Origin of the sequence: Streptomyces scabiei 87.22, from assembly GCF_000091305.1 — a bacterium.
GTDB classification, from domain to species: Bacteria; Actinomycetota; Actinomycetes; order Streptomycetales; family Streptomycetaceae; genus Streptomyces; species Streptomyces scabiei.
The window spans coordinates 4,367,462-4,425,132 of sequence record NC_013929.1 but is presented as its reverse complement, the minus strand read 5'-3'; the positions used below and the strand labels follow the sequence as shown (position 1 = coordinate 4,425,132).

General features: G+C 70.2%; 44 protein-coding genes, 3 rRNA genes and 1 pseudogene (2 of these 48 running past the window's edge). 33 read left to right on the top strand and 15 right to left on the bottom strand.

Annotated elements, in window-relative coordinates; genetic code table 11:
• The 3 genes from disA to SCAB_RS18710 all read right to left on the bottom strand — a co-directional run.
• A protein-coding gene (gene disA / locus SCAB_RS18720) for a DNA integrity scanning diadenylate cyclase DisA (RefSeq protein ID WP_037726228.1) crosses the window boundary here: on the bottom strand, positions 1-492 show its start. 633 nt of this gene lie to the left of the window's left edge; only the first 492 of its 1,125 coding nucleotides appear in the window; it begins with the start codon at positions 490-492; the stop codon falls past the left edge of the window.
• Positions 493-572: 80 nt separating this feature from the next.
• A complete protein-coding gene (gene radA / locus SCAB_RS18715; protein WP_013001639.1) occupies positions 573-1,982 on the bottom strand; it encodes a DNA repair protein RadA in 1,410 nt (469 codons plus the stop codon).
• A 75-nt stretch (positions 1,983-2,057) separates the two neighbouring features.
• A complete protein-coding gene (locus SCAB_RS18710) occupies positions 2,058-3,458 on the bottom strand; it encodes a hypothetical protein (protein ID WP_013001638.1) in 1,401 nt (466 codons plus the stop codon).
• 215 nt (positions 3,459-3,673) lie between these two features.
• Between SCAB_RS18710 and SCAB_RS18705 the strand changes: the two genes are divergently transcribed.
• Entirely contained in the window at positions 3,674-5,392 is a 1,719-nt protein-coding gene (locus SCAB_RS18705) for a BACON domain-containing protein (RefSeq protein WP_013001637.1), read from the top strand.
• A gap of 166 nt (positions 5,393-5,558) precedes the next feature.
• Here SCAB_RS18705 and SCAB_RS18700 read toward each other — a convergent pair whose 3' ends face one another.
• Complete coding sequence (locus SCAB_RS18700; protein WP_037726230.1) at positions 5,559-6,449, bottom strand: hypothetical protein; 891 nt, start codon at positions 6,447-6,449, stop codon at positions 5,559-5,561.
• Positions 6,450-6,520: 71 nt separating this feature from the next.
• Between SCAB_RS18700 and SCAB_RS18695 the strand changes: the two genes are divergently transcribed.
• The 4 genes from SCAB_RS18695 (at position 6,521) to ilvD (ending at position 11,107) form a co-directional block, all read left to right on the top strand.
• On the top strand, positions 6,521-7,453 hold the full coding sequence (locus SCAB_RS18695; RefSeq protein ID WP_013001635.1) for a Ppx/GppA phosphatase family protein: 933 nt from the start codon (positions 6,521-6,523) through the stop codon (positions 7,451-7,453).
• A 191-nt stretch (positions 7,454-7,644) separates the two neighbouring features.
• Positions 7,645-8,466: a sugar phosphate isomerase/epimerase family protein gene (locus SCAB_RS18690; RefSeq protein ID WP_013001634.1), complete on the top strand. Its 822-nt coding sequence runs from the start codon at positions 7,645-7,647 to the stop codon at positions 8,464-8,466.
• Entirely contained in the window at positions 8,463-9,080 is a 618-nt protein-coding gene (locus tag SCAB_RS18685) for a TetR/AcrR family transcriptional regulator (RefSeq protein ID WP_013001633.1), read from the top strand. The genes SCAB_RS18690 and SCAB_RS18685 overlap by 4 nt, the downstream gene beginning before the upstream one ends.
• 173 nt (positions 9,081-9,253) lie before the next feature.
• A complete protein-coding gene (ilvD, locus tag SCAB_RS18680) occupies positions 9,254-11,107 on the top strand; it encodes a dihydroxy-acid dehydratase (RefSeq protein WP_013001632.1) in 1,854 nt (617 codons plus the stop codon).
• A 116-nt stretch (positions 11,108-11,223) separates the two neighbouring features.
• Here the strand turns inward: ilvD and SCAB_RS18675 are convergent, their stop codons facing one another.
• A complete protein-coding gene (locus SCAB_RS18675) occupies positions 11,224-13,515 on the bottom strand; it encodes a serine/threonine-protein kinase (RefSeq protein WP_013001631.1) in 2,292 nt (763 codons plus the stop codon).
• 208 nt (positions 13,516-13,723) lie between these two features.
• Here SCAB_RS18675 and SCAB_RS18670 point away from each other — a divergent pair, with 208 nt between their 5' ends.
• From SCAB_RS18670 to proC, 6 genes are all read left to right on the top strand, one after another.
• Positions 13,724-14,077 carry an SH3 domain-containing protein gene (locus SCAB_RS18670; protein WP_013001630.1) on the top strand — a complete coding sequence of 118 codons (354 nt, stop codon included), beginning with the start codon at positions 13,724-13,726 and terminating at the stop codon, positions 14,075-14,077.
• Positions 14,078-14,218: 141 nt separating this feature from the next.
• Entirely contained in the window at positions 14,219-14,833 is a 615-nt protein-coding gene (locus tag SCAB_RS18665) for a hypothetical protein (RefSeq protein ID WP_013001629.1), read from the top strand.
• A gap of 64 nt (positions 14,834-14,897) precedes the next feature.
• Positions 14,898-15,686 carry a class I SAM-dependent methyltransferase gene (locus SCAB_RS18660; protein WP_041669363.1) on the top strand — a complete coding sequence of 263 codons (789 nt, stop codon included), beginning with the start codon at positions 14,898-14,900 and terminating at the stop codon, positions 15,684-15,686.
• Between the two features lie 193 nt (positions 15,687-15,879).
• Positions 15,880-16,752, top strand: coding sequence for an ABC transporter ATP-binding protein (locus SCAB_RS18655; protein ID WP_231885065.1), 873 nt, complete (start codon positions 15,880-15,882; stop codon positions 16,750-16,752).
• Positions 16,749-17,537 carry an ABC transporter permease gene (locus SCAB_RS18650; RefSeq protein WP_013001626.1) on the top strand — a complete coding sequence of 263 codons (789 nt, stop codon included), beginning with the start codon at positions 16,749-16,751 and terminating at the stop codon, positions 17,535-17,537. Before SCAB_RS18655 ends, SCAB_RS18650 begins: the two co-directional genes overlap by 4 nt.
• Positions 17,538-17,670: 133 nt before the next feature.
• A complete protein-coding gene (gene proC, locus SCAB_RS18645) occupies positions 17,671-18,483 on the top strand; it encodes a pyrroline-5-carboxylate reductase (protein WP_020113787.1) in 813 nt (270 codons plus the stop codon).
• Between the two features lie 12 nt (positions 18,484-18,495).
• Here the strand turns inward: proC and trpS are convergent, their stop codons facing one another.
• A complete protein-coding gene (gene trpS / locus SCAB_RS18640) occupies positions 18,496-19,491 on the bottom strand; it encodes a tryptophan--tRNA ligase (protein ID WP_013001624.1) in 996 nt (331 codons plus the stop codon).
• 824 nt (positions 19,492-20,315) lie between these two features.
• Here trpS and SCAB_RS18635 point away from each other — a divergent pair.
• The 12 genes and pseudogenes from SCAB_RS18635 to SCAB_RS46375 all read left to right on the top strand — a co-directional run.
• Positions 20,316-21,841 (top strand): 16S ribosomal RNA (locus tag SCAB_RS18635).
• 309 nt (positions 21,842-22,150) lie between these two features.
• Positions 22,151-25,271 (top strand): 23S ribosomal RNA (locus SCAB_RS18630).
• A 94-nt stretch (positions 25,272-25,365) separates the two neighbouring features.
• A 5S ribosomal RNA gene (gene rrf, locus SCAB_RS18625) occupies positions 25,366-25,482 on the top strand.
• The 16S, 23S and 5S rRNA genes sit together here, the layout of an rRNA operon.
• A 72-nt stretch (positions 25,483-25,554) precedes the next feature.
• A complete protein-coding gene (locus tag SCAB_RS18620; RefSeq protein WP_013001623.1) occupies positions 25,555-26,199 on the top strand; it encodes an HAD family hydrolase in 645 nt (214 codons plus the stop codon).
• A gap of 54 nt (positions 26,200-26,253) precedes the next feature.
• Entirely contained in the window at positions 26,254-27,471 is a 1,218-nt protein-coding gene (locus tag SCAB_RS18615) for an MFS transporter (RefSeq protein ID WP_013001622.1), read from the top strand.
• Positions 27,422-28,597: an acetoin utilization protein AcuC gene (locus SCAB_RS18610; protein ID WP_013001621.1), complete on the top strand. Its 1,176-nt coding sequence runs from the start codon at positions 27,422-27,424 to the stop codon at positions 28,595-28,597. Before SCAB_RS18615 ends, SCAB_RS18610 begins: the two co-directional genes overlap by 50 nt.
• A 203-nt stretch (positions 28,598-28,800) precedes the next feature.
• A complete protein-coding gene (locus SCAB_RS18605) occupies positions 28,801-29,616 on the top strand; it encodes a phosphatase (protein WP_037723070.1) in 816 nt (271 codons plus the stop codon).
• A 129-nt stretch (positions 29,617-29,745) separates the two neighbouring features.
• On the top strand, positions 29,746-29,958 hold the full coding sequence (locus SCAB_RS18600; protein WP_004984898.1) for a helix-turn-helix domain-containing protein: 213 nt from the start codon (positions 29,746-29,748) through the stop codon (positions 29,956-29,958).
• A 168-nt stretch (positions 29,959-30,126) separates the two neighbouring features.
• Positions 30,127-30,225 (top strand): 30S ribosomal protein bS22, encoded by a 99-nt coding sequence (locus SCAB_RS44975; protein ID WP_003948845.1) that lies wholly within the window; start codon positions 30,127-30,129, stop codon positions 30,223-30,225.
• 290 nt (positions 30,226-30,515) lie between these two features.
• Positions 30,516-31,583, top strand: a complete 1,068-nt coding sequence (locus SCAB_RS18595) for an NAD-dependent epimerase/dehydratase family protein (protein ID WP_037722989.1) — start codon at positions 30,516-30,518, stop codon at positions 31,581-31,583.
• A gap of 14 nt (positions 31,584-31,597) precedes the next feature.
• Positions 31,598-32,677: a lysophospholipid acyltransferase family protein gene (locus SCAB_RS18590; protein WP_013001618.1), complete on the top strand. Its 1,080-nt coding sequence runs from the start codon at positions 31,598-31,600 to the stop codon at positions 32,675-32,677.
• Positions 32,678-32,780: 103 nt separating this feature from the next.
• Positions 32,781-32,876: pseudogene (locus SCAB_RS46375) on the top strand (glycerol acyltransferase); the annotation flags it as partial.
• Between the two features lie 174 nt (positions 32,877-33,050).
• Here the strand turns inward: SCAB_RS46375 and SCAB_RS18585 are convergent.
• The 3 genes from SCAB_RS18585 to SCAB_RS18575 all read right to left on the bottom strand — a co-directional run bounded on the left by SCAB_RS18585 (position 33,051) and on the right by SCAB_RS18575 (position 36,669).
• Positions 33,051-34,286: a DUF5667 domain-containing protein gene (locus tag SCAB_RS18585; RefSeq protein WP_037722990.1), complete on the bottom strand. Its 1,236-nt coding sequence runs from the start codon at positions 34,284-34,286 to the stop codon at positions 33,051-33,053.
• 284 nt (positions 34,287-34,570) lie between these two features.
• Positions 34,571-35,347: an ECF subfamily RNA polymerase sigma factor, BldN family gene (locus tag SCAB_RS18580; RefSeq protein WP_013001616.1), complete on the bottom strand. Its 777-nt coding sequence runs from the start codon at positions 35,345-35,347 to the stop codon at positions 34,571-34,573.
• A 386-nt stretch (positions 35,348-35,733) separates the two neighbouring features.
• Positions 35,734-36,669 carry an HAD family hydrolase gene (locus SCAB_RS18575; protein ID WP_078580134.1) on the bottom strand — a complete coding sequence of 312 codons (936 nt, stop codon included), beginning with the start codon at positions 36,667-36,669 and terminating at the stop codon, positions 35,734-35,736.
• Between the two features lie 197 nt (positions 36,670-36,866).
• On the opposite strand from SCAB_RS18575, the gene SCAB_RS18570 reads away from it, so the two are divergent.
• The 5 genes from SCAB_RS18570 to SCAB_RS18550 all read left to right on the top strand — a co-directional run bounded on the left by SCAB_RS18570 (position 36,867) and on the right by SCAB_RS18550 (position 42,700).
• On the top strand, positions 36,867-37,154 hold the full coding sequence (locus SCAB_RS18570) for a glutaredoxin family protein (protein ID WP_013001614.1): 288 nt from the start codon (positions 36,867-36,869) through the stop codon (positions 37,152-37,154).
• A gap of 317 nt (positions 37,155-37,471) precedes the next feature.
• Positions 37,472-38,227 (top strand): redox-sensing transcriptional repressor Rex, encoded by a 756-nt coding sequence (locus tag SCAB_RS18565; protein ID WP_013001613.1) that lies wholly within the window; start codon positions 37,472-37,474, stop codon positions 38,225-38,227.
• Positions 38,224-39,987 (top strand): glutamyl-tRNA reductase, encoded by a 1,764-nt coding sequence (locus SCAB_RS18560; protein WP_013001612.1) that lies wholly within the window; start codon positions 38,224-38,226, stop codon positions 39,985-39,987. Before SCAB_RS18565 ends, SCAB_RS18560 begins: the two co-directional genes overlap by 4 nt.
• A complete protein-coding gene (gene hemC / locus SCAB_RS18555) occupies positions 39,984-40,952 on the top strand; it encodes a hydroxymethylbilane synthase (protein ID WP_013001611.1) in 969 nt (322 codons plus the stop codon). The genes SCAB_RS18560 and hemC overlap by 4 nt, the downstream gene beginning before the upstream one ends.
• Positions 40,949-42,700, top strand: coding sequence for a bifunctional uroporphyrinogen-III C-methyltransferase/uroporphyrinogen-III synthase (locus SCAB_RS18550; RefSeq protein WP_013001610.1), 1,752 nt, complete (start codon positions 40,949-40,951; stop codon positions 42,698-42,700). The genes hemC and SCAB_RS18550 overlap by 4 nt, the downstream gene beginning before the upstream one ends.
• Before the next feature lie 112 nt (positions 42,701-42,812).
• Here the strand turns inward: SCAB_RS18550 and SCAB_RS18545 are convergent, their stop codons facing one another.
• Together SCAB_RS18545 and SCAB_RS18540 are read right to left on the bottom strand one after the other, a co-directional pair.
• Entirely contained in the window at positions 42,813-43,673 is an 861-nt protein-coding gene (locus SCAB_RS18545) for an immunity 49 family protein (RefSeq protein ID WP_013001609.1), read from the bottom strand.
• Positions 43,670-46,252 carry a hypothetical protein gene (locus SCAB_RS18540; protein ID WP_013001608.1) on the bottom strand — a complete coding sequence of 861 codons (2,583 nt, stop codon included), beginning with the start codon at positions 46,250-46,252 and terminating at the stop codon, positions 43,670-43,672. Before SCAB_RS18540 ends, SCAB_RS18545 begins: the two co-directional genes overlap by 4 nt.
• Positions 46,253-46,433: 181 nt before the next feature.
• Between SCAB_RS18540 and hemB the strand changes: the two genes are divergently transcribed.
• Complete coding sequence (gene hemB / locus SCAB_RS18535) at positions 46,434-47,426, top strand: porphobilinogen synthase (protein ID WP_037722997.1); 993 nt, start codon at positions 46,434-46,436, stop codon at positions 47,424-47,426.
• 75 nt (positions 47,427-47,501) lie between these two features.
• On the opposite strand, the gene SCAB_RS18530 is transcribed toward hemB, so the two are convergent.
• Positions 47,502-48,275, bottom strand: a complete 774-nt coding sequence (locus tag SCAB_RS18530) for a DUF4232 domain-containing protein (RefSeq protein ID WP_013001606.1) — start codon at positions 48,273-48,275, stop codon at positions 47,502-47,504.
• 228 nt (positions 48,276-48,503) lie between these two features.
• On the opposite strand from SCAB_RS18530, the gene SCAB_RS18525 reads away from it, so the two are divergent.
• Positions 48,504-49,946, top strand: a complete 1,443-nt coding sequence (locus SCAB_RS18525; protein WP_106437269.1) for a helix-turn-helix domain-containing protein — start codon at positions 48,504-48,506, stop codon at positions 49,944-49,946.
• Positions 49,947-50,069: 123 nt separating this feature from the next.
• Positions 50,070-50,972 carry an SAM-dependent methyltransferase gene (locus SCAB_RS18520; RefSeq protein WP_013001604.1) on the top strand — a complete coding sequence of 301 codons (903 nt, stop codon included), beginning with the start codon at positions 50,070-50,072 and terminating at the stop codon, positions 50,970-50,972.
• 79 nt (positions 50,973-51,051) lie between these two features.
• Here SCAB_RS18520 and SCAB_RS18515 read toward each other — a convergent pair whose 3' ends face one another.
• The gene (locus SCAB_RS18515; protein WP_013001603.1) at positions 51,052-51,984 is read right to left on the bottom strand and encodes a phosphotransferase family protein; all 933 of its coding nucleotides are present in this window, start codon (positions 51,982-51,984) and stop codon (positions 51,052-51,054) included.
• A 128-nt stretch (positions 51,985-52,112) separates the two neighbouring features.
• Between SCAB_RS18515 and SCAB_RS18510 the strand changes: the two genes are divergently transcribed.
• Complete coding sequence (locus SCAB_RS18510) at positions 52,113-53,402, top strand: aminotransferase-like domain-containing protein (RefSeq protein WP_041669362.1); 1,290 nt, start codon at positions 52,113-52,115, stop codon at positions 53,400-53,402.
• Positions 53,403-53,442: 40 nt separating this feature from the next.
• Here the strand turns inward: SCAB_RS18510 and SCAB_RS18505 are convergent, their stop codons facing one another.
• Together SCAB_RS18505 and argS are read right to left on the bottom strand one after the other, a co-directional pair.
• Positions 53,443-54,252, bottom strand: coding sequence for a DUF4253 domain-containing protein (locus SCAB_RS18505; protein ID WP_013001601.1), 810 nt, complete (start codon positions 54,250-54,252; stop codon positions 53,443-53,445).
• Between the two features lie 95 nt (positions 54,253-54,347).
• On the bottom strand, positions 54,348-56,117 hold the full coding sequence (gene argS, locus SCAB_RS18500; protein WP_013001600.1) for an arginine--tRNA ligase: 1,770 nt from the start codon (positions 56,115-56,117) through the stop codon (positions 54,348-54,350).
• Positions 56,118-56,602: 485 nt separating this feature from the next.
• On the opposite strand from argS, the gene lysS reads away from it, so the two are divergent.
• On the top strand, positions 56,603-57,671 hold the 5' portion of the coding sequence (gene lysS / locus SCAB_RS18495; RefSeq protein WP_013001599.1) for a lysine--tRNA ligase. Its footprint extends 680 nt past the window's final position; 1,069 of the gene's 1,749 nt are visible here — the first part of the coding sequence; its start codon is at positions 56,603-56,605; its stop codon lies beyond the right edge, outside the window.

The following is a 57,671-nucleotide window of genomic DNA, read 5'->3' as shown; positions in this document are numbered from 1 at the left end:
GCGGGACAGGATCGCCGCCGAGTCCTCCAGGACCCGCCGGTGGCCGTCGACGTACAGCGCGATCAGTCGCATCGACTGGGAGACCGAGACGACCGGGAAGCCGACCTGCTTGCTCACCCGGTCGGCCGTGCGGTGCCGGGTGCCGGTCTCCTCGGTGGGGATCGTCGGGTCGGGGACCAGCTGCACGCCCGCCCGGAGGATCTTGGAGAGGTCCGAGGAGAGCACGATGCCGCCGTCGAGCTTGCACAGCTCCCGCAGACGGGTGGCCGTGAACTCGACGTCCAGGACGAAACCGCCGGTGCACATCGGCTCGACGGTCTTGTCGAAGCCGAGCACGATGAGCCCGCCGGTGTTGCCGCGGAGAATCCGCTCCAGCCCGTCGCGCAGGGCCGTACCTGGTGCCACGGCGCTCAGTGAGGCGCGCATCAGGCCATCGGCACCGGAGCTCCCGCCGGACTTTCCGGGAGCTGCTGCCCGGTCGTTGGCTGCCACTGCACTCCTCCGGTCGCGGGTTGGGGGCGCTCCCGTTTCGCACGCGTGGTTCGTACGGACGGGCGAGACCTGGGCAAAGTCTACCGGCGCTCCTCCTCGTCCCGTGGGGCCTCTCGCCGACGGGATCGCGGCAGTACCCGCAGCGCGTCTCCCATGTCGGCCACTTCCAGCACCTTCATACCGGGAGGAACCTTGCCCGGATCGGACGGGACGAGCGCGTGCGTGAACCCCAGGCGGTGGGCTTCGGACAGCCGGCGCTGGACGCCCGTGACCCGTCTGACCTCGCCCGCGAGGCCCACCTCACCGATCGCCACGAGGTTCTTGGGCAGGGGGGTGTCGGTCGCCGCCGAGGCCAGGGCCAGGGCGATCGCGAGGTCCGCGGCGGGTTCCGAGAGCTTCACGCCGCCGACCGTCGCCGAGTAGATGTCCCGCTTGCCGAGGGCGCTGATCCGGCCGCGCTGCTCCAGGACCGCGAGCATCATCGAGACCCGCGAGGTCTCCAGGCCGGACGTCGTACGGCGGGGGGAGGGCAGTTGCGAGTCGACTGTGAGCGACTGCACTTCCGCGACCAGCGGGCGGCGGCCCTCCAGGGTGACGGTCAGGCAGGTGCCGGGGACGGGCTCGTCGCGGCGGGTGAGGAAGAGGCCGCTGGGGTCGGTGAGGCCGGTGATGCCCTCGTCGTGCAGCTCGAAGCAGCCGACCTCGTCCGTGGCGCCGTAGCGGTTCTTGACGCCGCGGACCAGGCGCAGGCGCGCGTGCCGGTCGCCCTCGAAGTGCAGGACCACGTCGACGAGGTGTTCGAGGAGACGGGGGCCGGCGATGGCCCCGTCCTTGGTGACATGGCCCACCAGGAGCGTCGACATGCCGCGCTCCTTGGACGCGCGGATCAGGGCGCCGGCGACCTCGCGGACCTGGGCCATGCCGCCGGGGGCGCCGTCGATCTCGGGCGAGGCGACGGTCTGGACCGAGTCGAGGATCAGCAGGGACGGCTTCACCGCGTCCAAGTGGCCCAGCACGGCGGAGAGGTCGGTCTCGGCGGCGAGGTAGAGGTGGTCGTGCAGGGCGCCGATCCGGTCGGCCCGCAGACGCACCTGGCTCGCGGACTCCTCGCCCGTGACGTAGAGGGTCGGGTTCTCGGCGTCGGCGGCCTTGGCGGCGACGTCGAGCAGCAGGGTGGACTTGCCGACGCCCGGCTCGCCCGCGAGCAGGACCACGGCGCCGGGGACCAGGCCGCCGCCGAGGACCCGGTCCAGCTCCGGGACCCCGGTGGTGCGGGCGGTGGCCTGGCGGCCGTCGACCTGTCCGATGGGCACGGCGGAGGTGGTGACCCGGCCGGGGGCGGTCGTACGGACGGCCGGCGTGCCGTACTCGTCGACCGTGCCCCACGCCTGGCATTCGGGGCAGCGGCCGAGCCACTTGGCCGTCTGCCAGCCGCACTCGGTGCAGCGGTAGGACGGCCGGTCCTTCGCGGTTTTCGTACGGGCAGCCATGCACGAACCGTAACGGAGGGCACTGACACCGACGCCGGTACTCCGGTTCCGGTGCCGTGACCCGGGCAGGGCAACCTAGCGGCGGGGGCCGATCGTCAGGGCGGCAGGGCGGTACGGGACGTAGGCGGCGCCGTCGAGACCGAGGGCGAGTGCGGCGGTCTGGAGGGCGCCCGGGGTCGCCGAGGCGCCCCAGCGGCCGGCGTCCAGGCGGGACTCCAGGGCCTGCAGGGCGGCGACGGTCTCGGCGGTGGTGAAGGCGCAGTGGCCCTGGCGTTCGACGTAGGCCTGGCGCAGCAGCGCGGCGTCACCGGAGGCGCGCACGCGTGCGGCGAAGCGGGATTCCTGTTCGACGGGGACCAGGTCGTCGGCGACGGTGTGGACGTCCAGGAGCGGGACCGCGAGGCCCTGGCCGGCGGAGGAGGTGCGTTCGCCGGCCGCGACGGCGGACGGGTCGGCGGTGACAGTGGCGTGGGAGGTCAGGTTCCGCAGGTCGGCGCGCAGGTCGAGGCCGGCCTTCCGGTACAGGGCCCTGACCAGGGGCGCGTGCTGGGAGGCGGCGAGCACGCGCGCGTAGTCGACGCCCTTGTTCCCGGAGTTGTTGCCGCCGAGGGCCTTCTCCAGGTGGTAGCGGGCGGGTTCGACGCGGTTGAGGACGCCCTGCGCGAGCCACGCGTACTGCTGGGCCTGCTGCTCCTCCCGGTCGCCGGCGGCCGGACGCTGCTTGCCGGGTGCCCAGGCGGGCAGGTTGAGGTATGCGGCGGCGAGGGCGACACGGGCGCGGCCCTCGGGGGTGCGCTGCGCGGCGACCGCGGCGTCGGTGAGCTGCCGGCCGGTCGTGGCGCCCTCGGCCTCGGAGGCGAAGTCCACCAGCTTCACCGGGGTGTCCGGGAGCAGCAGCCGGGCGATCGTGTACTCGGCGTCGAGCTGGTAGGTGTGCAGGTCGTTGGCGCCGGCCACCAGCCCGCAGAGGCCGAGGGCGCCGTCGATCCCGCCGGCGCCGGAGCGCGCGAGCCGGGCGTTGACCAGGCCGCCCATGGACTGCCCGACGGAGAGCGTGCGGGCGGGTTCGCCGATCCTGTCGGTGACGGCCGCGACGGTGGCGACCTGGTCGCGCTCGGCGCTCTCCAGGGCCCAGAGGGTCTCGCTCACGTCGTAGGACGAGCCGGTGAGCGCGTAGCCCTCGTCGAGGAGCCGCAGGCGTACCGCCTCGCTGGGCGCGTTCTGGGGCGCGGTGCCGCCGAAGCCGTGGCTGAACACGATCAAGGTGCCGTTCCAGTCCTCCGGCACGTCCGCGATCCAGGCGGCACCGTCCGGGAGGGTGCCGGTGAGCCGCTCGGCGGCGGGCGCGGCGGCCCGGGGAGCGGCCGTCGAGACGGAGCCGCTGGTCAGCGCGAGGACGACGGCGGCCGCCAGGGCGGTGGCCGCGCGTGCGGCGGGTGCGTGGGGGAGGCGTGTACGGCGGGTGCGTGCGGTCATGAGAGTGGGGCTCCTGACTCGGCGTACCTGGAAGTAACTTGGACCCCTGGGAACTTAGGCGTGCCGCTTTCTGCGGTCAACAAACTGCACAACGTTGGCGGGATGTCGCCGGAACCCGGGGTTCCTGTCCCCTTATGAGGGATCGTTTCACCCGTACGGAGTAAAAGTGCCGAAGGGGCGAGAAGGGGCAGCTTCCGGGCGCCTACCGTCCATGAATGATGAGCATCAGTCCGGAAACCTCGACCCGCACCACCGGCGCGCACCGCATGTACAGCGAGGCGCGTGATCGGGCGGCCGCGCGGGCGGTGGCGCAGCGCACGCCGCCGCGCTACGAGCCGTACCTGGACGGCCTGTTCACCTACTGCATGTCCGTGCTGTGCGACCACGACGCCGCGACCGCCGCCCTGGCGGACGTCCTCGCGCTCGCCGAGCGCCGCCGGGGCCCGGACGACGCCGACGGCCGCCGGGCCCGGCTGTACGCGCTGGCCCGCTGGGCCTGTCTGCGCGGGCTCACCGAGGTCCGCCAGAAACGGCCCGGCACGCACGCCACGGGACGTCCGCCGGCACACGGAAGCGCGACCGCGTCCCCGCGCGCCCCCCAGGCCGCCGCCGGGTCCGCCGCCCTCTCCGAGGACGAGGAGCGGCGGCGCCGGCGTGAACTGGCCCGGCTCGCCTGGCCGGAGGCCGCCGGCACCACACCCGAGCAGCGCGAGGCACTGGAGTTGGCCGTCCGGCACCAGCTCACCGCGCCCGAGGTCGCCGACGTGCTGGGGATGGAACCGGCCGCCGCGCGGGAGTTGCTCGCCTCCGCCGCCTGCGAGGTGGAGCGCACCAGGGCGGCCCTGGCCGTCGTGGAGAGCGGTGCCTGCCCCGGCGTCTCCCGCCTCGCCGGTGACCAGCCCTTCGTCCTGAGCGCCGCCCTGCGCCGCGAACTCGTCCGGCACGTCGACGACTGCCCCGTCTGCCGTCGCGCCGCCGAGCGCGCCGTCCCCGGCCACTGGCCCGGCACCAGCGTCACGCCCGCCGCGCTGCCCGTCCTCGAAGCACCGCGCGCAGCCCTCGCTCCCGCGACGGCGCACCCCACGCGCGCGCGTCGCGGCGGCCCCCGCTTCGACCGGCGCGGCTTCCCCATGGACCCGAGGGACCGCGCCGCCCGCCGAGACCGGCTGCGCGCGCGTGCCGTCACGACGACCGTCGTGGCCACCGTCGTCGCCGCGCCCGTCTTCGCCCTCTGGGCCGCCTACCGGGGCGCCCCCCTCATCGGCGAGGGCGCCGACGGCCGCTCCGTCAGCGCGGGCGAGGAACAGGGCGACGGCGACGGCACCCTCGGCGAGGGCGGCGGCGACACCTACGAGAACGCCGGCAACGCCCGCAGCAGGCCCGGCCACCGCGCCGGCAAGGGCGCCGCGGACGACGTGACCGTGGAGGTCACCCAGGGGAAGGGGCGGGGCGCGCTCTCCGTCACCGCCGCGAACGACGGCGACACCACCCTCGTCACCCTCAGGGCGACCGGCGACTCACCCGTGCGCTGGTCCGCCCGCACCGGCGCCGACTGGCTCTACCTCAGCCGCTCCTCGGGCACCCTGGAACCCGGCGCGTCCACGACGATCAAGGTGTACGTCGACCAGCTCAGCGAGCCCGCCGGGTACTGGACGGCGGAGGTCTCGCTCGCCCCGTCGGGAGCCGTGGTGACGATCGAGGGCTACGGCCCGCTGCCGACGCCCCCCGTCGACACCCGGCCCACCCCGCCGGACCCCGACCCGGGCCCGCCGAAGCCCACGCCTCCGCCCCCGGCACCCGACCCGGACCCCACGCCCACCGGCCCGACCCAGCCCGGCCCGACCCCGGCACCCACCGACCAGACCCCCACGGACCCCCCGGGCCCGACCGCACCCCCGAACGACGGCGGAGGCGACCCCCCACCGGCCTCGTAGGGACGACGGGAGACGGTCGCGGGGCGGGCGGCAGGGCTTTTGGAGCAGGGCAGGCGCACGACGGCCCGTACGAGCCGCCGCACCCGATCCGAGGTCGTCGGCTCGCCGGCCGCGCCGCCCGCGTGCACCCCGCAGCGCGGGCTCCGTCCCGCCCGGCCCGCTCCGGCTACGGCCGAGCGGGACCCGGCGGGTCCGCCGGATGGGGTGCCACCAGCGGCAGGCGGGACGCCAGCCGCTGCTCGCACAGCTCGACCAGGCGGTCGTAGCCCGCCTTGCCCATCAGCTCGACCAGCTCGGGCCGGTAGGACACGTACACCGGGTCGCCCGCGCCGTGCGCCGAGGTCGCCGACGTGCACCACCAGTGCAGGTCGTGACCGCCCGGACCCCAGCCCCGGCGGTCGTACTCGCCGATCGACACCTGCAGCACCCGCGTGTCGTCGGGCCGGTCGATCCAGTCGTACGTACGCCGGATCGGCAGCTGCCAGCAGACGTCCGGCTTGGTCTCCAGCGGCTCACGGCCCTCCCGCAGCGCCAGGATGTGCAGCGAGCAGCCCGCGCCCCCGGCGAAACCCGGGCGGTTCTGGAAGATGCACGACCCCTTGTACGGGCGGGTCTGGCGGTCGCCGTCCTCGTCCTTGGAGACCCAGCCGGTCTCCGTGCCCACGTCGTGGAACTGCCAGATCTCCGGAGTGAGCCTCGCCACATGCCCGGCGACGCGTTTCTCGTCGTCCTCGTCCGAGAAGTGGGCGCCCAGGCTGCAGCACCCGTCGGCGGCACGGCCGGCCTGGATGCCCTGGCAGCCGCTGCCGAAGACACAGTTCCAGCGCGAGGTCAGCCACGTCAGATCGCAGCGGAAGACCTGCTCGTCGTCCGCCGGATCAGGGAACTCCACCCACGCGCGCGCGAAGTCGAGCCCCTTCTCGTCCGGCGCGGCGGGCTCCGCCGAGCCCTTCGCCGACCTGGCCGGCCTGGTCTCCGCCCTCGCCCGCGAAGAGTCGCCGGTCACGGCCGCCTGCGCTGCCGACTTGTCGGCCTTTGCCTTTTTCGTCTTTGGCACCCGTCCAGGGTACGGCGCCGGAGACCGCATCGAGGACCTCGCACGGCCCGGCTGGCAGTAGCGTTCCGCCCATGAGACTCGGTGTCCTCGACGTGGGATCGAACACGGTGCATCTGCTGGTGGTGGACGCACACCCGGGCGCACGCCCCCTGCCCGCGCACTCGTACAAGGTGGAGCTACGCCTTGCCCAACTGCTCGACGAGGCCGGGGCCATCGGTCCCGAAGGGGTCGAGAAACTCATCGCCGTCATCCACGAGGCGCTCCAGGCCGCCGAGGACAAGGGCGTGGAGGAACTGCTCCCGTTCGCGACCTCCGCCGTGCGCGAGGCCAGCAACGCCGACGAGGTCCTCGCCCGGGTCCAGGACGAGACCGGCGTCGAACTGCAGGTCCTCACCGGCTCCGAGGAGGCCCGGCTGACCTTCCTCGCGGTCCGCCGCTGGTTCGGCTGGTCGGCCGGCAAGCTCCTCGTCCTCGACATCGGCGGCGGCTCCCTGGAGATCGCGTACGGCATAGACGAGGAGCCGGACGCCGCCGCCTCGCTCCCGCTCGGCGCGGGCCGTCTCACCGCCGGCTGGCTGCCCGGCGATCCGGCCACCCCGGACGACGTCCGGGCGCTGCGCCGCCACGTCCGGGCCCAGATAGCCCGCACGGTCGGGGAGTTCAGCCGGTTCGGCGCGCCCGACCACGTGGTCGCCACCTCCAAGACCTTCAAGCAGCTCGCCCGCATCGGCGGCGCGGCCCGCTCCACGGAGGGGCTCTACGTCCAGCGCGACCTCAAGCGCGACTCCCTGGAGTCCTGGGTCCCCAAGCTCGCCGGCATGACCACGGCCCAGCGCGCCGCGCTCCCCGGCGTCTCCGAGGGCCGCGCCAACCAGCTCCTCGCGGGGGCGCTGGTGGCCGAGGCCGCGATGGACCTCTTCGAGGTGGAGACGCTGGAGATCTGCCCCTGGGCACTGCGGGAGGGCGTGATCCTGCGACGCCTGGACCACATGGGGACGGCGTAGGGGGCAGGGGACAGGAGGGGCCCCGCGGGCTTGAAAGCACGGGGGCGCAGCCCCTGCTTCTCCAGGGGCGCGGGGAACCGCGCGAGAGGCCCCACCGGACCCGCACCCGCCGACGCACCCTCACCCCCGCGGCGCCCGGGCGCACCGCCCCCAGCCCCACCCGACCCGCCCCACCCCGTAGGCTGTCCCGCGTGGCAGAACCCGTACGGATCCCGGATGCGAAGGTCGCCCTGTCCACGGCCTCCGTATACCCGGAGTCGACGGCCATGGCCTTCGAGATCGCCGCGCGCCTGGGCTACGACGGCGTGGAGGTCATGGTCTGGACCGACCCGGTCAGCCAGGACCTGGAGGCCCTGCGCCGCCTCTCCGACTACCACCAGATCCCCATCCTCGCCGTCCACGCGCCGTGTCTGCTGATCACCCAGCGGGTGTGGTCCACCGACCCGTGGGTCAAGCTCCAGCGCGCCCAGGCCGCCGCCGAGAAGCTCGGCGCGAGCACGGTCGTCGTCCATCCCCCCTTCCGCTGGCAGCGCCAGTACGCGCGCGACTTCGTCACCGGAATCTGGCGGATGGCGGGCGAGACGGACGTCCGGTTCGCCGTCGAGAACATGTACCCCTGGCGCTACCGCGACCGCGAGATGCTCGCGTACGCCCCCGACTGGGACGTGACGAAGGACGACTACCGGCACTTCACGATCGACCTCAGCCACTCCGCGACCTCCCGCACCGACGCCCTGGAGATGGTCGACCGCATGGGCGACCGCCTCGGCCATGTGCACATGGCCGACGGCAGGGGATCGGCCAAGGACGAACACCTCGTCCCGGGCCGCGGCAGCCAGCCCTGCGCCGAACTGCTGGAACGTCTCGCCCAGCGCGGTTTCGACGGCCACGTCGTGATCGAGGTCAACACCCGCCGCGCGATGTCCGCCGCCGAGCGCGAGGCCGACCTGGCGGAGGCCCTCGCCTTCACCCGGCTGCACCTCGCCTCCGCCGTGCGGGTCCCGCGACCGTGACCTCCGCCACCCCCCGCCGCCGGGGCCGGCCCTCCCGCACGGAGTCGGCCGACACGCCCGCGGCCCGCGACCGTATCCTCGCCGCCGCCCGGGAGGAGTTCTCCGAACGCGGCTACGACAAGACGTCCGTACGCGGCATCGCCAAGGCCGCGGGCGTGGACTCGGCGCTCGTGCACCACTACTTCGGCACTAAGGAGCAGGTGTTCGAGGCGTCCATCGAGGTGGCCTTCGGTCCGCTGCTGAGCGCACCCGGCTCGATCGCCGAGGGCCCCCTCGACGGGGTGGGCGAGCGGCTGGCCCGCTTCTTCTTCGGGGTCTGGGAGAACCCGGCGACCCGCGCCGCGCTGCTCGCGATCGTCCGGTCCGCCGTGAACAACGAGGTCGCGGCCACCGTCTTCCGCCGTCTGGTCTCGGCGCAGCTGCTGCGCCGCGTCGCCGCCCGGATCGAGGGCCCGGACGCGGAGCTGAGGGCCGAGCTGGCCGCCGCACAGCTGGTGGGCATCGCGATGCTGCGGTACGTGATCAAGGTCGAGCCGCTGGCCTCGGCGGACCCGGAGCAGATCATCAGGAGGGTGGCGCCGGTGGTTCAGGCCCACCTGACCGCGCCTCTTTAGGGGGCGGGGAACGGCGCGAGTTCAGGGGCGCGGGGAACGGCGCGAGCACCCCTTCCACGCGCACCCGAAAACCGAGACGGCCGTCCCACATTCCGGTCATCGTGTCCATCCCCTGGATGACCGGCGTACGCTCGACCTCAGTCATAACTCTCCGAAGGAGCGAGGCGAGCGCGATGCCCGAGCTGAGGTCCCGCACAGTCACCCACGGCCGCAACATGGCGGGCGCCCGCGCCCTTATGCGCGCCTCCGGTGTACCGGGCGCGGACATCGGCCGCAAGCCGATCATCGCGGTCGCGAACTCCTTCACCGAGTTCGTGCCGGGCCACACCCACCTCCAGCCGGTGGGCCGGATCGTCAGCGAGGCGATCCGCGAGGCCGGCGGCATCCCGCGCGAGTTCAACACGATCGCCGTCGACGACGGCATCGCGATGGGCCACGGCGGCATGCTGTACAGCCTCCCCTCCCGCGACCTGATCGCGGACAGCGTGGAGTACATGGTCGAGGCCCACTGCGCCGACGCCCTGATCTGCATCTCCAACTGCGACAAGATCACTCCGGGCATGCTGAACGCCGCCCTGCGGCTCAACATCCCGACGGTCTTCGTCTCCGGCGGCCCGATGGAGTCCGGCCGGGCCACCCTCGTCGACGGCACGGTCCGCACGCTCGACCTGGTCGACGCGATCTCCGACGCGGTCAACGACAAGATCTCGGACGAGGACATCCTCCGTATCGAGGAGAACGCCTGTCCGACCTGCGGCTCGTGTTCCGGCATGTTCACCGCCAACTCGATGAACTGCCTCGCGGAGGCCATCGGACTCGCCCTCCCGGGCAACGGCTCGGTCCTGGCCACGCACACGGCCCGCCGGGCGCTGTACGAGAACGCGGGCCGCACGGTGATGGACATCACCCGCCGCTACTACGAGCAGGACGACGAGACGGTCCTGCCCCGCAACGTCGCCACCTTCGCGGCCTTCCAGAACGCCATGGCCCTCGACATCGCGATGGGCGGCTCGACCAACACGATCCTGCACCTGCTGGCCGCCGCCCAGGAGGCGGGCGTCCCGTTCGACCTGGACGACATCAACGAGGTCTCGCGCCGGGTGCCGTGTCTGGCGAAGGTCGCGCCGAACGTCGCCAAGGACCGCACGTACTACATGGAGGACGTGCACCGGGCCGGCGGCATCCCCGCCCTCCTCGGCGAACTGCACCGCGCGGGCCTGCTCAACGAGGACGTCAACTCGGTTCACAGCCCGTCCCTCGCCGACTGGCTGAAGACCTGGGACGTGCGTGGCGGCTCCCCGTCGCCGGAGGCACTGGAACTGTGGCACGCGGCACCCGGATGTGTCCGTTCCGCCGAGGCCTTTTCCCAGTCCGAGCGCTGGGAGGCCCTGGACGTGGACGCCGAGGGCGGCTGCATCCGCTCCGCCGAGCACGCCTACTCCAAGGACGGCGGTCTCGCGGTCCTCAAGGGCAACCTCGCGGTCGACGGCTGCGTGGTGAAGACCGCCGGCGTCGACGAGTCGATCTGGACGTTCGAGGGCCCGGCGGTCGTCTGCGAGTCGCAGGAGGAGGCCGTCCAGAAGATCCTCATGAAGGAGATCAAGGAGGGCGACGTCGTCGTCATCCGCTACGAGGGCCCCAAGGGCGGCCCCGGCATGCAGGAGATGCTCTACCCGACCTCGTACCTGAAGGGCCGCGGGCTGGGCAAGTCCTGCGCGCTGATCACCGACGGCCGTTTCTCCGGCGGCACCTCGGGCCTCTCCATCGGCCACGCCTCGCCCGAGGCGGCCGGCGGCGGCACGATCGCCCTCGTCGAGGACGGCGACCGCATCCGCATCGACATCCCGAACCGTTCGATCGAGCTGCTGGTCGACGACGCCGAACTGACCCGCCGCGAGCAGGCCCTGGGCGGCGTCTACGCCCCGAAGAACCGCGAGCGCAAGGTGTCGGCCGCACTGCGCGCCTACGCCGCGATGGCCACCAGCGCCGACAAGGGCGCGGTCCGGGACGTCAGCAAGCTGGGCTGAGGAACCCCGCGCCGAGGCGCGGAACCGTCGAGTCGAGGGCCGTCCCGCTGCGGGGCGGCCCTCGGCCGTGGAGGCCGCCCGCCCCGCCCTCACCCCGCCGTCACCCGGCGGGAGGGTCACCAGCTTCCCGGATCGCTCCCGTCCAGCCCGAGCACCGTCCCGTCCAGCGCGCCCGCGCAGACCCGCCCGCCGACGACCACGGGCTCGGGCAGCGAGGCCGTGACCCGGCCAGGGTCACCGAGCCGCGACGGCGTGTCCCCGCTGATCCGGCCCTTCCGCAGGTCCACCGCGAGCAGCCGCCCGTCCGAGGCCGTGAAGTACAGATGCCGGTCGCCGGCGACCGGCGCCGAACCCCGCGCCACGCCCGTCTCCGTCCGCCACACCTGCCTGCGGGCCTTCATGTCGACGGCCGCCAGGGCACCGCCCGCGCCGCTCAGCAGGTACACGACGTCACCCCGCACGACCCCGCGGGCCTGCTGGAGCGGCACGGGCAGGGCGACCCGGACCGTCCTCCCGGTGCCGGTGCCGGTGCCGGTGCCGGTGCCGGGGTCGTACCGGACCACGCCGACCGTGTCCTCGTAGGCGCCGCCGATCGAGGTGAGGAAGACGGCGCCGTCCGCGGCCCCCGTCAACTCCAGGCGCCCCTTCAGCCGCGTGTCCCAGCGCACGTCCCCCGACGCCGGGTCCACCGCGGTGATCCGGGTCCGGGCCCCCGCCCCCTCGCCGGTGACGTACGCCAGGTACGCCGACCGGTCCCCGTCGAACGACGTGAAGTACGCCTCCGGCTGCCCCGGGATCCGGCCGCTCCACCGCGTGTCACCGGTGGCGGTGTCCACCCCGGTGACGGTCCCGTCGGCGGCGGTCAGCAGCAGCGTGCCGCCCGCGTAGTGCCTGCCGCCGTACGCGGAGACGTCCCGCTCCCACCGCACCTCGCCGGTCTTCGGGTCCAGCGCAAGGGCCCGGCGGTTCTCGTCCGTCAGCACCTGCACCAGCCCGCCCGACACGACCGGCGGCCCGCTCGCGCCGAGCGCACCCGACCCGTCGACGGGGTGCCGCCACAGCACGCTGCCGTCCGCCGGGTCCAGCGCGGAGACCAGCCCCGGCTGCGCGCACAACAGCTTCCCCGCCCCGTACGAGCACTGCGGCGCGCTCTTCTTCCTCGCCGCCGGTCTGGTGACCCAGGCTTCGAGCGCGGGTGCGGCGGCCGCGCGACCGGCCCGGGGCGAGGTGTCACCCCCGTCCGGCCGCCCGCCCTCGCTTCCCAGGGCCCGCACGGAGGCGAACCCCCCGCCCGCGACGAGCACCACCGAGGCGGCGACCAGCACGGCCCGCACACGTGACCGGCCCCCGAGCCGGCCCGCACGCCGCCCGGAGTCCCCCCGCCCGTCGGGCGCGTGGCTCTCGCCGGGCTCACCGGTCCCGGCAGGGCCGCCGAGCCCGGTGCCGCAGTCGGCTTCCGCCTCGGCCTTGACGTCCTCGTCCTCGTCCTCGTCCGCGTTCCGGGTCGTGCCCGGCGACGACACCCAGCCCGTGCCCTCCCGCTCCCGCTGGGTCGTCATGAAGGTCTGTGTGTCGTACGAGGCGGCCACGGACCGGAGCGCGTGCATCAACTCGTCCGCCGTCGGCCGGTCCTCGGGCTCCTTGGCCAGACAGGCACCGACGAGGGGCGCGAGGTTCTCGGGTACGCCGGTGAGGTCCGGTTCGTCGTGGACCACCTGGTAGGCGACGACATAGGGACTGTCGGAGTCGAAGGGCCCGCGTCCGGTGGCCGCGTGCACGGTGACCGAGCCGAGGGCGAAGATGTCGGCGGCGGGCCCGACCTCCCGCGGCCGCCGGAACTGCTCGGGCGCCATGAACGGTGGCGTGCCGATCAACTTCCCCGTCTCGGTGCGCAGTTCGCTGTCCTTCGGCCGGGAGATGCCGAAGTCGATGACCTTGGGACCGTCCTCGGCGAGCAGGACGTTGCTGGGCTTGAGGTCCCGGTGCACGACACCCGCGCGGTGGATGTCCCGCAGGGCCTCCGCGAGCCCGGCCATCAGCCGCCGCAACTGCCCCGGCGGCATGGGCCCGTTCCGCTTGACGTGCTCGGCGAGGGTCGGACCGGGGATGAAGAGGGTCGCCATCCAGGGCCGGGCACTGTCGGTGTCGGCATCCACGACCGGTGCGGTGAAGGCGCCGCTCACCTGCCGGGCGGCGGCGACCTCCTGCCGGAAACGCCCTCTGAACTCGGGGTCCTTCGCGAACTCGGCGTGCACCACCTTCACCGCGAGCCGCAGGCCGGACGTGGAGGCGGCCAGGTGGACGACGCCCATCCCACCGGAACCCAGATACGACTCCAGGCGGTACTGGCCGGCGTACTCGGGAAGTTCCGGTTCCGCTCCCGACCCGGTGCCGCGCTGCGGTGCCATGGGTCCACCCCCGTGCTCTTTCGGCCGCTCGCGCGACGTTCGGAGCCTAGTCGATGACCCGTACGGGACAGAGGCGGCCTGCTGGCCCGGACGCGCGTAAAACGCACAGGTGTGCGTGGCCTGAATCAGGGGTATCAACGGGTCCCCACGCCTTGCGTGGGGACCAAACGGGGTTTTCAACGGGGTTTCACACGGGGGGAGTTCAGCCATGTCCATCGACCATGTCGAAGAGATCGCGGAGGACGGCGAGGGGGAGCGGGCCGGTACGGCGTCGGCAGGGGTTTCGGCCACCGCCGCGACGGTCACGGCAGCCGTCCGCCGCTACTCGATCGCGCCGGGCGTCCGTCTCAACGTCCGCAGCGGACCGAGCACCGGCTACGGCGTCGTCCGCGTCCTCTCCGAGGGCGCCACGGTACCGATCTACTGCCAGACCCCGGGCCAGACCATCTCCGGCCCCTACGGCACCACGAACGTCTGGGACAACATCGGCGACGGCGAGTACATCTCCGACTCCTACGTCTACACCGGCAGCGACGGCTACGTGGCCGGCCGCTGCGGCTGATCCGGGACGACCGGCCCGGCGCCCGGGGCAACCGACCGGGCGCCGCTCCGACCGCTCAATGCCACGGCCCCGGCCCTGACGGCGACAGCCCTCGGGGCCGGCGCCCCGAGCCCGCTCCCGACCCGGAGCGATAATCGACCCGTGAGCGACAAGCCGAAGAACGACCAGGCAGCGCGGGAGCCGGAACAGCGGCAGGGTCCGGAACAGCGGCAGCAGCCGGAACAAGGGCAGGCGCCGCACGGAGCGCAGGCGCCGCAGGACGGTCGGGTGCCCCTCGACGCGTCCTCGGCGACCCCCACGGGCCCCCGCCCCGAACCCATCCGCTTCTTCGGGACGACCTGGCTGCACCACGACGGCACCTACACGGCACGCCGGGCGGCCGTCACCGCCGGCTCGCTCGCCGCCCTGGCCCTCTCCTGCCTGGTGCTGCGCCTGGCCTACGACGGCCTGCAGCTCGCGGCGGTCGGCGGGTTCGTCAGCATCCTGCTCGTCCTCATGTTCGCCGTCTGCAGCGCGCTGGCCTTCGGCCACACCTGGGGTGCCTTCGCCAAGCGCCCCGACCCGGCCCGCCACTCCTCCCTGCGTGGCCTCCTCACCATCGGCTTCCTCGGCTCCCTGACCGCCTACTTCCTCCGCTCCCTCAAAGAGGCCCCGGGCGAGTCCCTGCACCGCGAGGAGTTCACGGCGGCCCGCCGGCAGTACGAGCGCCGCACGGCCAAGCGCACGAAGAACCCGGCAAAGCGCCGCCGCCCCTGACCTGCCGGCAAGGGACGGCCGGACACCCCCCCCGACGCCACCCCGCCGGGCCACGATGTCCCCCATGGCCACATCCCGTCCGCACGCCTCCCGCACCGTCCGAGCCCACTCGTTCAACACCGCCGCGGCCCGGTACGCGGCGAACCGCCCCTCCTACCCGCCCACCCTCTTCGACACCGTCGAAGCCCTGGCCTCGCGCTCCCTCCACGGAGCCCGCGTCGTGGACGTCGGAGCGGGCACCGGCATAGCCACCGCCCTCCTCCACGCCCGCCGCGCCGACGTCCTCGCCGTGGAACCCGGCGCGGGCATGGCCGCCCAGTTCCGCCGCACCCACCCCCGCATCCCCCTGGTCCGAGGCGACGGCAACGCGCTCCCCGTCGCCACCGCCTCCACCGACTTCCTCACCTACGCCCAGTCCTGGCACTGGACCGACACCACCCGCTCGGTTCCGGAGGCCCTGCGCGTACTCCGCCCCGGCGGAGCACTCGCGCTGTGGTGGAACACCGCCGCCGTCGACGTCCCCTGGATCGCCGACGCCACCCTGCGCATCCACCGCTTCCTCGGTGTGGACCCCGGCACGCCGATCGAGACGAGCGCTTCCGGTGCGCCCGCGGCCCTCGCCGACACCGCGGGCCGCCTCGACTTCACACGCCGCCAGATCCGCTGGAGCCGCACGGTCCCCCTGGACACCCACCTGGCCAACATCGCCAGCCACTCGGGGTTCCTGGTGCTCGGCGACGAGGCCACGTCCGGGTTCCTCACCGCGGAACGGGCCCGCCTCCGCGCACTCTTCCCCACCGAGACCATCGAAGAGACCTACGACGTGGACCTCCTGGTCGCCGTCCGCCCCTGACCAGCCCCTCCCCGGACCACCTCCCTCGCCCGCCCCCAACTCCCCGGCCGCCTCCCGCCGAGCGCCCGCGCACACCCCGTCGCGCCCGCTCGCGCTTCCGCCTGCCCCGGCCCGGAACCCACGGGGCCCCGCCCGCGCAGAACCCACCCCTCACCGACTTGACGGCCCACCCGCTCTGCGCAATATTCATCACATGATGAATAACTCCGGGAGCGAGCCTCCACCCCGACCCGGCACCTCACCCTCCCCGTCCGCGGACACCGCGCCCCACCCGGCCGTCCACGCCCGGAACCTCACCGTCGCCCGAGGCCCGCGCACCGTGCTCCGCGGCCTCGACTTCGCCGTCCCCCCGGGCCAGATCACCGGGCTCCTCGGCCCGTCCGGCTGCGGCAAATCCACCCTGATGCGAGCGATCGTCGGCACCCAGGCCAAGGTCACCGGCACCCTGGACGTCCTCGGCCGCCCCGCGGGCGACGCCACCCTCCGCTCCCGCATCGGCTACGTCACCCAGGCCCCGTCCGTCTACGACGACCTGACCGTCACCCAGAACCTCGCCTACTTCGCCGCGATCCTCGACCCCGGCCGCGCCGCCGCCGACCGCCGCCGCGAGAACGTCACCCGGGCCATCGCCGACGTCGACCTCACCGCCCACGCCGACGCCCTCGCCGGCAACCTCTCCGGCGGCCAGCGCAGCCGCGTCTCCCTGGCCGTGGCCCTCCTCGGCACCCCCGAACTGGTCGTCCTCGACGAGCCCACCGTCGGCCTGGACCCCGTCCTGCGCCGCGAACTGTGGGCGCTCTTCCACACCCTCGCCGAGGAGCGCCGGACCACCCTCCTGATCTCCTCCCACGTCATGGACGAGGCCGAGCGCTGCCACCGCCTCCTCCTCATGCGCGAGGGCCGGATCCTCGCCGACGACACCCCCGAAGCCCTCCGCACCCGTACCCACGCGGACACGGTCGAAGAGGCGTTCCTCCGCCTCGTCGACGAGGCCAGGGCAGCCGAGCCCGCCGCGACCGCGCCCACCGCCACGACCGACGCACACCCCAAGGAGCCGGCGCGATGACCACCACGACCCCGTCCACGCCCCCCGCGGCCCCCCGCCCCAGGGCCCTCAGCTACGCCCGCACGACCGCCACGGCCGCCCGGGTCCTCCGCCAGCTCGGCCACGACCCCCGCACGATCGCCCTGCTGATCCTCATCCCGTGCGTGATGCTGTTCCTGCTGCGCTACGTCTTCGACGGCAGCCCACGCGTCTTCGACTCCATCGGCGCCTCACTCCTCGGCATCTTCCCGCTGATCACGATGTTCCTGGTCACCTCGATCGCGACCCTGCGCGAACGCACCTCGGGCACCCTGGAGCGCCTGCTCTCCATGCCTCTCGGCAAGGGAGACCTCATCGCCGGCTACGCCCTCGCCTTCGGCACCCTTGCGGTCATCCAGTCCGCCCTCGCCACGGGTCTGGCCGTCTGGTTCCTCGACCTGGACGTCACTGGCTCCCCCTGGCTCCTCCTGGTCGTCGCCCTCCTCGACGCCCTGCTGGGCACCGCCCTCGGCCTCTTCGTCTCGGCCTTCGCCTCCTCCGAGTACCAGGCCGTCCAGTTCATGCCGGCCGTGATCTTTCCCCAACTCCTCCTCTGCGGCCTGTTCACCGCCCGCTCCGCCATGCACCCCGCCCTGGAGGCCATCTCCGACGTCCTCCCCATGTCCTACGCGGTCGACGGCATGAACGAAGTCCTCCTGCACACCGACATGACCGCCACCTTCGTACGCGACATCGCGATCGTCGCCGGCTGCGCCCTCCTGGTCCTCACACTGGGAGCGGCCACTCTCAGGCGCCGGACGACCTGACGCCCGGCCGTCCCACGCCGGCCGCCCGCCACCACGCCCGGCCGACGTCCCGCCCACCGGACACGCCCGCCGAACCCCCGTCCCCGGTGCGAGGATGGCCCCAGGACGACGCACCCCGGAGGGCACCCGCACCATGAGCCAGAAAGTCGCAGTCCTCGGTACCGGCAAGATCGGCGAGGCCCTGCTCAGCGGCATGATCCGAGCCGGCTGGGCGCCCGCGGACCTCCTGGTCACCGCCCGCCGCCCCGAACGCGCCGAAGAGCTCCGCACCCGCTACGGCGTCACACCGGTCACCAACGCCGAGGCCGCGAAGACCGCCGACACGCTCATCCTCACGGTCAAGCCCCAGGACATGGCCACCCTCCTCGACGAACTCGCCCCGCACACCCCCGCCGACCGCCTGGTCGTCAGCGGCGCGGCAGGCATTCCCACCTCCTTCTTCGAGGAGCGCCTGGCCGCAGGCACCCCCGTCGTCCGTGTCATGACGAACACCCCCGCCCTCGTGGACGAGGCCATGTCCGTCATCTCCGCCGGCAGTCACGCGAGCGAGGCCGATCTCGCGCACGCCGAGGAGATCTTCGGCGCCGTCGGCAAGACGCTCCGCGTCCCCGAGTCCCAGCAGGACGCCTGCACCGCCCTCTCCGGCTCCGGCCCGGCGTACTTCTTCTACCTGGTCGAAGCCATGACCGACGCGGGCATCCTCCTGGGCCTGCCCCGGGACAAGGCCCACGACCTGATCGTCCAGTCCGCCATCGGCGCGGCCACGATGCTCCGCGACAGCGGCGAACACCCCGTGAAGCTCCGGGAGAACGTCACCTCTCCCGCCGGCACGACGATCAGCGCCATCCGCGAACTCGAGAACCACGGAGTGCGCGCCGCACTGATCGCCGCGCTGGAGGCCGCCCGCGACCGCAGCCGCGAACTGGCCTCCGGCAAGAAGGACTGACGCCCCGCGCGGTCAGCCGCCCAGCAGGCCGATCGCCCGGTACGCCTCGTCCACCCTCGGCCGGGCCATCCCTCTGGCCTTCTCCGCACCCAACCGCAGCACCCCCTCCACATACGCAGGATCCGCGCACAACTCCTTGTGCCTCTCCTGTACGGGCCTGAGGAGCTCGACCACGGCCTCTGCGGTGTCCTTCTTCAGTGCTCCGTACGATTCATATACACCGCTCAGGTCCTCGGGGTTCCCACCCTCACAGGCGGCGAGGATCTCCAGCAGGTTGGCGAGCCCCGGCCGCTGACCCGGGTCGTAGACCACGTCCCGCCCGCTGTCGGTCACGGCCCGCATGACCTTCTTCCGGACCACGTCCGGCTCGTCCAGCAGATAGACGATGCCCGGCCCGACGTCGTCGGTCTTCCCCATCTTCGACGCCGGGTCCTGAAGGTTCATCACCCGGGCCGCGACCCGCGGGCGCGTGGCCCGCGGCACCACGAACGTGTGCCCGTACCGCTGGTTGAAGCGCACCGCCAGGTCCCGGCTCAGCTCCACGTGCTGCGTCTGGTCATCACCCACGGGCACCTCGTCCGTCCCGTACGCGAGGATGTCGGCGGCCATCAGCACGGGATAGGTCAGCAGCGACAGCCGGACACTGCCTCCCCGGTCCCGCTCCCGCGCCGCCTTCTCCTTGTACTGGATCATCCGGCGCATCTCGCCGTCCGTGGCCACACACTCCAGCAGGTACGACAGCCGCGCGTGCTCATCCACATGACTCTGTACGAAGACGGTGCACAGCTCCGGGTCCAGTCCCGAGGCCAGCATCAGGGTCGCCGCCTGCCGGGTGAGCCGGCGCACCCGCGCCGGATCGTGGTCCACGGTCAGCGCGTGCAGGTCCACCACACAGAACAACGCGTCCGTCCGGTGCTGGTCGACCTCGGCCCACCGCCGCACCGCTCCCAGGTAGTTCCCCAGCGTCAGATGCCCCGTCGGCTTGATGCCGCTGAAGACCCGTGTCATCTCTCCACCTCCTGATCAGGACCGCCGCCACCGGCCGGCCGCCCCTCAGGAGGGAGATACAAAAACGGCCGCCGGGTCGGCGGCCGTCGAGTACATACGTGTGTACGGCCGCCCTCAGGCGGCCCACCACTGCTGGTGACACGTACGCGTAGTCATGGGGGCCAGGCTACGCCTCGCGGGACCGCGCGGCAGCGAGTTGACACACCCCGAGCCGGTACGTAGTGTTCTCCGGGTTGTCCGACGTGAGCGCCGACCACGGTCGGTCCCCGGACAGCCATTCGCAGGTATCCACCAAGCATCGACGATCCGTCGTCGTTTCCTTGGCATGTGTATGTGCGAAATGAGGAATCCGCGTTCGAAAGGACGCAGACCCCGATTAGCTCGGGGGCGAGGAATCCGCTAAAGTCTCACTCGTCGGAACGGCCCAACAGCCGCGAAGACAAACCCCGCTGACTGGGAATCAGGCCCGAAAGGATCTGGTAGAGTCGGACTCGCCGGAAAGGGAAACGCGAAAGCGGAAACCTGGAAAGCACCGAGGAAATCGGAACCGGAAATGGTCTGATAGAGTCGGAAACGCAAGACAGCAAGACCGAAGGGAAAAGCCCGGAGGAAAGCCCGAGAGGGTGAGTACAAAGGAAGCGTCCGTTCCTTGAGAACTCAACAGCGTGCCAAAAATCAACGCCAGATATGTTGATACCCCGTCTCCAGCATCTGCTGGGACGAGGTTCCTTTGAAGTAAAACACAGCGAGGACGCTGTGAACCATCGGACTATTCCTCCGGTGGTTCCGCTCTCGTGATGTGTGCACCCGATTACGGGTAAACATTCACGGAGAGTTTGATCCTGGCTCAGGACGAACGCTGGCGGCGTGCTTAACACATGCAAGTCGAACGATGAACCACTTCGGTGGGGATTAGTGGCGAACGGGTGAGTAACACGTGGGCAATCTGCCCTTCACTCTGGGACAAGCCCTGGAAACGGGGTCTAATACCGGATACGACACTCTCGGGCATCCGATGAGTGTGGAAAGCTCCGGCGGTGAAGGATGAGCCCGCGGCCTATCAGCTTGTTGGTGAGGTAACGGCTCACCAAGGCGACGACGGGTAGCCGGCCTGAGAGGGCGACCGGCCACACTGGGACTGAGACACGGCCCAGACTCCTACGGGAGGCAGCAGTGGGGAATATTGCACAATGGGCGAAAGCCTGATGCAGCGACGCCGCGTGAGGGATGACGGCCTTCGGGTTGTAAACCTCTTTCAGCAGGGAAGAAGCGAAAGTGACGGTACCTGCAGAAGAAGCGCCGGCTAACTACGTGCCAGCAGCCGCGGTAATACGTAGGGCGCGAGCGTTGTCCGGAATTATTGGGCGTAAAGAGCTCGTAGGCGGTCTGTCGCGTCGGATGTGAAAGCCCGGGGCTTAACCCCGGGTCTGCATTCGATACGGGCAGACTAGAGTGTGGTAGGGGAGATCGGAATTCCTGGTGTAGCGGTGAAATGCGCAGATATCAGGAGGAACACCGGTGGCGAAGGCGGATCTCTGGGCCATTACTGACGCTGAGGAGCGAAAGCGTGGGGAGCGAACAGGATTAGATACCCTGGTAGTCCACGCCGTAAACGGTGGGAACTAGGTGTTGGCGACATTCCACGTCGTCGGTGCCGCAGCTAACGCATTAAGTTCCCCGCCTGGGGAGTACGGCCGCAAGGCTAAAACTCAAAGGAATTGACGGGGGCCCGCACAAGCAGCGGAGCATGTGGCTTAATTCGACGCAACGCGAAGAACCTTACCAAGGCTTGACATACACCGGAAACGGCCAGAGATGGTCGCCCCCTTGTGGTCGGTGTACAGGTGGTGCATGGCTGTCGTCAGCTCGTGTCGTGAGATGTTGGGTTAAGTCCCGCAACGAGCGCAACCCTTGTTCTGTGTTGCCAGCATGCCCTTCGGGGTGATGGGGACTCACAGGAGACTGCCGGGGTCAACTCGGAGGAAGGTGGGGACGACGTCAAGTCATCATGCCCCTTATGTCTTGGGCTGCACACGTGCTACAATGGCAGGTACAATGAGCTGCGAAGCCGTGAGGCGGAGCGAATCTCAAAAAGCCTGTCTCAGTTCGGATTGGGGTCTGCAACTCGACCCCATGAAGTCGGAGTTGCTAGTAATCGCAGATCAGCATTGCTGCGGTGAATACGTTCCCGGGCCTTGTACACACCGCCCGTCACGTCACGAAAGTCGGTAACACCCGAAGCCGGTGGCCCAACCCGTAAGGGAGGGAGCTGTCGAAGGTGGGACTGGCGATTGGGACGAAGTCGTAACAAGGTAGCCGTACCGGAAGGTGCGGCTGGATCACCTCCTTTCTAAGGAGCATCTAGCTGCCGCAAGGCAGCCAGGGCCACAACGTCGGCGAATGTTCGACGGTGGTTGCTCATGGGTGGAACGTTGATTATTCGGCCGGTTCGTCGGGCCGGAGGCTGTGAGTACTACCCCTTGTGGGTGTGGAAAGCATGATCTCCGGACGAGAGACCGGTCGGGCACGCTGTTGGGTGTCTGAGGGTATGGCCGTACGGCTGCCTTCAGTGCCGACCCCGGTAAAAATTCGCGTGAAGCGGGTTGTGACGGGTGGTTGGTCGTTGTTTGAGAACTGCACAGTGGACGCGAGCATCTGTGGCCAAGTTTTTAAGGGCGCACGGTGGATGCCTTGGCACCAGGAACCGATGAAGGACGTGGGAGGCCACGATAGTCCCCGGGGAGTCGTCAACCAGGCTTTGATCCGGGGGTTTCCGAATGGGGAAACCCGGCAGTCGTCATGGGCTGTCACCCTTGCCTGAACACATAGGGCAAGTGGAGGGAACGCGGGGAAGTGAAACATCTCAGTACCCGCAGGAAGAGAAAACAACCGTGATTCCGGGAGTAGTGGCGAGCGAAACCGGATGAGGCCAAACCGTATGCGTGTGAGACCCGGCAGGGGTTGCGTATACGGGGTTGTGGGATCTCTCTTTCACAGTCTGCCGGCTGTGAGACGAGTCAGAAACCGTTGATGTAGGCGAAGGACATGCGAAAGGTCCGGCGTAGAGGGTAAGACCCCCGTAGCTGAAACATCAGCGGCTCGTTTGAGAGACACCCAAGTAGCACGGGGCCCGAGAAATCCCGTGTGAATCTGGCGGGACCACCCGCTAAGCCTAAATATTCCCTGGTGACCGATAGCGGATAGTACCGTGAGGGAATGGTGAAAAGTACCGCGGGAGCGGAGTGAAATAGTACCTGAAACCGTGTGCCTACAAGCCGTGGGAGCGTCGGGCAAGCACTTGTGCTTGCCTCGTGACTGCGTGCCTTTTGAAGAATGAGCCTGCGAGTTTGCGGTGTGTTGCGAGGTTAACCCGGGTGGGGTAGCCGTAGCGAAAGCGAGTCCGAACAGGGCGTTTCAGTAGCACGCTCAAGACCCGAAGCGGAGTGATCTAGCCATGGGCAGGTTGAAGCGGAGGTAAGACTTCGTGGAGGACCGAACCCACCAGGGTTGAAAACCTGGGGGATGACCTGTGGTTAGGGGTGAAAGGCCAATCAAACTCCGTGATAGCTGGTTCTCCCCGAAATGCATTTAGGTGCAGCGTCGTGTGTTTCTTGCCGGAGGTAGAGCACTGGATAGGCGATGGGCCCTACCGGGTTACTGACCTTAGCCAAACTCCGAATGCCGGTAAGTGAGAGCGCGGCAGTGAGACTGTGGGGGATAAGCTCCATGGTCGAGAGGGAAACAGCCCAGAGCATCGACTAAGGCCCCTAAGCGTACGCTAAGTGGGAAAGGATGTGGAGTCGCAGAGACAACCAGGAGGTTGGCTTAGAAGCAGCCACCCTTGAAAGAGTGCGTAATAGCTCACTGGTCTAGTGATTCCGCGCCGACAATGTAGCGGGGCTCAAGCGTACCGCCGAAGTCGTGTCATTCCAGCGTATAGGGCCAACGCCTGCTGGGATGGGTAGGGGAGCGTCGTGTGCCGGGTGAAGCCGCGCCGGAAGGCAGTGGTGGACGGTTCACGAGTGAGAATGCAGGCATGAGTAGCGATACAAACGTGAGAAACGTTTGCGCCGATTGACCAAGGGTTCCTGGGTCAAGCTGATCTGCCCAGGGTAAGTCGGGACCTAAGGCGAGGCCGACAGGCGTAGTCGATGGATAACCGGTTGATATTCCGGTACCCGCTGTGAAGCGTCAAACATCGAACCAGGCGATGCTAAGTCCGTGAAGCCGTCCCGGAGCCTTCGGGCAAAGGGGAGTGGTGGAGCCGACGAACCAGACTTGCAGTAGGTGAGTGATGGGGTGACGCAGGAAGGTAGTCCATCCCGGGCGGTGGTTGTCCCGGGGTAAGGGTGTAGGCCGTGATCTAGGTAAATCCGGATCACACAAGGCTGAGACCTGATGCCGAGCCGATTGTGGTGAAGTGGATGATCCTATGCTGTCGAGAAAAGCCTCTAGCGAGTTTCATGGCGGCCCGTACCCTAAACCGACTCAGGTGGTCAGGTAGAGAATACCGAGGCGTTCGGGTGAACTATGGTTAAGGAACTCGGCAAAATGCCCCCGTAACTTCGGGAGAAGGGGGGCCATCACCGGTGATAGCACTTGCTGCTTGAGCTGGGGGTGGCCGCAGAGACCAGCGAGAAGCGACTGTTTACTAAAAACACAGGTCCGTGCGAAGCCGTAAGGCGATGTATACGGACTGACGCCTGCCCGGTGCTGGAACGTTAAGGGGACCGGTTAGTCACTCTTCGGGGTGGCGAAGCTGAGAACTTAAGCGCCAGTAAACGGCGGTGGTAACTATAACCATCCTAAGGTAGCGAAATTCCTTGTCGGGTAAGTTCCGACCTGCACGAATGGCGTAACGACTTCTCGACTGTCTCAACCATAGGCCCGGTGAAATTGCACTACGAGTAAAGATGCTCGTTTCGCGCAGCAGGACGGAAAGACCCCGGGACCTTTACTACAGTTTGATATTGGTGTTCGGTTCGGCTTGTGTAGGATAGCTGGGAGACTGTGAAGCTCGGACGCCAGTTCGGGTGGAGTCGTCGTTGAAATACCAGTCTGGTCGTGCTGGATGTCTAACCTGGGTCCGTGATCCGGATCAGGGACAGTGTCTGATGGGTAGTTTAACTGGGGCGGTTGCCTCCCAAAGGGTAACGGAGGCGCCCAAAGGTTCCCTCAGCCTGGTTGGCAATCAGGTGGTGAGTGTAAGTGCACAAGGGAGCTTGACTGTGAGACCGACGGGTCGAGCAGGGACGAAAGTCGGGACTAGTGATCCGGCGGTGGCTTGTGGAAGCGCCGTCGCTCAACGGATAAAAGGTACCCCGGGGATAACAGGCTGATCTTCCCCAAGAGTCCATATCGACGGGATGGTTTGGCACCTCGATGTCGGCTCGTCGCATCCTGGGGCTGGAGTCGGTCCCAAGGGTTGGGCTGTTCGCCCATTAAAGCGGTACGCGAGCTGGGTTTAGAACGTCGTGAGACAGTTCGGTCCCTATCCGCTGCGCGCGCAGGAATATTGAGAAGGGCTGTCCCTAGTACGAGAGGACCGGGACGGACGAACCTCTGGTGTGCCAGTTGTTCTGCCAAGGGCATGGCTGGTTGGCTACGTTCGGGAGGGATAACCGCTGAAAGCATCTAAGCGGGAAGCCTGCTTCGAGATGAGTATTCCCACCCACTTGATGGGGTAAGGCTCCCAGTAGACGACTGGGTTGATAGGCCAGATATGGAAGCCCAGTAATGGGTGGAGTTGACTGGTACTAATAGGCCGAGGGCTTGTCCTCAGTTGCTCGCGTCCACTGTGTTGGTTCTGAAACCACGAACAACCCCATCCCTGTTTGGTCACGGGGGATGGTGCGGTTGAGTGTTTCATAGTGTTTCGGTGGTCATAGCGTGAGGGAAACGCCCGGTTACATTCCGAACCCGGAAGCTAAGCCTTACAGCGCCGATGGTACTGCAGGGGGGACCCTGTGGGAGAGTAGGACGCCGCCGAACAAATATTGAGAAAACCCCCGTCGGGAAACCGACGGGGGTTTTCTGCGTTCGGGCTTCGTTTAGGGTCGGACCATGCGCTACGACCTCGTGATCTTCGACAATGACGGCGTTCTCGTCGACAGCGAGCCCATCTCCAACCGGCTCCTCGCCGAGTACCTCACCGAACTCGGGCACCCGACCTCGTACGAGGACTCCATCCGGGACTACATGGGGTCGGCGATGCACCGGATTCACGAGCTCGTGCTGGAGCGGACCGGGAAGAAGCTGCCGGAGGACTTCGACGACGTCTTCCACCAGCGGGTGTTCGCCGGGTTCGAGCGGGAGTTGAAGCCCGTACCGGGCGTGGTCGCCGTGCTGGAGAAGCTGGTCGCGGACGGGGTGCCGTACTGCGTGGCGTCGTCCGGGAGTCATGAGCGGATCCGGGTGGGCCATCGGACGACCGGGCTCGACCGGTGGTTCGGGGAGGGGCTCGTGTTCAGCGCGCAGGACGTGGGGCGGGGCAAGCCGGCGCCGGATCTCTTCCTGCACGCGGCCGAGCGGATGGGCGTCGCTCCCGAGCGGTGTGCCGTCGTCGAGGACAGTCCTCTCGGGGTGCGGGCGGGGCTCGCGGCCGGGATGGATGTGTACGGGTATACGCCGATGACGCCCGCCGGGAAGATGCCCGGAGCCAGGGAGTACTTTTCGGACATGGGGGAGCTGCTCGACCTGCTTAGTTGAGCAGTATTCAACTTCCTCTACCCATGAGTAGGCCGCGCCCCCTACTGTGCCGCCATGACAGATGTGCTGCGGCGCGGTAGGGCCGCGTTGGCGTTCAGCTTCTTCGCCCAGGGTGTCGCCTTCGCGCTGCTCGTGACGCGGATTCCGGCCATCCAGGACCGGTACGGCGTCTCCGACGGACTGTTGCCCCTCTTCCTCGCCGCCGTGCCGATCCTCGCCGGGGTCGGCAGCGTCTGCACCGAGCACCTCGTGAAGCGAGTGCCGCCGAGCCGGGTGCTCAGGTGGTCCCAGCCCGTCGTGCTCCTGGCGCTGCTGGGGGTGGGTGCCGGTGACCGGATGGTCGTCCTGGGCGCGTCGTTGGCGGCCTTCGGGCTGGCGGTCGGAGCGCTCGACGCGTCCATGAACATGCTCGGCGTGAGCCTGCAGCGGTCGTACGGGCGGAGCATCATGCTCGGTTTCCACGCCGTGTACAGCCTGGGCGGGATAGCCGGGGCCTCGCTGGCGTGGGTGGGGGCGCACTGGGATCTGGCCCTGCTGTCCCTGTATCTGCCGGTGGGTGCCGTACTGCTGCCGGCCGCCCTGGTGGGGAGCCGGTGGTACGTGGACGGGAGCGGCCCGGAGGACAAGGGTCCGGCAGCCGCCGCGGAGGGCGGGAGCGTCGCCTTCAAGTTGCTGCTGCCGCTTTGTCTGGTGATGTGCTTCGCCTACATCGGCGACTCGACCGTCTCCAACTGGAGCGCCAAGTACCTGCAGGACGTGCTCGGCAGCTCCGACCAGCTGTCGACCGTTCCGTACAACGTCTACATGGTCACCACGCTGCTCGGGCGTTCCATCGGGGACTTCGGGGTGCGGAGGTTCGGGGCCGCGGCCGTCGTGCGGGCCGGAGCGGTGGTGGCGGCGGTCGGCTTCGCCGTGGTGGCGGTGGCGCCGGGGGCCTGGGTGGGGATGCTCGGGTTCACCTTGCTGGGGCTAGGGCTGTGTGTGCTGGTGCCGCAGACGTTCGCGGCGGCGGGACGACTTTTCCCCGGAGCTTCGGACGCGGCCGTCGCGCGACTGAACATCTTCAACTATGTCGGTTTCCTGATCGGTTCTCCGTTGGTGGGGGCCCTGGGCGACCTCTGGAGCTATCGCGGGGCGATGCTCGTACCGATGGTGCTGGTGCTGGTGACGTTGGTGTACGCCCGGTCGTTCGAGACCGAACCGGACCGATACGGTGACGGGCATGAGCGGCCGCGCACAGCTGATGTGGGACGAGGCAGTAACGGGCTATGACTTCGGCCCGGACCATCCGATGGATCCGGTCCGGCTCGCGTTGACCCGGAGCCTGGTGAGTGCCTTCGGGCTGGACCGGGAGATGGACGTCGTCGCGGCGAAGCCGGCGGGGGAGTCGACCCTGCGGCTCGTGCACCGCGAGGACTACGTGGCGGCGGTCAGGGCCGCGTCCGCCGACCCCCGGGGCGCGGACGCGGCGTACGGGCTGGGGACCATGGACGATCCGGCCTTCGCCGGCATGCACGAGGTGTCCGCGCTCATCGCGGGGCAGTCGGTGGGGGCGGCGGAGGCCGTGTGGCGCGGGGACGTGCTGCACGCGGTGAACTTCGCGGGCGGGCTGCACCACGCGATGCCCGGCAGCGCGTCGGGGTTCTGCATCTACAACGACGCGTCGCTCGCCATCGCCCGGCTGCTGGAGCTGGGGGCCGAGCGGGTCGCGTACGTGGATGTGGACGTGCACCACGGCGACGGGGTACAGGCGGCGTTCTGGGAGGACCCGCGGGTTCTGACGATCTCGCTGCACGAGCATCCGCGGACCCTGTTCCCGCAGACCGGATGGCCGGAGGAGACGGGGGCCGCGCCGGGTGCGGAGGGGTCGGCCGTGAACGTGGCGCTTCCTGCGGGGACCGGGGACGCGGGATGGGTGCGGGCGTTCCACGCGGTGGTGCCGGAGCTGATCGCGGACTTCCGGCCGCAGGTGCTGGTGACCCAGCACGGGGCGGACACCCACTTCGACGACCCGCTGGCACATCTGGCGGTGTCGCTGGACGCCCAGCGGGCGGTGCAGGTGGCGTTGCACGAGCTTGCGCACGCGTACGCCGACGGGCGGTGGGTCGCGCTCGGCGGGGGCGGGTACGCGGTGGTGGATGTGGTGCCGCGGTCGTGGACGCATCTGGTGGCGATCGCGGCGGGGCGGGAGATCGCGCCGGAGACGGTGATTCCCGAGGAGTGGCGGCAGCAGGTGTTCGCCCGGACGCGGCAGTTGGCGCCGGCGCGGATGACCGACGGGCGGTGGCCGGTGTCCTGGGCGGACTGGGAGGCGGGGTACGACCCCGCGGACCGGTTGGACCAGGCGGTGCTCGCGGCGCGGAAGGCTGTGTTTCCGTTGCGGGGGCTGTTGCCGTAGGGGTTTCTCGCCCCCGCCGCCCCTACCCGTCCCATCCTCCAGGGGGCTGCGTGCCCCCGTCGGCACCCCGTCAGAGAATCGGGGCTCCGCCCCGGACCCCGTTCGCGCAGTTTCCCGCGCCCCTGAAGGGAAGCGCTAGGCCAACTGTGTGGTTGTAGGAGGGATTTGGTGTTCGGGGGCGGTCAGTGCGTCAGCATCGGGGCGTGGTGAGTGGCGCGGCGTTGCGGGAGCATCTGGTGGTCTGCGGGCTGGCCGGGCGGGTCGCCACCGCCCGGGAGACGAGTCTGCGGAGCTATCGGTTGTTCGCCGCCCGGGACCCTCGCTTTCTGATCGGACTTGATCCTGAACTGTCCTGGCGGCAGCGGGATGTGCTCGATCTGATGGCGGAGAAGTGTGGTGTTTCCGCCGACCCGGGACGCACTTCAGGGCAGGATGTCATTGACCCCGAGCGCACGATGGATGCGCTGGACCGCTTCGCGGAACGTGTCGCGGCGGTCGCTCACCGTGGCGGGACGGTGCTCTTCGGTACCGGGCACCCGCATCGGCTGATCGGTTTCTACGGCGCACTGGCAGACGCCATGTCGACGGCAGGATGTGAAGTTCTCACCCCGGCGACGGGTAGACGTGTCGACATAACGACCCGGTTCGGTCTACGCACGCACAACCTCGACTACGTACGAGGAGTCGCCGTCGTCCGCGAGGCGCCTGCCCTGCGCTCCGGTTGTGCGACCGGCGTGCACACCCACTCGCCGCTCCCGGTTCGGACGGTTCTGGCGGCCGCGGCGGAGGCCGGCGGGCCGCTCCCGGAACTCGTGGTCGGCGACCATGGATGGGTCTGCGGGGCAGGTCAGCTGGGGTTCGAGGCGATCGGACTCGCCGATACGGACGATCCGGCCCTCTTCGTGGGCGAGACGGAGGGGCGGGTGTCCGTCGCCGTTCCGCTTGATGACGGTGTGCGGTCTGATTACTACCGACCACTGACCCGCTACGTACTCAATCGGGCGTGTCTGTCACAGTAGGCCGCCGACGGCATCCCCTCTTCCCCACTCGCATCACCCGCCCCTACATTGGGGAGTGAGCACGCAACGACGAAGAGTCACCGGAAGGGGAAGCCGGTGGCCGTCGAGTGCGGAAGGTTCAGGTGTGTCATGGCTGCAGCTGGCGAGAGGCCTCTGAACGAGGTTCAGTTCCTGACCGTGGCGGAAGTCGCCTCGGTGATGCGAGTGTCGAAGATGACCGTGTACCGCCTGGTGCACAGCGGTCATCTGCCGGCGATCCGGGTGGGCAGGTCCTTCCGGGTGCCGGAGCAAGCGGTCCACGAGTACCTCCGCGAGAGCTATGTGGGGGTGGAGACGGCCTGACGGCCACCGGGGCCGAGGGGCTCCCGGAGGACGTGCGGTACCTCCGGAGGCCCCCCCGCTCCGCCTCGATTACGACCTCAGCGCTCGGACGGGTAGGCTGGCCCCTCGTAGGTCGTATGGGCCCATGGCGCCCAAACGCCGAGTGATGAGAAGTGAGCGAGGGTAGTCGTGGGCTCTGTTATCAAGAAGCGGCGCAAGCGGATGGCTAAGAAGAAGCACCGCAAGCTGCTCAAGCGCACCCGCGTTCAGCGTCGCAACAAGAAGTAAGGCGGTCCGGCCCCGGGAACGGGGTCCTGGCCGGCCCCCCTCGCGTAAGGGGGCCGCACGCCTTGCTTTCTTGCGCGAGCGCTGTCGAGAGCGCGTTGCCGTGGCCCTCCACCGAATGCGGTGGGGGGCCACGGTGTTTTCGGCGCTCGTTGTTTTTGCCGGTCATTGACGGGGTCGTGGTCACCACTCCGCAACATCGACCCGCTAACGTGGCGGCACACGGGGAACGCGGCAGAGAACGAGCAGAGTTACGCCTATGTGAGCGGACGTCTGGAAGGAAGGCGCTGATCTTGGGGAAGGTCGTGCTCGTCACCGGTGTGGCCCGTCAGCTGGGAGGCCGTTTCGTACGGCGCATCCAGCGGGACCCGCAGGTCGACCGGGTCATCGCGGTCGACGCGGTGCCCCCGGCACATCATCTGGGCGGCGCGGACTTCGTGCAGGCCGACATCAGGCAGCCGGCCATAGCCCGCCTGCTGGCCGAGCACAACGTGGACACCGTGGTGCACATGGACGTCACGGGCACCCCGCTGGGCAGCGGCGGCCGGGCCACGCTGAAGGAGACCAACGTCATCGGCACCATGCAGTTGCTCGGTGCCTGCCAGAAGTCCCCGCTGGTCAAGCGGCTGGTCGTGAAGTCCAGTACGAACGTGTACGGGTCCGCGCCGCGCGACCCGGCCGTGTTCACCGAGACCATGCCGCCCAAGTCGCTGCCCAGCGGCGGCTTCGCCAAGGACACCGTCGAGGTCGAGGGGTACGTCCGCGGATTCGCCCGGCGGCGGCCCGATGTGGCCGTGTGCGTGCTGCGGTTCGCGAACATCCTCGGGCCGAGCGCGGATTCACCGCTCGCCTCGTACTTCTCGCTGCCGGTGCTGCCGACCGTGCTGGGCTACGACCCGCGGTTGCAGTTCGTGCACGAGGACGACGTCATCGAGGTCCTGCGGATCGCCTCCCACGAGCCGGCGCGGGGCACGCTCAACAGCGGCACGTTCAACATCGCGGGGGACGGTGTCCTGCTGCTCTCGCAGTGCGCGCGGCGTCTCGGCCGGCCGACGGTGCCGCTGCTGATGCCGGCCGTGAGCTGGGTCGGCTCGATGGTCCGCACCCTGGGCTTCACCGACTTCTCGCCGGAGCAGCTGAGGCTGCTGACCCACGGGCGGGTCGTGTCGACGAACCAGATGCGCGAGACACTGGGCTACCGGGCCAGATACACGACCACGGAGACCTTCGCCGACTTCGCCCGCAGCAGGGGCCCCGGCCTCCTGCCCCCGGAGGCCCTCGCTGGGGCCATCGACCGGATCGCCGACCTGCCCGTGTCCACGCCGGGCGGCGGCCACCCCCCGACGCAGAGCGCCAACTGAGGAGCGCATCAACGATGGCGGATGCCAAGGTCATTCCCTTCGACGACGACCGGACGCGCGGCGGCGCCGTGCAGCGCCCGCCGCGTCGACGGAGTACGGGGAGCCGGCGCAAGGGCGACAGCGCGGTCGTCCGGGATGTTCGTGAATCCGGCGAGGTCCAGGCCCTCCCCGGACGGACGACCAGCACCGATGATGTTCCTGTGACACGGGAGAAGCCGGAGCCGCCCCTGGAGGCCGCCGAGGCACACGACGGCGGCGCCCTGGAGCGCCGGATCGCGGGCGGTCTCGCGTTCCTGCGCAAGCGGCTCACCGGCGACTACGAGGTCGACGACTTCGGCTACGACGCCGAACTCACCGACCAGGTGCTGATGTCCCTGCTGCGGCCGGTGTACGAGAAGTACTTCCGGGTCGAGGTGAAGGGCATCGAGAACATCCCGACGGACGGCGGCGCCCTGATCGTCTCCAACCACTCGGGGACACTGCCGCTGGACGGCCTGATGATGCAGGTCGCCGTGCACGACAACCACCCCACCGGGCGGCATCTGCGGCTGCTCGCGGCGGACCTGGTCTTCATGCTGCCGGTGGTCAACGAGCTAGCCCGCAAGCTCGGCCACACCCTCGCGTGTGCGGAGGACGCCTCACGGCTGCTGCAGCAGGGCGAGCTGGTCGGGGTCATGCCGGAGGGCTTCAAGGGCCTCGGCAAGCCCTTCGGGGACCGCTACAAGCTGCAGCGCTTCGGCCGCGGCGGCTTCGTCTCCACCGCCCTGCGCGCCGGCACGCCGATCATCCCGTGCTCGATCGTGGGCGCGGAGGAGATCTACCCGATGATCGGGAACTCGAAGACGATCGCCCGGCTGCTGGGCTTCCCGTACTTCCCGATCACGCCGACGTTCCCGTTGCTCGGTCCGCTGGGCGCGGTGCCGCTGCCGACGAAGTGGACGATCCAGTTCGGCGAGCCGATCCCGACGGACGGCTATCCGCCGGAGGCCGCCGAGGACCCGATGCTGATGTTCAACCTGACGGACCAGGTGCGCGAGCAGATCCAGCACACGTTGTACAAGCTGCTGGTGCAGCGGCGGTCGGTGTTCTTCTGAGGGGTCAGGTGTAGGGATTCGGGGTGGCTGTGCCGTCGGACGGAGTTCGGCGCAGCCGTCCGAAGCCCGCGAAGCGTCGCGAGGGCGGCAATGTGGATGGGTCCCGATGCTGATGTTCAACCTGACGGACCAGGTGCGCGAGCAGATCCAGCACACGTTGTACAAGCTGCTGGTGCAGCGGCGGTCGGTGTTCTTCTGAGGGGTCAGGTGTAGGGATTCGGGGTGGCTGTGCCGTCGGACGGAGTTCGCCACACCGTGTACAAGCTGCTGGTGCAGCGGCGGTCGGTGTTCTTCTAGTGGTCGCTTCGTACGCACGTCGTACGACGGTGGGGGCGCCCTTCTTCGAGAAGGGCGCCCCCACCGTCGTCAGGGGTCAGTCGTTGCTCTGGCCGTCGATGCCCAGGCCCGGGAGGAGGCCCGGGAGAAGGGGCGGGAGGGTGACGTCGGGCTGTTCGGCCGACGTGGACCTCCCCGTCGACGGGGAGGTGGGGGCGGTGTCCTGCTGCGGCGGGTCGAGCAGGCCGCCGGTGGTGCCGCCGACGAGGCCCTCGCCGCCGCCGGCCGAGGTGGACGGCTTGGGCTTCCCGGTGGTGTCCTCGCGTTCGGCGCCGGTCGAGCCCTCGGAGGCGCTCGGGGCCGGGCGGCCGGGGTCGGTGGTGCCGGGGGTGCCGGAGCCCGCGGAGCGCTGCCTGCCGTCGCCGCCCGGGGTGGGCGGTGGGGGCAGGAGCGACGAGTGCGGGGCGACCTCGTCGTCTATGGCGTCGAAGACCGACGAGACCTGCCGGCTCACGTCTCCGAGCTGCACCGGCAGCCGGTCGCGCAGCACGCCCCAGGCCTCGCGGTGGGACCGGGAGAATGCCGAGAGGGCCCGGATGGGGCCCAGGGACTCCGGGTCCCGCTCGTACGCCTCGTGGAGCAGGCGGTGGCCCTCGGAGGCGTCGTGCCGCATCCCCGTGAGGGCGCGGCGGATCTCGCCGAGGGACTCGTGGTCGAGCTGTCCGCCCCGGCCGCGCTCCATGAGGCGGCGGGCCTCGCCGAGCCGGGTCGACGCCTGGTCCAGATAGAGCCGGCCCCGGTCGTCGGTGTCGTCGGCCAGGGTGAGTTTCACGTCTTCGATGCCGCGCTTGAGGCCGTAGAGCGAGTCACCGGGCAGGGCGTCCGAACTTGCGGCGGCCACACCGCCGAAGGCACTCGCGGCCACCCCGACGCTGAGCCCGCCGGCGGCGAGACCCTTCGTCAGACGGGACCGTGGTCGCAGCCTGCCCAGCGGACTCGCCCGGTGCGCGCCCCGCGCCTTGCCCGATCGCTGTTCGGGCACCGAAGAGTCCGACGCCTCGCGCCCCGGCAGCGTGCCGTCCCGCAGCATGGCTTCCATCGCGGCCACCAACTGGGCGCGATGGACGACCTTGACCTCGGGGTCGAGCACCGGCTTGGGCAGCTCGTCCAGACCGGTGGTGAGGGCCAGCATGTGGTCCTGCTCGGTCTGCCGCGCCGCCGGTGCCGGTTCCGATCCCTCGGGCCGCTCGGCCGCCGTGCCCTGGTCGGACAGCTCCTCCAGGGCCTGGGCGAAGGCGTTCGCCCGCCGGTGCGCCGATACGTTCGCGATCACTGGCGGCACCTCCTCTCGTCATGACGGTCGACTCCCCAGGGGGTCCTGAGGGTTGCGCGTCCCCGACCGGTCCACACGATCGAGTGATCGGTGTCGGCCAGGCGCGACCACAGGGAGCCTGTATCCCGCACAACGAGCGGTGTGGCACTTGGGTTACGGACGGCGGGTGATTGGGCGAGGAAGTCAACCGACGTGGACGGAGAGTCAGTTGACGATGGCGGAACGTGGCCGGTCGCCGCCCTCGGCGCGGTGCCGCTCAGGGCCGGTGATCCCGGTCGGCGGGGTCAGCGGGCGTCGTCCGGGAGGAGGCGGGCGAGGGTGCGGACCGCCCGGTACTGGAGGGTCTTGATCGCACCCTCGTTCTTGCCCATGACGCGGGCGGTCTCGGCGACGGAGAGGCCCTGCAGGAAGCGGAGCGTGACGCACTCCTGCTGCTGGGGGTTGAGGCGGCGTACGGCTTCGAGGAGGGCCGCGTTGGAGAGGGACTCCAGGACGGAGTCCTCGGGGGAGCGCTCGACCTCGTTGGCGTCGAGCATCTCGCCGGTGGTGACCTCCAGCCGGAAACGGCTGGACTTGAAGTGGTCGGCCACCAGGTTGCGGGCGATCGTGACCAGCCAGGCGCCGAAGTCGCGGCCCTGCCAGGTGAACGTGCCGATGCGCCGCAGGGCGCGCAGGAACGTCTCGCTGGTGAGGTCCTCGGCCGTGGCCTTGCCGCCCACGCGGTAGTAGATGTAGCGGTAGACCGTGTCGCTGTACTGGTCGTACAGGCGACCGAAGGCGTCGGCCTCGCCGGACTGGGCGCGTTCGACGAGGTCCATCATGCGGGCGCTGTCGCTGTCCGCGGCGGGACGGCGGGTGGTCGTGGCGGTGGATCCCGAACGACCTCGTCTGCCGACCGTCGCGCTGCCGTCGGCCAGTGCGTAGCACGGGCCGACGGGCGCGGCGGAGGTGGCGAGGGCGGGGACGGCGTACGCGGTGGGGACGAAGCCGCGCAACAGTTGGTTGACCGTCGCGCGCAGCGTAGCCAGGCCCGAGGCGTCAACCCCGACATGTGGGTACACGGGACTCCCAGAGGCAGAGCTTCCATCACGTGCAGTGCGGAACCTTTCACCCGTCGTAGCGACGGAGGGGTACCGGTTTGCGTTTGAGGAGAATAACGCTTCGTGCAGGCACTGCTACACCCAGTTGCTCAAATCATCGATTACGTCGCTTCTGTTACTGATTGGCGGCTGCTCAAGTGCGTGTCCGTGATCGGTTGTTGACCGATCGGGTTCGTGTTCCGTCTGGGTGCGGGGCGTGTTGTGGTCGGGTGCGGACGGCGTGACTGAGGGGGGCCGCGTGGGGGTAGGACCGCTGGAATGCGGGGTCGCGGGGCCGCACGCACGAACGCCGGAGGGGCTGGTTTCCCAGCCCCTCCGGCGTTCGAAAAACGACTGACAGTTCAGTTTCAGCGGCGTCGGCGGTGCAGGGCGATCGCGGCCGCCGTGCCGCCCGCCACCGCGCCCACGCCCGCCGCCGCGGGGAGGCCGACCTTGGCGGCCTTGCGGGCGGTGCGGTAGTCCCGCAGACGCCAGTCCATGTCCCGGGCGTGCTTGCGGAGTTTGCTGTCGGGGTTGATGGCGTACGGGTGACCCACGAGCGACAGCATCGGGATGTCGTTGTGGGAGTCGCTGTACGCGGCGCAGCGGGAGAGGTCGAGGCTCTCCGCGACGGCCAGGGCGCGCACGGCCTCGGCCTTGGCGGGGCCGTGCAGCGGTTCGCCGACGAGCTTGCCGGTGTAGACGCCGTCGACGGACTCGGCGACCGTGCCGAGGGCGCCGGTCAGGCCGAGGCGGCGGGCGATCACCTGGGCGATCTCCACCGGCGCGGCCGTGACGAGCCAGACCTTCTGGCCGGCGTCGAGGTGGGCCTGGGCCAGGGCGCGGGTGCCCGGCCAGATGCGCTCGGCCATGTACTCGTCGTAGATCTCTTCGCCGATGATCGTCAGTTCGGCGACGCGGTGGCCCTGGACGATGGAGAGCGCGGAGTTCTGGGCGTCCTGCATGTGCTCGGGGTCCTCGGACCCCGCCAGCCTGAACCACGCCTGCTGCCAGGCGAATCGGGCGAGGTCGCGGGTCTCGAAGAACTTCCGCTTGTACAGGCCGCGGCCGAAGTGGAAGAGCGAGGCGCCCTGCATGACGGTGTTGTCGAGATCGAAGAAAGCGGCGGCCCTGTCGTCGCCGAGGACCGGGAACACCGGTTCCTGGACGGCGTCGGGTGCGGGGGAGATGTCCTCCAACTCCTGGGAGGACTTGCGCGCTGCCTCCGCAGAGGCCTCGCCTGCCAAAACGCTCCGCGCCGTGGCGGAGCGCCTACGGGGAGTGAGCCATCCGAGAGCGGCCATGTCGTGAGCATAGCCAGTCTGTTCGGTGGTTCCGGAGCCTGGAGGTTCGCGTGCTGTGAACTCTCCGCGGCCGTGTCGTTAAAGCAGTGTCGCGGACGGCGTGTCCCGGTGTGCAACGGGTCGCGACGGACGGGGAAAAGAGCAGGTCGTGCGCTGTGTGGTGAGCGAGAGGCGGGGACATCGGGCGCGGAGCGACAATGGCCGTCATGAGTGCCATGTTCCGGCGGACGCCGAAGAATTCCGGTGAGCGTCTCGTCACACTGATCGGGAAATCCGGGTGTCATCTCTGCGACGACGCCGAGGCGGTGATCGGGAAGGTCTGCGGTGAGCTGGGCGTTCCCTGGGAGAAGAAGGACATCGAGGAGGATGCGGAACTGCACCGGCAGTACTGGGAGCAGATTCCGGTCGTGCTGGTGGACGGTGCCCAGCACACCTTCTGGCGGGTCGATGAGGAGCGCCTTCGCAAAGCCCTCGCATCAAGGTGACGATGATGTGACCTGACCGACCAGTCCAAGTGGTCCCAATAGTCGCTTAGGATCGATGGGCTGGTTGGTCTCGGGGGCGGGATTCGTGAGGAGAGTGTGCGGTTTTGCCCCTGTCGTGCAAGGCGTCCGGTGAGGAACGACGGTGCGTGTGCGCCGGTTCCGTACGCGTGCGTCGCGTGTGCGTGACCCCGGTCACGTTGGCCGGGCAAATCGGACACCATCTTTGTGCACGCGTTCACAAAGACATAGCCTGCTGTCGACGGGGCGGTCTGGGGACGCACGACCGCCCGCAGCCCCGCTCTACCCGCAGGAGCACCGTGGCAACTGGCCGAACTCACCGACCGGCGACCCGTAGCCGAGGGATTCCCGAGGCCACCGTCGCCAGACTTCCGCTGTACCTCCGTGCTCTGACCGCGCTCTCCGAGCGTTCGGTACCCACCGTTTCATCCGAGGAACTCGCGGCCGCGGCGGGGGTCAACTCCGCGAAGCTGCGCAAGGACTTCTCGTACCTCGGTTCCTACGGGACCAGGGGTGTGGGATACGACGTCGAGTACCTCGTCTACCAGATCTCGCGTGAGCTCGGGCTGACCCAGGACTGGCCGGTCGTGATCGTCGGTATCGGTAATCTCGGCGCCGCGCTGGCCAATTACGGCGGGTTCGCCTCCCGTGGTTTCCGGGTGGCCGCGTTGATAGACGCCGACCCGGCGATGGCGGGCAAGCCTGTCGCGGGGATCGCGGTGCAGCACACGGACGAGCTGGAAAAGATCATCGATGACAACGGTGTGTCGATCGGTGTGATCGCCACGCCCGCGGGCGCCGCCCAGCAGGTGTGCGACCGGCTGGTCGCCGCCGGGATCACCTCGATCCTGAACTTCGCGCCCACTGTCCTGTCCGTGCCGGACGGCGTGGACGTCCGCAAGGTGGACCTCTCCATCGAGCTGCAGATCCTGGCGTTCCACGAGCAGCGCAAGGCCGGCGAGGAGGCCGCGGCCGAGGCCGCCGCCGTGGCACCGGCTCCCCAGGAGTCCGGGAAAGGGCCCGACGGGGATGTCCCCGCCGTGATGCCGGCATGAGTCTCCTGGTCGTCGGACTGAGTCACCGCAGCGCTCCGGTGAGCGTGCTGGAGCGGGCTGCGCTGTCCCTGGACGCGCAGATCAAGTTGCTTCAGGACACGGTCGCCGCGGAGCCTGCCGCCGAGGCCGCTCTGCTCGCCACGTGCAACCGCATCGAGCTGTACGCGGACGTGGACAAGTTCCACGCGGGCGTCGCCGAGCTGTCCACGCTGCTCGCCCGCCACAGCGGCGTCGGGCTCGACGAGATCACGCCGTATCTGTACGTGCACTACGAGGACCGGGCCGTCCACCATCTGTTCTCCGTGGCCTGCGGCCTCGACTCGATGGTCGTCGGCGAGGGGCAGATCCTCGGGCAGATCAAGGACTCGCTGGCCCGCGCCCAGGAGCTGCACACCGCCGGGCGGCTGCTCAACGACCTGTTCCAGCAGAGCCTCCGGGTCGGCAAGCGGGCGCACTCCGAGACCGGGATCGACCGGGCCGGGCAGTCGCTGGTGACCTTCGGTCTGGAGCAGTTCACTGCGGGCGCGGACGTCACGAGCTGGGCCCGGGGCAAGCGTGCCGTGGTGATCGGCGCGGGTTCCATGTCCTCGCTGGCCGCCGCGACCCTGGCGCGCGCGGGCGTGGGCGAGATCGTGATCGCCAACCGGACGTACGACCGGGCCGAACGGCTCGCCCGGATCCTCACCGAGCAGGGCGAAACGGACGTGCTGGCCCGCGCGGTACCGATGGAGTCGGTGCCGGGCGAGCTGACACGTGCTGACATCGCGGTCTCCTGTACGGGGGCCACGGGCCTGGTCCTGACCGCCGGTATGGTCGCGGCGGCCGTCGAGGGCCGGGTGCCCGAAGGCGCTCCCTCGCGACCGGCGGCCCGCCCGGAGATCCGTACCGGCATACGGGCCGTCCTGCCGCCGACCTCCGTCGGCAGTGACGACGACTGCCCGCTCGACCTGCCGGCCGTCCAGGGCGGCGGCTTCTCCGTGCACGGGGAGGACGCGGTCGCCGGGATGGACGCGGCCACCCTGGAGCAGCACGCGGCCTGGGTGGACAACGCGACCGTGGACCGGCGCGCGAGCCGCCGCACGCCGGAGCGCGAGGCCCCGCGTACGCCCGCCGCCGACGCCGAGCTGATCACCGCGCTCGTCGCGGCCGTCGCCGTCAGCGGACGGATCACCGAGCTGCGCCGTCCCGAGGCGGTCGTCGAGGTGCCCCGGCCCGCGCCCGTGCTGGCGCTGCTGGACCTGGCGATGCCCCGCGACATCGACGCGGCCGCGCACCGGCTCGCCGGGGTACGGCTGGTCGACATCGAGTCCCTCGCCGAGGTCTCCGCCGACGCGCCGATGGCCGCCGACGTCGACCTGGTGCGGAGGATCGTTTCGGACGAGGTGGCCGCCTTCGGCGCCGCTCAGCGTGCCGCGCACATCACACCCACCGTCGTGGCGCTGCGTGCCATGGCCGCCGATGTCGTCGCGAGCGAGATCGCCCGCCTGGAGGGCCGGCTTCCCGGCCTCGACGACAAGCACCGGGGCGAGATCACCCAGACCGTGCGGCGCGTGGTGGACAAGCTGCTGCACGCGCCGACCGTACGGGTCAAGCAGCTCGCGGCCGAACCCGGCGGCGCCGGGTACGCGGACGCGCTGCGGACCCTGTTCGACCTGGACCAGGAGACGGTCGCCGCCGTGTCCCGGGCCGTGGACAGCGACCAGCGCACAGCCGGCGGCCAGTTCGTCGGAGCGAACGCCGAGAACCGAGGGCGATCATGAGTGAGCCGCACAACAGGGCCCTGAGGCTCGGGACCAGGCGAAGTACCCTCGCCATGTCCCAGTCCAGGCAGGTGGCGGACGCGGTCCGCCGGCTGACCGGGCGGCCCGTCGAACTCGTGGAGATCACGACGTACGGCGACGTCTCCCGCGAGCAGCTCGCGCAGATCGGCGGCACGGGTGTGTTCGTCGCCGCGCTGCGCGAGGCGCTGCTGCGCGGCGAGGTCGACTTCGCCGTGCACTCCCTCAAGGACCTGCCGACCACCTACCCGGACGAGCTGACGCTGGCCGCCGTGCCGGTGCGCGCGGACGCGCGGGACGTCCTGGTCGCCCGGGACGGACTGACGTTCGAGCAGCTCCCCGCGGGCGCCCGGGTCGGTACCGGTTCGTCGCGCCGGATGGCCCAGCTGAACGCCTACGCGCGCGGTCACGGGCTCACGATCGAGACGGTGCCGATCCGCGGGAACGTCGACACGCGCATCGGATACGTACGGAAGGGCGAGCTGGACGCCGTCGTCCTGGCCGCCGCCGGACTGAGCCGGATCGGACGGATCGACGAGGTGACCGACTTCCTCTCGGTCGACACTGTTTTGCCCGCCCCCGGCCAGGGGGCACTGGCGATCGAATGCGCCGCAGCCGATGCGGAGCTGATCGCCGCGCTCGCCGGACTCGACGACCCGGACACCCGGGCCGCCGTGACCGCCGAGCGGTCCCTGCTCGCCGCCCTGGAGGCCGGTTGCAGCGCACCTGTGGGTGCGTTCGCCGACCTTCTGGCCGACGGGCAGACTGTCAAGGAGATGCGCCTGCGCGGCGTCGTCGGCACCACCGACGGCTCGACGCTGGTGCAGCTGTCCACCACCGGTCCCGTGCCCGAGACGTACGACCAAGCAATGGCGCTCGGCCGTGAACTCGCCGCCGAGATGCTCGCTAAGGGCGCGGCCGGTCTGATGGGGGAGCGAGCACATTGAGCCCCACCACCCTTCCCGCCGGTCCGGACCACGGTCACGTCACCTTCCTCGGTGCCGGACCCGGGGATCCGGGACTGCTGACACTGCGCGCCGTCGAGGCCCTGGCGAACGCGGACGTTCTCATCGCCGAGCACGATGTGCTCGACGTGGTGCGTACGCACGCCCGCGCCGGCGTCGCCCTACTGGACACCGACTCGAGCCCGCCGTCGGCTCTTGCTGCGGCGTCCTCGGCCTCTTCCGCGGCTACTTCAGCGGATACGTTTGCGGGCACAGGCACGCCTCAGCTGACGGTTGTTGACGGCGCGTCAACAACCGTTGGTGCACCCGCTGTGCGGGATGCGGCACATCTTGTCATGGAGGCCGCGAGGGGCGGCAGGCGGGTCGTGCGTGCGGTGTCCGGGGACCCCGGACTCGACACGTACGCCACCGAGGAGATGCTGGCGTGCGCCGCCGCCGGCGTGCCGTTCGAGGTGGTGCCCGGTGTGGCCGCCGCCGTGGGCGTGCCCGCGTACGCCGGTGTGCCGCTGCGGGACGCGCAGGGCGCGGACGTGCGGTTCGTCGACGCGCGCACGGCCTCCGACCGGTGCTGGGCGGAGGTCGGGGCGTCGGACGGGACCGTGGTCGTCTCGGCGACGCTGGAGACCGTGGCCGCGGCCGCCGGTGAGCTGGTCGCGGCGGGCCGCAAGCCCGATACGCCGATGACCGTGACGGTCGCCGGTACGACGACCCGGCAGCGCACCTGGACCGCGACGCTCGGCACGATCGCGCAGACGCTGAAGCAGGCCAAGGTGCTGCCCTCGCCCGAGGGCGGCCGGCCGGTGATAGTGGTGGTCGGCGAGCGCTCCTCGGCGGCCCAGCGCGACCAGCTGTCGTGGTTCGAGAACAAGCCGCTCTTCGGGTGGCGGGTCCTCGTCCCGCGCACGAAGGAGCAGGCCGCCTCGCTCTCCGACCAGCTGCGCTCGTACGGGGCCGTGCCGCACGAGGTGCCGACGATCGCGGTCGAGCCGCCGCGCACGCCGCAGCAGATGGAGCGGGCCGTGAAGGGGCTCGTGACGGGGCGCTACGAGTGGATCGCTTTCACCTCGGTGAACGCGGTCAAGGCGGTGCGGGAGAAGTTCGAGGAGTACGGGCTCGACGCGCGTGCCTTCGCCGGGATCAAGGTCGCGGCGGTGGGTGAGCAGACGGCCAACGCGCTCATCGCGTTCGGTGTGAAGCCGGATCTGGTGCCGAGCGGTGAGCAGTCGGCCGCCGGGCTGCTGGAGGACTGGCCGCCGTACGACCCGGTCTTCGACCCGATCGACCGGGTGTTCCTGCCGCGGGCCGACATCGCCACGGAGACGCTGGTCGCCGGGCTGATCGAGCTGGGCTGGGAGGTCGACGACGTCACCGCGTACCGGACCGTGCGGGCCTCGCCGCCGCCGGCCGAGACGCGGGAGGCGATCAAGGGCGGTGGTTTCGACGCCGTGCTGTTCACCTCGTCGTCCACGGTGCGGAACCTGGTCGGCATCGCCGGCAAGCCGCACAACGTGACGGTGATCGCCTGTATCGGCCCCGCCACGGCCAAGACGGCCGAGGAGCACGGGCTGCGGGTGGACGTGATGGCTCCCGAGCCGTCCGTCCACAAGCTGGCGGAGGCGCTGGCGGACTTCGGCGTACGCCGGCGGGCCGCGGCGGTCGAGGCGGGCGACCCCGTCACCCGGCCGAGCGAGCGGCGGCCGGGAGCGCGGCGGCGTAGATCCACGACCTGAGCCGAGGCGTGAGAAACGGGGCGGTGGCTGCTTGCGGCTGCCGCCCCGTTGCTTTGGCGGACGCGGTGCTTCGCTCTCGTGGGCGAAGCGACACATGCCCGACCGGGTCTGCTCAGGTGGGGAACTCGCCCAACCAGTCGCGCTGGAGAAGGTGCTTGGGCAGATAGCCGGACTCGATGCCGACGGTGAATCCGCCGTCGTACGCGAGGCAGGCGACGGCGAGAGGGCCGAGTGCGACGGCTCCGTCGATGTCCGTCTCCCGGCTCTCGTCGCGCGTCCAGTACAGCCTGTGCAGCTTCAGCGCTTCCTCCAGGGCAGGACCGAAACCCGTCTCGTTTCTGCGCACGAAGTTGTAGAAGAGATTGATCGGTGGATAGAGGACGCCCTGGAGGAGGTCTCGTGGTGCGATTCGCGCAACCGCGGGGTCCGAGGACTGGAAGGTGACGGTCAGCTTCTCCACCAGGCCCGGACGCCGCAGCCAGTAGGTCTGCAGGGTGTCGACCCAGTGGTAGACGTACTCGTCGTACTGCCCCTCCGGCGCACGCAACCGCTCCACGGGAATCTCACACAGCTGCGTCATACGCTGCTGGTCACGGCAGATGACAGCCAGCCAGAAGGCGGTGAGCCAGTTCCCGGCATCGGCGGCGGACAGCCGGCCGCTCGCGGCAAGGCGACGCGTCTTGTGGTTGATGCGGCACTCGACGTGCCCCTCACTCGCCTCCGACACCGCGAAGAGCGCCGAACCCAACTGCATCGCGGTGACTGCGGCTTCCCAGGTCTCCACGGCCGATGCTTCGGGGTCGGCGACACAGCGTGCCTGCAGTGCCATGACGGCACTGGAGAACGCGAAGTCGATCATCTCTGTCGACTCTTCGAGTTCGTCGACGTCCCGGGCGACGGTTTCGCCGAGGCGCTCCACAAAGCGCTCGGTGTCGGGGATCACCACGCCATGCCTGGCGACAGTCACGGTCACGGAAGAGTCCCCCTGCTGATGTCGAACCGTCGGTACTGGTAGCCAGTGTACGTGCCCGAGTTCCTCTCCCCCTTGACGACCACATATTCCAGCTTGCCGTCTCTGAGTGCCGCCCTGAGGTCGTCCACGAGTTTCAGCTCTCCTCGCTTTCTCATTTCCCGGAGAATGTCGAAGAAATACTCTCTGCTCCCTTGGGAGACCTTCTTTCCGTTCGACAGGGATCGACCGCCGAGTTCCGTGCCCGTGCTGCTCTTCGCCTCGACGACGACTATTCGGCCGTCATCGTGCTTCCATACCTGGTCGAACTGGTCGTTCCCGTTCTTCGGGCCGAGCAGGGGCTGTTTCTCGAAGTCCGGGTAGCGCTCGGCGATGTAGTGGTGCTCCGCCGCATGCTCGCCGAACGCCTCGGTTGCCTTCCCCATGGCCGTGTGGGACTCCTTGTAAGCCCCTCGCGCCTCTCCCCACTCCGCGGCGGAGTCGGCCGTGCCATGGATTTCATGGGCCTTTCCGGTCTCCGCCCTCCACTCCTTGACGACGTTGTCCCACTGGACGGCGAAATGGCGTTGCCGTGCCGCCCCGTCGAGTACCCCGAGCCTGGCCTGGCTTGTGACGGTGTCCGCGCCCACGCTCATGTATTCGTCATCGAGGAAATGCGGTTCAGGTGCCGCAGGAGTGTCCTTGGCCTGAATCCATGGAGAGTCCTCCGAGAGTCGAGCGAGCTGGGGCGGCGTGAAACCGCTCTCGTCCTGGAGTTTCAGGTTCTTCCGCCAGCCATTGTCCTTGTAGTACCGCTCCATGTATCCCGGCTCGTGGTTGGCGCGGTAGACCTGAATCTCTTCGATCTGCTCCAGGGACAGGGAGCCCCGGGGCCCATAGGGATTGGCTCCGTCGCGCATGAAGGCAGGTCGCGGAGTCTGCGCTGTCGGACCAGGATCGTCACCGTCGGATCGCGGACCGCCGTTCGATCCGTCGCCTGCCGCGTCGTCACCGGGGCGCCCGATGTCATCCGAACCACCGCCACCCCGGCCCCCTGGTGCATCGCCACCACGGCCGCCGGTGTCCCCGGGCCCGTCGCTCCCTCGGCCGCCCGTGGCCACCGTGTCGCTTCCTCGACCCCCCACCGCCGCGGAGTCCCCGCCCCGCGCACCGGCCCCCAGCGCGACCGGCTCCCGCGCACCGGTGCCATTCGCCGACTGCTCCTGCCGTCCGGCGCTCTCCCCGGCCCGCTGTTCGGCCGTCGGCTCGTGGCGGAGGTTTTCCAGGGACTCGCGGATCGTGCCGTCGGCGTTGTGCATGAGGAGGGTTTTGGTGTCGAGGTAGACGACCTGGCCCTCGGGGGTGGTCATGCGGACGGAGTTGTCGGGGGTGAGGCCGGCCGGGAGGTCGTCGGCGATGTTGGGTGTGTCGGCTATCCGGTACGTGCCTTCGCCGAGCCGGATGTGGGTGCCGTCGGTGATGCCGCGCAGGCTCGCCATGACGTCGCCGATCTTCACCGCCGTACCGCCGATGCCCTTGGCGATGTAGGTCATCGGGTCGACGATCCGGCCTGCCTTGCCGGCGAAGGAGATGGCCCTGGCCACGGCTCCCGCCTTGCCGGTGGCCGCGGCCGCGCCTCCCGCGCCGCCCGTGAAGACGGTCGTCAGGACGTTGAACGTCACCGCTCCGGCCGCCCGCGAGGGGTTCTTGCCCCACTCGTCGTAGGCGATCAGTGCCTTGCCGGTCTCCACCACCGCCGTGCGGGAGTCCCGTAGCCAGGAGGGGAGTTTGTCGGCCGGAGTGAGCCAGTACGCGGCACCGAGCGGTGTTCCGGTGATCAGGATGCCGGTGGCGAGTTTGCCGAGGCCGACCCAGGCCTGGCCCGCGGCGTCCCAGCCGTTGACGCCGACCAGGGTGCCCAGGCCCTTGATCGTGCCCCAGACGCCGTCGACGACGAAGCCGACGGTGAAGTCCCAGGCGTGTTCGTGGATGTAGTACCAGGGGTTGGACTCCTCGACCGGGTCGCCCCAGGGCAGACCGCCGGCGTTGTCCAGGTCCTCGGCGCGGTAGCCGTAGGTGTTCTTCTTGTCCGTGCCGTCGCCGACGGCGAGCGGCTCCCCGCCGACCAGCGCGACGATCTTGTTGTGGCAGGCGCGTTCGGCGGCCTGGAAGGCGGTCCAGGCGGCGTTCACCGCGTTGCGGCGGGCGGTGTTCTCGTCGATGAGGTCGCCGTCGGCGACCCAGTCCTCGTCGTCGGCGACGCGCCGTTCGAACGCCGCCGCCTCCGCGCGCAGCGCGTCGAGGCGGGCCACCAGGGGCCGCACCTCGGCCGCGTAGTCCAGCAGCGCCTTCGACACCGTGCTCAGCTCGGTCTGCAGGTCGTGGCCGGCCGCGGCGACCGGCGCGGTCGTCGCGAACAACTGGTCGGCCTCGGGAGCCTTGTAGAACGGCTGCAGGAGATGGAAGTTGGCGTCGATCAGCAGTCCCGCCGCGCCGACCGCCATCCCGTCGAACGCGATGTCCCCGGCGTCCGTCTCCAACTGCTCCAGATTCCCGGTGAACTCCGGTATCTCGGCCGAGACAACGGGCCTGTCCTCGCTCACGTCTACCCCCGTGGACGCCCTCGCAGATCGCTTGTTCGATCATTTGTACCAAAGTTGCGATCGCGATCCCACGCGGTTCTGGCCAAGGCTCAGCTCCGCCGGGATGCCCGCCTCCCGGAGGGGACCTGCTGCCGACGAGGTGTTGGCAAAGGGGCGGGCGGCGCGGGCGTAGCGTAGGTGTATGTCGAAGTACGGATCGTTTCCCGGTACGCGGCCCCGCCGGCTTCGTACGACGCCCGTGATGCGGCGCATGGTGGCCGAGACACGGCTGCATCCCGCGGACTTCATCCTGCCCGCGTTCGTGCGGGAGGGCGTGAGCGCGCCGGTGCCGATCTCGGCGATGCCCGGGGTCGTGCAGCACACGCGGGACAGTCTGAGGAAGGCCGCCGTGGAGGCCGTCGAGGCCGGGGTCTCCGGGATCATGCTGTTCGGGGTGCCGGAGGACGACAAGAAGGACGCGCTCGGCACGCCGGGCACCGATCCCGACGGGATCCTGCAGGTCGCCATCCGTGACGTGCGGGCCGAGGTCGGGGACGAGCTGCTCGTCATGTCCGACCTCTGTCTCGACGAGACCACCGACCACGGGCACTGCGGGGTGCTGGACGCGGAAGGGCGCGTCGACAACGACGCGACCCTGGAGCGGTACGCCGAGATGGCCCAGGTGCAGGCCGACGCGGGTGCGCACGTGGTCGGGCCCAGCGGGATGATGGACGGCCAGATCGGGGTCGTCCGGGACGCGCTCGACCAGATCGGGCGCGAGGACGTCGCCGTGCTCGCCTACACCGCCAAGTACGCCTCGGCCTTCTACGGACCCTTCCGGGAGGCGGTCGCCTCCTCGCTGAAGGGGGACCGCAAGACCTACCAGCAGGATCCGGCGAACACGCGGGAGTCGCTGCGGGAGCTGGCCCTCGACCTGGAGGAGGGCGCGGACATGGTGATGGTCAAGCCGGCCGGCCCCTACCTCGACATCCTCGCGCGGGTCGCGGACGCCGTGGACGTGCCGGTCGCCGCGTACCAGATCTCCGGTGAGTACTCGATGGTCGAGGCCGCCGCCGAGAAGGGGTGGATCGACCGGGAGCGGGCGATCCTGGAGACGCTGACCGGGATCAAGCGGGCCGGGGCGCGGAACATCCTCACGTACTGGGCCGTCGAGGCGGCCCGGATGCTGCGCTGAGCATCCGACACCGCCTCGCCTCGCCTGCCTCGCCTCGACTTGCCTCCGGCCCGGTAGGTGCGGTCCGGTCCGCGTTCAGTACTGGAGGGCGTCCGCCGCCGTCGACTGCCAGTAGGTGACGGCCACGGAGTTGTCGACGTGGACGCCCTTGGCCGGGAGGGCGGGGGAGGCGGGGGAGCCGGCGTCGCTCCCGGGCTTGCGGCCCTGGAAGTGGACGACGACCTTCTTCTCCGTCGCGCCGGGGCCGCCGCTGCCGTCGCCGGAGGAGAGGAGGACGCCTCCGTAGCCGGACTCGCCGGGGGCCAGCGTCACGACGGCCTGCGGCTGGGACTCCTCCATCACCCGCGGGGCGGACTGGGCCTCACCGAAGCGCACCGTGGGGTAGTAGTAGAGGTCGCAGTACTTCGAGCCGGTGTTCTTGACGGTGATCAGCAGGTGGTTGATCGGGCGGGTCACCGGCTTCGCGGTCACCGTGGTGTTGGCGCCGTTGCAGGTGACGCGGTTGGCGGGGTCCGAGGGGTCGGTGGAGGTGGCGCTGCCGCCCCGGGTGCCGGTGCCCGTGCTCTTGCCCGTCCTGGCGGACGCCTGGTCGGTCGTGGAGCCGCCGGTGGTCGTGTCCGAGCCGCCCGTCGTCGTACCACCCGTGGCCGTCGTACCGCCCGTGGTCGCCTCCGAGCCGCCCGTGGTCCGTGAGGCCGAGGTGTCGCCGTTCACCGGGCCCTCCACCCTCGTGCCCATGCCGTTGTCGCACGCCGTCAGGGCGAGGGCGGCCAGGGCCACGCCGGTCGCCGCGAGCAGACGGGCGGGGCGGGCGGAGCGGGTGGGGCGGGTGGAACGGAACGTGCGCATGACTGATCCCTTTCGGACAAAGCCGGTTGAGCAGGCTGAGAACAGGTGGTCGAAGCCGTGCCGCTCGACCGGTGTGCCGGGAGCGGCGTGCTTGGATGACCAACAGCTTGTGGGGTGATGCGTCCCGGCCGCCACGGCCGGCGGACGATACGGGACGCTGGAATGCCCGAACCCACTCTGAACTGGGGGAACGTTCCTTCGCTGGAACGCGGAACGGGACGTGCGGGCATGAGGAAGACGGAGGAGAACGTGTCGGGGAGCGGTACCGCGAACGGTCCGGGGGCCGATTTCGCCGAGCTGCTGCGGGAGTTGAAGGAGCGCTCCGGGCTGAGTTACGGAGTGCTCGCCAAGCGGCTCCACATGAGTACGTCGACGCTCCACCGGTACTGCAACGGGGATGCCGTACCGACGGACTACGCCCCCGTCGAGCGGCTGGCCCGTCTCTGCAGGGCGGCCCCGGACGAGCTGGTCGATCTGCACCGGAGGTGGGTGCTCGCGGACGCGACGCGGCGGCGCAGGGGGAGCGACTCCGGCGGCACGGCGACGGCACCGCACGCGGCGGCCCCTGAGGGGGACGGGGTCCCGGAGGAGGACGCGGTCCCGGAGGAGGGCGCGGTCCCGGAGGGGGACGACCGCCCCGTGGAGACGCTGGTCGGCGGCGCCGGTTCCGTGAGAGCGGCGGGCGTGCGCCTGCCGGCTCGGCGGCGTACGCGGGTCGCGCTCGTCGCCGGTCTGGCCGTGACCGCCGTGCTCGGAGCGGTCACGCTCGCCGTGAGTCTGCCGTCCGACGCGGAGGGGGAGAGGACGGGAGCACGACGGGCCGGGGACGTGACCGTCGGCGTCCGGGAGTCCCCGGGGGAGGCGGCGGGCGGCCCGGGCCGGTCGGCGCCGGCCGTCACCCTGCCCTCCGGCTCCGAGAGCGGGGCGGGCGACAAGGACGTGAAGGGCGCGAAGGAGGGGAAGGGCACCGGCGAGGCCGGTACGTCCTCGGCCGGTGGTACGCCCTCCGGCTCCGGTGCGAAGGGCGCGGACGCCTCCCGTTCCGTGCCGCTGTCCGTGAAGGTGGAGCCGTACACCTGGGAGAGCCCCTGCTCCCAGCGGTATCTGACCGCCCGTCCGCCGGCCGAGGTGGCGCCGCCGCCTCTGGAGCAGGACGCGAGGGCCTGGGTGTCGTCGGCGGGCGCCGTGTCCTCGGGGGAGCAGTTCCTGACCCTGACCGTGCAGGGCTCCGGCAAGGAGACCGTGGTCGTACGGAGCCTCACGGTCCGTACGGTCGACAAGCGGTCGCCCCTCGCCTGGAACGACTACGCGATGGGCTACCCCGGGGTCGGCTGCGGGGCCGGTGTCCCCACCCGGTCCTTCACGATCGCCCTCGACGGGGCGCGCCCCGACGTGAAGCCCAAGTCGGGCACCGGGAACTTCCCGTACTCCGTCAGCGAGTCCGACCCGGAGACCTACTACATCACCGCCGACGCCTCGGCGTACTACGTCAGTTGGTACCTGGAGCTGAAGTGGAGCAGCGGCTCCCGCAGCGGCACGCTGATCGTCGACGACGACGGCGAGCCGTTCCGCACGAGCGGGAACAACGGCCGCCCGGCGTACGAGTACCCGCTCGGCGGACCGAAGTGGGTCGAGGAGGGGACGACGCTGGGCGAGGAGGCGGGGAGCTAGTGCCGCGGGCCCAGGCGGCCCCAAGGCGGCGGTGGGTGGGCTTCCGGATCCGGGCGGCGCCAACTCGCCGCTCGGGTTAGGTTGTTGGTTATTCAATGACCCGCCCCCCCCAGGGAGAGCCACATGGCCGGTGACGCGCTCAGTCAGGACCCCGCCGAGCTGCGCAGGAGGATCGACACGACCAAGGCGCACCCGGCACGGGTCTACGACGTCTTCCTCGGCGGCAAGGACAACTACCCGGTGGACCGGGACGCGGCCGCCGCCGCGCTGGCGGCCAATCCGCGGGGCTACCTCGACGTCCGCCACAACCGGGACTTCATGCGCCGCGCGGTGACCTCGCTCGCCCGGGACGAGGGCGTCCGGCAGTTCCTGGACATCGGCACCGGGCTGCCGACCGGCGAGAACGTCCATCAGATCGCCCAGGGCATCGCCCCCGACTCCCGGGTCGTGTACGTCGACAACGACCCGGTGGTGCTCGCTCACGCACGCGCCCTGCTGACGAGCGGGCCCGAGGGCATCACCGACTACATCGACGCCGACCTGAAGTCACCGGCGCAGATCCTGGAAACCGCCGCGAAGACCCTCGACTTCGACCGGCCGATCGCGCTGTGCCTGGTGGCGATCCTGCACTTCGTGGCGGACGACGAGGCGTACCCGGTCGTGCGCGAGCTGATGGACGCGCTGCCCGCCGGGAGCCGGCTGGTCCTCAGCCATCTGACCGAGGACCTCAATCCGGCGAGCATCCGTGCCGTCAAGGAGACGTACACCAAGCGCGGGTTCACCTTCGTGCTGCGGTCCAGGGACGAGGTCGCCCGCTTCTTCGAGCAGAGCGGTCTCACGGTGGACGAGCCCGGGGTGGTGCCGGCGCACCACTGGCGGTTCGAGGACGGCGCGCCGCTGCCGGCGGCGGTGGAACCGCACGTGCTGGCCGCGATGGACGACATCGAGAAGGTCCGGCACCGGGACATCAACGACGTGACCGACGCGGACATCAACGTGTACGTGGCGACGGGACGCAAGCAGTAGCGACGGCTGGTGGCCCCACCCGGGGCACCTCGCCCCCCCGGGCGTCCTCGCCCCGGGGGTACCTCGCCCCCGGGGGTCCTCACCCCCCGGTGCCGAACCACGTCTGCGCCAGTGACTCGAAGTCCTGGCGCGGCGGAGCGGGCAGGCTGCGCAGGTACCAGTCCAGGTCGCTGTAGACGTGCAGGAGGGTGTAGGCCATCAACTCGCGCGGGTCGAAAGGCGCTTGGCCGTACGCCTCGTAGAAGAGCTTCAGCAGGGCGGGGTCGGCGCGGGTCAGGAGCAGGCCGACGCCGACGAAGTCGTAGGCGGGGTCGCCGACCATGGCCGGCTCGAAGTCGAAGAGGCCGGTGAGGCGCCAGCCGTCGTGCGGGTCGACGGTGAGGTGCTCGCGCATGTACTCGGTGTGCAGCAGGACCGGGCGGCGCGTGGTGGTCAGGGGCACGGAGCGCAGGAAGTCCGGGATCTGTTCCAGCCAGGGGCCGGACAGGCCGCCGATCTCCTGCTGTTCGACCGCCGTCGCGCGCTGGGCGGCGAGGAACCTGCCCCAGTCCGTCGGCCCGGTGAGCGGGACGACCGGGGTGGCGTCCAGGGCGTGCAGGGCGGCGAGACCCTCGGCGGCCTCGACGATGACACGTTCCTGGTCGGGCCGGGGGATCCGGGGCCACGCCTCGCTGAGATCCTCACCCGGCAGCCGGGACATCAGCACATAGCGCCAGCCGTTCTTGTACTGGTCGGCCGCGTGCAACCGGGGTGTGGGGATGGGGAGTTTGCCCCACAGTATCGACAGCAGGCGGGCCTCGCGGACGGCTTCCGTCGCTTCGAAACCCGGATAGAGCTTGAGGACGAGGGCATCGCCGACGGCGTACACCGGCAGCGAGCCCTCGGGGAAACGTACGATTCGCGCGCCTGCGAGACCGAGCTGCGCACAGAGATCCTGGGCAGCAGGTCGCAGCAGCGCCTCGTCACCGACGACTTCTCGCAACTCGTCGTTCGTGTCCACGCTGGGCAGCATGGGCGCAGCCTAGGGGGTGCGGGGCGCGGTCCGCATCGCGGAAACGGTGGGTGTAGTGGGCACACACCTGTCTAGGGTGCGGGCAGGGGCGGGACCGGGCCGTCCGCGAGGGGTGAAGGAGCCGTGGAATGGGTGCCGTGGAAACCGAGCGGGCCGCGCGTGACGTGGGGTTTGTCGCCCGGACGGAGGGCGGGGACGCTCCGGTGGGTCCGGCCGGGGGCGGGGGCGCGGCGGCCGTGCCCGGCCTCGCCGAACGGGTCGCGACGGTCGGAGGTTCCCCCGTTCGGGACATCCTCGCCGTCACCTCGCGTCCCGAAGTCGTCAACTTCGCGGGCGGGTTGCCCGCCCCGGAGCTGTTCGACGCCGAGGGGATAGCGGCCGCCTACCGCGACGTGCTCGCCGAGTCCGCGGGTCGCGCCCTGCAGTACGCGACGACCGAGGGCGAACCGGTGCTCAGGGCGGCGCTCGCGGCGCGGTACGGGGCGCGCGGACTGCCGACCGGCGCGGACGAGGTCCTCGTCACCACCGGCTCGCAGCAGGCGCTGTCGCTGCTCGCCACCGCGCTGCTGGAGCCGGGCGACGTCGTCCTGGTCGAGGACCCCTGCTATCTGGCGGCGCTCCAGGCGTTCCGCTTCGCGGGGGCACGGGTGGTGGCCGTGCCCGGCGACGGGTACGGCGTGGACCCGGCGGCGCTGGACGACCTGGTGGCGCGGCTGCGCCCCAAGCTGTTCTACACCGTGCCCACCTTCCAGAACCCGACCGGACGCACCCTCCCCGCCGAGCGACGGGCGGCCGTCGCCTCCGTCGCCGCGCGGCGGGGGCTGTGGATCGTCGAGGACGACCCGTACGGCGAACTCCGCTTCGAGGGCGACCGGATGCCGTGGATCGCCTCCTGCCCGGGGGCCGAGGACCGCACCGCGCTGCTGGGCTCCTTCTCCAAGGTGATGGCCCCCGGAATGCGGCTCGGCTGGCTGCGCGCACCCGCGGGGCTGCGCCGGGCGTGCGCGGTCGCCAAGCAGGCGGCCGACCTGCACACCCCGACCGTCAACCAGCTCGCCGCCGCCCGCTATCTCGCCGACCGCGACCTGGACGCCCATGTCGCCCGCGTCGCCGGGGCCTACCGGGAGCGCCGCGACGCCATGCTCGACGGCCTCGCCGACGCGCTCCCGGAGGGCTCCGCCTGGAACCGACCCGAGGGCGGCATGTTCCTCTGGGCCCGCCTGCCCTCCTCCTACGACACCACCGCCCTGCTGCCACGCGTCGTCGAGCAGGACGTGGCGTACGTGCCCGGCGCGCCCTTCTACGCCGGTGAACCGGACCGGTCGACCCTGCGGCTCTGCTTCGTGACGCAGACGCCGGAGGAGATCCGGGAGGGGCTGCGCCGGCTGGGGGCGGGGTTGCGGGGGGTCGAGGTGTGAGGGTGAGGACGGCAAGGGCCCCGTTGGTCTCAGTGGTGGCTCAGTCCCACCAGAAGGACCAGAGGGGAGCGTTGAGGAGGGTACGGGCGTAGGCGGGGCGGGTGGCGTTGTCCGTGTCCTGGGAGATGTTGTCGGGGCAGAAGGCGAAGTGCTCGTCGGCCACGGCCTCGGCCTCGGCCTCGGTGGTGGGCGGGGCCGCGACCGAGAGGACGAGCTCGGCGTGGGCGAGGGCGACGACGCGTATGCCGAAGCGGTCCTCCCAGGAGCGCAGGACCGCGCAGAGCCTCGCCACGTCGTTCTCGTGGTTCAACGGGCCGGTCCAGCCGATCGCCGCCGGGATGTCCGCGCTGCGGCGGGCGGGGACCAGGGCGATACGGAAGTCCCTCAGCCGGGAGGGACCTTTCACCAAAGCGTCGGCGGTGTCGGCGGCGTGGGTGTCGGGATCGGGGGCCGGGTGCTGAGCCTGGACGAGGGCTTCGGCGAGGCCCGGCCAGTCGGGGTCCTCGGCAAGGGCGTGATCGTCCCAGAACTCGGCCAGGACCTCGTCGGCGTCGTGATCACCGGGGTAGGACATCTCGCCCGGCCTCAACCCCCACCTCTCCGGCCCGCCCCGGCCGTCCCCGACGTCCAGCAGCACCGGGAGGAGACCGGCCGTACGGCGGGCGGGCTGGACGGCTGTCCAGGAGCCCTTCGTCGCCGGCTCGTCCGCGCACCACAGCAGCGGTTCGTGCCACGGACCGTCGTCCGTGGCGTCGATCAGCCGCCCCTGCGGAAGCGGGAGTTCAAGCCCGAGCACACGCCCGCTCGGGTCGGCCGCCAGCTGGGGCAGCGGATTGGGAAGGGTCGCCATGCGAGCGACTGTAGGGGCAGGCACCGACAGCGGCCCGGCCGGTCGTGCCTGAGCACGACCGGCCGGGCCGCGATGGTCCGTTCGCCGTGGGGCGGTCAGAGCTTGTCGGGGGTCCTGATGCCCAGCAGGGCCATGCCCCGGTGCAGGGTGCGGGCCGTCAGGTCGACCAGGAACAGCCGGTTCTCGACCTGCGCCGGCGACTCGGCCTTCAGGACCGGGCACTGGTCGTAGAACGAGGTCAGCAGCGTCGCCAGCCTGAACAGGTACGCGGCCAGCTTGTGCGGCTCGTACGACTCCGCCACCTCGGCCACCGCCTCGCCGAACTGGTCCAGGTGCAGCCCCAGCGCGCGCTCCGCCGGGGCCAGTTCCAGCTCCGGGTGGGCGGCCGGGCCGGCCTCGCCCGCCTTGCGGAGGATCGACTGGATACGGGCGTACGCGTACTGGAGGTAGACGGAGGTGTCGCCGTTCAGCGAGACCATCTGGTCCAGGTCGAACTTGTAGTCCCGTACGGCGGAGGTCGACAGGTCGGCGTACTTCACCGCGCCGATGCCGACGTACCGGCCGTTCTCGACGATCTCGTCCTCGGTCAGGCCCACCTTCTCGGCCTTCTCCCGGACCACCGCCGTCGCGCGGTCGATCGCCTCGTCGAGCAGGTCGACCAGACGGATCGTCTCGCCCTCACGGGTCTTGAACGGCTTGCCGTCCTTGCCGAGGACCGTGCCGAAGGCGAGCTGGAACGCCTTGACGTCGTCGTCGTTCAGCCAGCCCGCCCTGCGCGCGGTCTCGAAGACCATCTTGAAGTGCAGGGACTGGCGGGCGTCCACCACGTACAGGAGGGAGTTCGCCTTGAGGTGGAAGACACGGTCCCTGATCGCGGAGAGGTCGGTCGCCGCGTAGCCGTAGCCGCCGTCGGACTTCTTGACGATCAGGGGGACCGGGTTGCCGTCCGGGCCCTTGACGTCGTCGAAGAAGACGCAGAGGGCGCCCTCGGAGCGGACCGCGACGCCCGACTCCTCCAGAAGGCGGCAGGTCTCGTCCAGCATGTCGTTGTAACCCGACTCGCCGACGATGTCCGCGTCCCGGACCTCCATGTCCAGCTTCTCGAAGACGGAGAAGAAGTAGATCTTCGACTCGTCGACGAACTTCTGCCAGGTGGCGAGGGTGTGCGGGTCGCCCGCCTGGAGGTCGACGACCCTGCGGCGGGCCCGCGTCTTGAACTCCTCGTCGGAGTCGAACAGCTTGCGGGCGGCCTTGTAGAGGCGGTCGAGGTTCGACATCGCCTCCTCGCCGCTCACCCGGGCGTCCTTGTGGTCCAGCTCGTGCGGGTGCTCGTCCAGGTACTGGATGAGCATGCCGAACTGGGTGCCCCAGTCGCCGATGTGGTGCCTGCGGACCACGTTCTCGCCGGTGAACTCCAGGATCTGGACGACCGCGTCACCGATCACGGCGGAGCGGAGGTGGCCTACGTGCATCTCCTTCGCCACGTTCGGCTGGGCGTAGTCGATGACCGTCGTCCCCGGGCGTTCCGCCGTGGGGACGCCGAGACGGCCGGTGTCGTCCGCGTACCGCGCGGCGAGGTTCTGCGTGATCGCGCGGTCGGTGAGGGTGATGTTCAGGAAGCCGGGGCCCGAGACCTCGATCTCGCCGATCAGCTCACCGGACTCCACCCGGGCGACGACCTGGGTCGCCAGCTCCCTGGGGTTGGCCTTCGCCTTCTTGGCCAGCGCGAGGATCCCGTTCGCCTGGTAGTCCGCCCGGTCGCTGCGTCGCAGCAGCGGGTCCGCGTCCGCGGTCGGCAGGGTGGCCGAGAGGGCGGTTGCGAGGCGCTGGTGGACGGAGGCGGTGAGGGACGTGACCGAAGCCATCAGGGGGGCCGTTCTCCTTGGGGTACGGGTGGATGTCGTTCAGTATCCCACGCTGGGCAAAGGGGTTTTTCTGTGGCGGGGCGGGAGGTGGGGGGTCGGTTTGTGGGTGGGTGCGGGCCCGGTGGGGCTTCTCGCGCAGTTCCCCGCGTCCCTTGAAGGCCAGGCCCTGCGGGCCTGGAAAGCGCGGTTCGTGGGCGGGTGCGGGTGCGGGTGCGGATGCGGGTGCGTGGGGGCTGGCCGCGCAGTTCCCCGCGCCCCTGAAAGCATCAGGCCCCTGCGGGCCTGAAAAGCCCGGGGCGCAGCCCCGGCTTTCAGGGGCGCGGGGAACTGCGCGAGAAGCTCCACCGGAGCCGCACCCGCCGACGAGACCCGCACCCCCGAGTAATTGGGCGCCCGGTTCGACCCACGGAGTGAGAGGCTGGGAGAATGGCGCGGCCGCCCGGGACCGTACCCGGCGGCCATGGAAACTCCAGGAAAAAGAGGACGTGCCGATCGTGGCTCAGAGCACCGAGACCACCGACTGGGTCTCCCGTTTCGCGGATGAGGTCATCGAGGAGTCGGAGCGTCGGGCCCCCGGCAAACCGGTCGTCGTCGCGTCCGGGCTCTCTCCCTCCGGCCCGATCCACCTCGGCAACCTCCGCGAGGTCATGACCCCGCACCTCGTCGCCGACGAGATCCGCCGCCGCGGCCACGCGGTCCGGCACCTGATCTCCTGGGACGACTACGACCGCTTCCGCAAGGTCCCGAACGGCATCGACGGCGTCGACGGCTCCTGGGCCGAGCACATCGGCAAGCCGCTCACCTCCGTGCCCGCCCCGCCCGGCTCCACCCACGCCAACTGGGCCGAGCACTTCAAGGCGGCCATGGTCGACGCGCTCGCCGAGATGGGCGTCGAGTTCGACGGCATCAGCCAGACCGAGCAGTACACCTCCGGCGTGTACCGCGAGCAGATCCTGCACGCCATGCGGCACCGCGGGGACATCGACGCGATCCTCGACCAGTACCGCACCAAGAAGGCGCCGGCGAAGAAGCAGCAGGCGCAGCAGAAGCCGGTGGACGAGGCCGAGCTGGAGGCCGCCGAGGGCTCCGGCGCCGCCGGTGAGGACGACGGCAGCTCCGGCGGCGCCGGGTACTTCCCGTACAAGCCCTTCTGCGGGAGCTGCGGCAAGGACCTCACCGCCGTCAGCGCCTACGACGACGACACCACCGAGCTGACCTACACCTGCACCGCCTGCGGCTTCTCCGAGACCGTCGCGCTGAACGAGTTCAACCGCGGCAAGCTGGTCTGGAAGGTCGACTGGCCGATGCGGTGGGCGTACGAGGGCGTCGTGTTCGAGCCGAGCGGGGTCGACCACTCCTCGCCAGGGTCCAGCTTCCAGGTCGGCGGCCAGATCGTCGGGATCTTCGGCGGCCGGCAGCCCATCGGGCCGATGTACGCCTTCGTGGGCATCAGCGGCATGGCCAAGATGTCGTCGTCCAAGGGCGGTGTGCCGACCCCCGCCGACGCGCTGAAGATCATGGAGCCGCAGCTCCTGCGCTGGCTCTACGCCCGGC

Coding starts and splice junctions, on each gene's coding strand:
- SCAB_RS18710 (WP_013001638.1), bottom strand. CDS start 3,458: ATGACCGCACGCACCCGCCGTACACGCCTCCCCCACGCACCCGCCGCA.
- SCAB_RS18590 (WP_013001618.1), top strand. CDS start 31,598: ATGGCGGATGCCAAGGTCATTCCCTTCGACGACGACCGGACGCGCGGC.
- SCAB_RS18705 (WP_013001637.1), top strand. CDS start 3,674: ATGATGAGCATCAGTCCGGAAACCTCGACCCGCACCACCGGCGCGCAC.
- SCAB_RS18670 (WP_013001630.1), top strand. CDS start 13,724: ATGTCCATCGACCATGTCGAAGAGATCGCGGAGGACGGCGAGGGGGAG.
- ilvD (WP_013001632.1), top strand. CDS start 9,254: ATGCCCGAGCTGAGGTCCCGCACAGTCACCCACGGCCGCAACATGGCG.
- hemB (WP_037722997.1), top strand. CDS start 46,434: ATGTCGAAGTACGGATCGTTTCCCGGTACGCGGCCCCGCCGGCTTCGT.
- SCAB_RS18615 (WP_013001622.1), top strand. CDS start 26,254: ATGACAGATGTGCTGCGGCGCGGTAGGGCCGCGTTGGCGTTCAGCTTC.
- trpS (WP_013001624.1), bottom strand. CDS start 19,491: ATGACACGGGTCTTCAGCGGCATCAAGCCGACGGGGCATCTGACGCTG.
- SCAB_RS18525 (WP_106437269.1), top strand. CDS start 48,504: ATGAGGAAGACGGAGGAGAACGTGTCGGGGAGCGGTACCGCGAACGGT.
- SCAB_RS18530 (WP_013001606.1), bottom strand. CDS start 48,275: ATGCGCACGTTCCGTTCCACCCGCCCCACCCGCTCCGCCCGCCCCGCC.
- SCAB_RS18610 (WP_013001621.1), top strand. CDS start 27,422: ATGAGCGGCCGCGCACAGCTGATGTGGGACGAGGCAGTAACGGGCTAT.
- radA (WP_013001639.1), bottom strand. CDS start 1,982: ATGGCTGCCCGTACGAAAACCGCGAAGGACCGGCCGTCCTACCGCTGC.
- SCAB_RS18655 (WP_231885065.1), top strand. CDS start 15,880: ATGATGAATAACTCCGGGAGCGAGCCTCCACCCCGACCCGGCACCTCA.
- SCAB_RS18660 (WP_041669363.1), top strand. CDS start 14,898: ATGGCCACATCCCGTCCGCACGCCTCCCGCACCGTCCGAGCCCACTCG.
- proC (WP_020113787.1), top strand. CDS start 17,671: ATGAGCCAGAAAGTCGCAGTCCTCGGTACCGGCAAGATCGGCGAGGCC.
- SCAB_RS18505 (WP_013001601.1), bottom strand. CDS start 54,252: ATGGCGACCCTTCCCAATCCGCTGCCCCAGCTGGCGGCCGACCCGAGC.
- SCAB_RS18560 (WP_013001612.1), top strand. CDS start 38,224: ATGAGTCTCCTGGTCGTCGGACTGAGTCACCGCAGCGCTCCGGTGAGC.
- SCAB_RS18650 (WP_013001626.1), top strand. CDS start 16,749: ATGACCACCACGACCCCGTCCACGCCCCCCGCGGCCCCCCGCCCCAGG.
- SCAB_RS18675 (WP_013001631.1), bottom strand. CDS start 13,515: ATGGCACCGCAGCGCGGCACCGGGTCGGGAGCGGAACCGGAACTTCCC.
- SCAB_RS18600 (WP_004984898.1), top strand. CDS start 29,746: ATGGCTGCAGCTGGCGAGAGGCCTCTGAACGAGGTTCAGTTCCTGACC.
- SCAB_RS18575 (WP_078580134.1), bottom strand. CDS start 36,669: ATGGCCGCTCTCGGATGGCTCACTCCCCGTAGGCGCTCCGCCACGGCG.
- SCAB_RS18515 (WP_013001603.1), bottom strand. CDS start 51,984: ATGCTGCCCAGCGTGGACACGAACGACGAGTTGCGAGAAGTCGTCGGT.
- SCAB_RS18520 (WP_013001604.1), top strand. CDS start 50,070: ATGGCCGGTGACGCGCTCAGTCAGGACCCCGCCGAGCTGCGCAGGAGG.
- argS (WP_013001600.1), bottom strand. CDS start 56,117: ATGGCTTCGGTCACGTCCCTCACCGCCTCCGTCCACCAGCGCCTCGCA.
- hemC (WP_013001611.1), top strand. CDS start 39,984: ATGAGTGAGCCGCACAACAGGGCCCTGAGGCTCGGGACCAGGCGAAGT.
- SCAB_RS18510 (WP_041669362.1), top strand. CDS start 52,113: ATGGGTGCCGTGGAAACCGAGCGGGCCGCGCGTGACGTGGGGTTTGTC.
- SCAB_RS18695 (WP_013001635.1), top strand. CDS start 6,521: ATGAGACTCGGTGTCCTCGACGTGGGATCGAACACGGTGCATCTGCTG.
- SCAB_RS18570 (WP_013001614.1), top strand. CDS start 36,867: ATGGCCGTCATGAGTGCCATGTTCCGGCGGACGCCGAAGAATTCCGGT.
- SCAB_RS18620 (WP_013001623.1), top strand. CDS start 25,555: ATGCGCTACGACCTCGTGATCTTCGACAATGACGGCGTTCTCGTCGAC.